Raw genomic sequence first — 55,791 nt, 5'->3', positions numbered from 1 at the left:
CGCGAATTTCATATTTCTCGCTGTCAGCATATTCCTTGCGCTTGACGTCCGGACGGCCCTCGCAAAGTTCGAAACCGTTATAGACGCCCCAGAGCCCTGACAGCGTCGCAGCCAAGGCAGCGCGGATGGCGAATGCTGGCCGTGGAGCATCCTGGAGAAAGTCCGGATTGATGTCGTGCGTGTTGACAAAGAAGTGCGGCCGAAAGAATTCCTTGGCCTCGGTCTGGGTAATCTCCATCATGTACTGCTCGAGCTCCCACTTGGTGTTGCGCCAAGTGAAATAGGTGTAAGACTGCGAAAAGCCGACCTTGGCCAAGCGGTACATCACCTTCGGTCGCGTAAACGCTTCCGACAGAAACACGACGTCTGGGTGACGAGCGCGGATGTCGCCAATCAACCACTCCCAGAGGGGGAACGGTTTGGTGTGCGGATTGTCCACGCGGAACAGTTTGACGCCCTCGTCCACCCATAGCTGGACAATATCGCGCAGTTCCTCCCAAAGGGCGGGCACCGCGTCCTTGGAATAGAAGTCGACATTGACGATGTCTTCGTACTTCTTGGGCGGGTTTTCGGCGTAGCGAATGGTGCCATCCGGGCGCCATTCGAACCAGCCTGGGTGATCCGTTAGCCAAGGGTGGTCCGGGGATGCTTGGATCGCGAGGTCCAACGCAAGTTCCAATCCATGTTCTCGGGTTGCCTTGGCAAGACGCCTAAACCCTTCGAAGCCACCGAGCTCCGGATGTATTGCATCATGGCCCCCCTCCGGCGACCCGATTGCGTAAGGGCTGCCGGGATCGCCCGGCTCCGCCCTAAGACTGTTGTTACGACCTTTCCGGTTCGTACTTCCGATCGGATGAATGGGGGGAAAATATAGGACGTCAAATCCCATGTCGCGAATTGCCGGTAGTCGGCTGATGACGTCGTCGAACGTGCCGTGACGCTCGGTGTCACCGCTTTGCGACCGCGGAAAGACCTGGTACCAGCTTGCGAATGCAGCCTGCACTCGTTCAGCGTCAACAAGCGAGGGTGGTGAACGGGTGCGGAATGGACGCTCGTCGGCTTCCGACATCAGTGCCGACAGATGAGAAGACAGAAGCACCTTCATCTTTTCACTAGGGTCGCTATTTGCCAAGATTTTTAAAACTTCAGTGATTTTTTCTCCGGGGGCCGCCATTCTTTCGCTGGCCTTGCGCAAAAGCGCCTCCCCCTCGATCAATTCGAGCGTGAGATCCAAACCAGCTTCAGCTTTCTTTGAGAGTTCATGGCGATATATGGCAAACGGATTTTTCCAAGCTTCAACGCAAAATTCATAGCGACCGATCCTGTCGAGCCGGAATTGCCCCACCCACCGATCGTTGTTGTCGAGGATGAGAGGAGATTCCGTCCAGTTGGCATCATCAATGGCACGATACAGAAGAGACGCTGCCAGCCGATCATGGCCATCGGCGAAAATGTCCGCTTTGACGGAAACTATCTCCCCGACAACGCGCTTTGCGGCAAAACGCCCTTGATCGACTTGCGGCTCGATATTCTCGATTGCGATCCGTTCCGACTCATCAGACGCCGCCCCCGGCGAAGACACGCTCTCGCTGACAATCTCGTCGCCTACGGCCGCATTGAGCAGTTGAAGTTCTCCAGCCGCTAGGAATCTAGGTTCGCTTCCGGGAGCTTGGACGAAAAAAGGCGCTGCGGCCTGTGAGACAATTTCCCAGGGCAAGGGACTGGGCCGGCGAAGGTCTCGGTTGATGACCACGATCCCCACCCGCTCCGCCACGCGAAGGTCATCGTGATCGGCTAAGGTTATGGCGGTTGCTTCCGGAGAAGTCACGTATGCCGTCGGCACCATCGGCCTTGAGGAGGCAATGGCGTCGTTGGCCTCCCGGACTGCTGAGGAAATATCGAATGCTCCGCCAGACCGAAGCATGTCGAAGTCTAGTTCTCCGCCACGCGTCACGTCGAGCGGAAGTACGGCACCAAATTCGAAACCCATCGGAATCATCAACCCGTCTCCGAGAGCGGCGGAGAGCCGGAGGGCACGCAAGGATCTTCGTTCTCGTACCTCGCGACCTTCTGTTCCATGGGCTAATCGTCTAGCGAAAGGCGCTTCTGGAAACGCCACCTGCAGGCCTAGCGCTCGTTGTAAACGGTGTTCTTGGAGAAACCATCCCTCGCGCATGTCCCACCAGGCAAGGGAGGAAAATACGCCATCAAAGCCGCGGCCCTCCAATCTGGCGCGAAAGGCGAAATCGGTACCGGGCGTATAGACGAGCCGCAACGGCCGCTTATGCCCGAAATCGAACCCACCCAGGCGTTGCAAATCTAAATCCCCAAGCCGTTCCAGTCCTAGGAACCGGAAGCCGGCGACGCCGAGTTCGGAAAGCTCCGAAACACGTGCAATGAGAGCTTGGGCGTCTAACGTCGCGCTGTCGGCGTGTCGCCATGGAGCAGATGGTGAGTGACGGGGATCAAGAGCCCCTAACCCAACGCCCCCTTCTGTTCGAAAGGTTGCAATCGGTGCGTCCATCATGAGGCCCAGGCCTCTAGATGCCGCGCTTTCACATAGAAACGATAGGGGGTCATTCAACGAGTTGGGAAGTCTCGACCCGTTATCGATAAAGTTGCGATTTGAAACGTTTACGATCCCACCGTAAAAAAGCGGCGCGGTCATCACTGTGTCAAAATGCAATGAGGCGGCGTGATCTAGGGTTTGCAGCCAGCTATTGGCGTCCGAAAGATCAATGAGGTTCACATAGTAAATCCGAGGTCTCGAAATTGGTAGTTGGCGCGCGGGCATCATAAACGCTGTCTCCAAGGTCGGGCATGGCGGGGCGCAGTACGCCAACCAGAGCCAAAGAAACTTCGAAATATGGCTGTTGTTCCACTCTAAACCGATGTTCCGGCGGTATCGCCCCGAAAGCTAGGTGGCTGTCGCCCGCAGCCTGCAACTCGAATGGATCATTTCTGACCGGGGGCGACACCATATCGATGACCCACAGTTGGATTACGGCAACCTCTGGAGAGACTGCAGCACCACTGCCGACAACGTAAACGTCGGCGTTGAGGCAAGGCAGCCGGGACGGCCTGCACATTCGCCTAGGCGGCCATCCGGACCAGTGTTTCGGCAACCATGCGACTGTCATACGGTTTCGGAATGAAAACGCCGCGCTCCGGAATTTCGTTGCTGCCTGGACGCTGTTTGCCTGAAACGATGAGAATTTCGACGGGCGGCCAGCGGTCGCGAACGGCAGCGGCTAACTTTAAGCCATCCATGGAACCCGGCATGTCGATGTCAGTCCAGAGGATGACGATTGCTGGATCGCTCTCAAGAAGCGCGATCGCTTCATCGGCGTTGCTCGCTTCGATGGCCTCGAAACCAGCGTCTTCGACGACCCCGACCGCCATCATCATCAAGAGAGGCTCGTCTTCCACTACGAGGATTTTGGTGCGACTCGCAGTCATTTTCCCTCCTCGCTTTGAACCCGAGCGTCCGCGGTAGCGAACGGTTCCACCGTGAAACCAACTTCAAACGCCAGGCCTTCGGGACGGTAATCTGGGTTATAGTGGGCTTTTGCGGCAGCAGGAAACGCTCTTTCGATGAGAATGGATCCAAACCCCTTGCGCGTCGGTGCTGAGACTGGCGGGCCGCCTGTTTCCGTCCAGAGCAGGTAAAGCCGCCCGTCGCCGTAAGTCCATTCGATGGAAACCAGTCCGCCATCGCTGCCAAGGCTTCCGTACTTGGTAGCGTTGGTAGCCAGCTCGTGAATGACGAGCGAAAGCGGAAGCGTCAGGTTTGCAGGCAGGGCAACCTCCGGCCCATCAATTCGGAAGCGCTGGTGATCGTCGCCCCCGTGAGACCGCAGCGCGGTCTCGACCACCTCTCGCACGGTAGAGGCGCTCGCGTCTTTCGACAGAAGGAGATCGTATGTCGATGCCAGAGACGACAGTCGGCTCGCGAACGAATGGTAGGCGTCGGGATCGGCCTTGCTGAAGCTCTGACGGGCAATAGCCTGCACAAGGGTAAAGCCGTTTTTGACACGATGCGCAAGCTCGCGGACCAGAAGCATTCGCTCCTCCTCGGCCCGCTCGTTCTGGACGCGACGACAGTCGAGCTCGTCCAGAAGGGAATCGAGCGCAGCGCCCACGGCGTGCATTTCGTCGGTGGGTTTCATCGAGGTGCGGGCCGTAAGCTCGCCCGAACGCCAGCGATCCATGACCGAGGCGACCGAAACCACTGGCGATATCAAGAACCTGGTCCCCACGAAGAAAGCCGCCAGGAAGGCAACAACAACGCCTCCAACGATCGCAAGGACGTTGATGGTCGTCGCCCGGTTGATGGGGGCGAACGCTTCGTCCTTCGAGAAGCCAGCGCTCACATAGAGGGGACTGCCGCCCGGCGTAATTGGCTGATAGCCAAGGACACGCTCGGTTCCATCCTGGCTCACCACCTCGATCACGCCCGGCTGCACGGCGTGGACCAGCTTTTGAAAATCGTGAGGGATGACAGTTCCAACGAAACGTTCCGGCTGTGGCACGCGCGCGAGGATGGTGCCGCCGCTATCTGCGATCGTGACGGCATTGCCTGGAGCGACCCCGCGCTCGGCGATGCGTTTCTGAAGCCAGTCGAGCTTGACCCCGCTAACAACCACCGCCTTCGTGGTGCCGTCGACGACCACTGGCATCGCCACGGGCAGAACGGCCGTGTCCGACATCCTGCTCTTCGTGTACGTCCCGACGACGAAGTCTTCGCCGGCGACGGCAGCCGTGAAGTAATCACGATCGGAAAACGTCACGCTCGCAGGGGCTTCAACGCTTCCGCATACGGGCCTGCCTTCGAGATCGACGACGAAGATCATCCGGATGTTCGGGACGCTGGATGCAACCGACCTAAGGAACGCGTTGCAGACGGCGGGGTCGAGGTTCCGCACTGCCGGCATGGAGCGCACGGAGATGAGAAGCGAGTGCAGTCCTTCGACGATCCGCTCGACTTCTGAGGACGCCTGCCGGGCCGCCTGCGCAGCTTGTGCGCGCACTTCGTCGTTGCGCTGGCTCCGCATCGCATACTCGTTATATCCGAGCATTGCGACGACCGGAGCAAGCGCGGCGACGGCGACGGCGACAAGCTTCCTTCTCATGAGACTCCCTCTCGATAAGGGTGGTTAGCATGCCGAAAGATTGTTGGCTATCGGGGCGCGGCGAGACGGGCTTGGCCCATGGCCGCGTTGCACTAGATACGGTGTCAAATGGAGGAAACAGAATGACGAAACTTACATACCATGTCGGTGCGCACGACGGCGGCTACGGTTACAGGCTGGGCGACGTCTGGTCGGAGACTTTCGCCGACCATGACGTGGCGCTGTCCGCTGCGAAGTCGGCCGCGGAACGGCAGCATCTCGAAGGTCGCGACGCTGAGATTTCCTATCAACTTTCGGATGGTCGCTGGCACAGCGAGCACGTCGACGGGGGAGATCGTCCGGATACGGAGGTGGTGGACGACGGAACAGGAGCCCCGAAATGACGACACTGACCGGTTCCTGCAAATGTGGAAACGTCCGAGTTGCCCTGCGTGGCAACCCAGTCAGGATCGGCATCTGTCACTGCACCGACTGCCGACAGGAGAGCGGTTCGGCCTTCACGTTTTTCGCAGTGTGGCCGGCTACTGAATTCGAATCCCAGGGCGGAACGCGCGAGTTCGCTGGACGGCGCTTTTGTCCGAACTGCGGTTCCAGGTTGTTCTCGGCGAACGAGGACGAGGCCGAGATCAAGCTCGGCATCCTCACCGAGGCGCCCACACCACTCGCACCGACGTACGAATTATGGATAAAACGGCGGGAGAAATGGCTACGGCCCATCGAAGGAGCGGAGCAGTATCTCGAAGATCGGACATGAGATCCGATAAGCGGGACTGAAACTCATCCCGGTCTTGGAGCCTGGTTTTCTTGCGGGGAATGAATGCGCGCATCTCTATCTGCTCTCTGTTTCGAAGCTATTTCGGTGTCGTCGGGCCGCTGATTTCGAATGAACTCGGACTCGCGCCTGTTGAATTCGGTTGGCTTGCGTCTGCGTTTTTTGGATCGTTCGCGGTGCTACAAATTCCTGTCGGCATCGCCTTCGATCGCTGGGGCATGCGGTTACCGATGACCTTGATGATGATCGCGGGCGCTGCAGGTTCAGCACTTTTGGCGGCTTCATCCGATTTCTGGTCCGCCTCCGCTGGTCAGGTTGCGATCGGAATTGGATGTGCGCCGATGGGCGTTTTCTCCTATCTCGGACGACTTCATTCACCAGACAAAGCCGCCCGCCTTGCGGCCACGGTAAGTTCTGTAGGTTCCGGGGGAGCGCTGCTCTCAGCGTCTCCGTTATCATGGTTCACGGCAGAGTGCGGGCGGCGCGCTGCATGCTGGCGGCCTCGATGATGATGCTGGGCTGCGCCTTCTCAGTCGCGGCAACCCTACGACAAACAGGCTCGTCGTTAAACGCTGTTCAGGTAAGCGCCGCTAGCTCGTGGAGGTTGTCCCACCTCCTCTATCTTGTACCTATCTGCTTCACGCCCTCGCTCGGAGGCACTTTTCGAAAACGCTTGGGCTGGACCGTACCTTACCGACGTATTCGGGCGCGACACCGATGTCGGCGCAGCACTGACCGGGGTGAGCATATTGGAGTTGCGACTTCGCTCGCATTGCCATTCGTGCTACTCAAATGGCATGCATGGTCGGACACTCGTGACCGCCACCTATGTCATCGGCCTTCTAAGAGCGGTTCTTCTCGCCCTCTCACCGGGATAAAGCGTGTTTGCGGCATCCGCAGGGTTGGCTCTGCTCTACGCCGTGGGCAACATTCATCCGGTGGCGATGACCGAGGCTCAGGCATTGCTCCCGGATCGAATGAGAGGCATCGGACTTGGCGCGCTCAACACGCTCGTCTTTCTTGGCGTGTCGGCTTCATCCGCCATCTTTGGCGCGCTCGCCGAACTTCGTCTCAGCGTCGCCTGGACGTATGGCCTGATCTTCGGAACAACGGCGATGGCCCTGGAAATCGCGCTTGGAACCTACGTGACCTGTCATCCGAAGGCTGTGGGGCAAAAGGCGACGCCCTCGTTGGATTGAAAGCGACTTTCCGATTGCCGCCAACGCTCGTTGATGCCGGTGCCACTGGCAGCGATACGCGCTGAGCGCAGTGGCCGGTGCCACGATCCAACCAAAAATCACTGATCTCGAGCTGGGAACTTCGACTTCCAAAAGGGGTTTTCTAGCGGTGACCTCACGGTCGAAATCTCAACAACTAGGAAGACAACGATGACTCTCGAAGGCAAGAAGATCGCGATCCTCATCGCACCCCGCGGCACCGAAGAGCCCGAGTTCAAGAAGCCCAAGGACGCGGTCGAAGCCGCTGGCGCGACGGTTACCGTCGTCGGCATCGAGGCTGGAGAAGCCAAGACAAACAACAGCGACCTTGACCCCGGTAGCTCCTATACGGTCGACAAGAAGGTGACGGATGTCGCCGCAAGCGACTTCGACGGCCTCATCATTCCAGGCGGATGCGTCGGCGCGGATAAGCTGCGAGCCGATGCCGACACCGTGTCGTTCGTCCGTTCGTTCTTTAAGCAAGCGAAGCCCGTCGGTGTCATCTGCCACGGTCCGTGGCTGTTGGTGGAAGCAGACGTCCTGAAAGGTCGTACCGTGACGTCCTACTCGTCGATCCGGAAAGATATCGAAAACGCGGGTGGAACGTGGGTGGACAAGGAGGTTGTCACCGACAAAGGACTCGTTACGAGCCGCAAGCCAGACGACCTGCCGGCGTTCTGCGCGAAAATCGTTGAGGAGTTCGCGGAGGGAAAGCATCCCGAGCAGGCTCGTAGCGCCGTAGCGTAACCTGAGCCCAATTGGCGAGGACATTCAATGTCAGGGATCATCGAAGGCTTCGAACAACGCCATGTTCGAGGTGATGGCATCGGCATCGACACGCTCGTTGGGGGCAGCGGACCGCCGCTGCTCCTTTCTCCACGGCTGACCGCAAACAAGAATGTGCTGGACGGCCGTGGCACCGAAACGACCGATATGTTCACTGTCGTCGTGCCCGACCTTCGAGGCGGTTAAGAATGCGCCGCGTCCTTGAACGCGGAACGAAGGGATCGTGCGTCGCCGCGTTTCGGCGAGATGTCCGTTGAGATCTCTCTCCTGACCACAGGTATTACGCGCGAAACTTTCCGCGATAACCGGCGTTCGTCGTCGTACGTGTGTGCAGCATTTCAGGAGGATCAAATGACAAAAGACAGCGACATCGACACCAATCAGGTCCTGGCTGATTTCGCCGAAGCGGTGAACATGTCGTCATCGGAGCTGGAGAAGTGGCTGCGCACGGAGGAGAGCCTCGTCAACGGGTGGAAGGCGGACGGCCGCAAGGAGTCGATCGATCATCACTCCGGACGACGTATCGTCGATATCAAGCACAAGAAGAGGGCAGATCTGACGGACGAGGACTATGAGCATATGCGAAAAGTCGTAGGCTACGTGCACAGACATCTCGCCCAAGGCGGACCGAAGGTGGACAAGGAGCGTTCGGCGTGGCGCTACTCGCTAATGAACTGGGGGCACGATCCCTTGAAGGAGCGGTAGGGAAAAGCCTAAACCCTGCCGGAACTCCCGGGCACGCTCGCCGTTAATCGTAAAATCAAAGGAGCCACCATGACCTACGTCGCATCCCCAAGCCATTCCGCCGACGATCCCGCCCGGATCGAAGATTTGAAGCAATGCCTGGAAACGGCACGGAGGCACTTGAACGAAACTTCGAGCGCGTCCGATGAGGACAAGGCGGCCGAATTGTTGACATCGGCGGTCGATGCCGGCTGGGAAGAGGCTGAAGTTCGCTCAGCGGTCTCCAGCGCTGCGAGCGAGCGAAAAGATAACGACGTGTTTCTGACGCCGACTCTCGGGATCGTTCCGTCGTCGTCCATGTGAAGTGTGCGGTCAGCTTGGTTTAGGGTTTCGAACTATCGCCAGTCTTGGTCAGGCTACCTGGCTTGTGAGCTGCCCGCTTGGCAGTCTTTTCGCTTTCGACGATGTATTCGGGATTGGATCGCGACGCCTTGACATCGTGACCCTTGATCTTGGTTGGCGTCGTCTGTTTCTTCACGACCTTGCCTTTGGTTTTCCCTTGACTGGTGTCCCAGGTGACTTTGTCGCCCTTCTTGAGGTCGCTCATCGATTTCTCCGTTCGGTTGTTCGTTCGGGCAAATTCGAATGCTTGGGGCGAGACCACTCGCCCCAGAGTTTGCGGTGTTGGCGATCCCGATCTATTTAATTTTCTCGGTTCCGGCTGGCGTCGTCACCTGTGTCGGGCCGCTGCCACTGCCACTCGGAGTCGGAGAACGATCGGTCGCTTCGGGCGGACGGCTGCTGCCGTCGGCTGCGTTGTTGTCGAACGTTCCGGCGCCGGACGGCTGTGCGTTGATCGGATCGGCCTTCGTCGAAGCCGTGGGCTCGGCGTCTCGATCGATACTCTCGCCCCAAATCTCGACCCCGCCCCAGGCGAGCAGTGCGAGCAAGATGCCACAAACGAGAACGATGAAGACCGGCTTCCCGAAGCTGCCCTGGCGTGCTTCGATGGCGGTTTCGGTGACCTTGGGCGATTCGGTGTCGTTACTTCTAGTGACCATGTTCGGTCTCCTCGGCTATTGGATCTGCAGTTGCGGTCTTGTCGATTTCCTCGAGAACAAGCCTGATCTTCCGGACCGGTTTTCGTTCTTCGTTGAAGACCTCGACGGACAGCATTTTGTATTCACTGGTCGGAAGCCCATCGGCTGCCATTTCGGACAGCGCCGTGCGCGCTTCCTCGATCGCAGCTTCCGCAGTGTCGAAGTCGTACAGCATCTCCGCAGGACGGACGCCTTCGTGGTCAAGCAGTTGAAAGTAGAACTTCGCCATCTCCAACCTCAGTAGCCGCCGACGATGGGGAGGATTTCGCCGGTGATGTAGCTGGACATCTGTGGCGATGCGAGGAAGACGTAGGCGGGCGCAATCTCCTCAGGCTGAGCGGCGCGTTTCATCGGCGTCTGACTGCCAAACTTCGCGACGTCGTCGGCCTGCTTGTCAGAAGGATTCAACGGCGTCCAGACTGGTCCGGGCGCGACGGCGTTGACGCGGATGCCCTTCGGGACGAGCTGGCTGGACAGGGCCTTGGTAAAAGCGTGAATGCCGCCCTTCGTCATCGAATAGTCGAGCAGCTCCTTAGAGCCTTCCAATCCGGTGACCGATCCGGTGTTGATGATCGCCGACCCGTTGGAGAGGTGAGGAATTGCGGCCTTGGCCATATAGAAATAGCCGTACAGGTTGGTCTTCAGTGTTTCGTCGAAATGCTCGTCGGTAAGATCCTCGATTTCGGCGGTATGGACCTGGAAAGCGGCGTTGTTGACGAGGATGTCGAGACCAGAGAACTGCTTGGCAGTCTGGGCTACAGCGTCACGGCAGAACTTGGGGTCTTTCACATCGCCCTTGATAACCAAGCAGTGGCGGCCTTCCTTCTCAACCACGGCTTTGGTGTTTGCCGCATCCTCGTTCTCGTCGAGATGGACTATGGCGACGTCGGCGCCCTCGCGTGCGAACAGAATCGCGACCGAGCGGCCAATGCCCGAATCTCCACCGGTGATGAGTGCGACCTTGTCCTTCAGCTTTCCCGACCCCTTGTAGAACGGCGCATCGTAAAGCGGCATGAGCGGTAGGTCAGCCTCGGAGCCAGGCTTCTTCTGATGCACTTTCGGGAAAGGCGGTTCCGGGTATTTCCGCGCACCCGCCTGCATCGCGCCGCTAGGCGTCGATTTTGACTTTTCGTCGGCCTTCGCGACCTGGGCTTGGATATCGCGCTGCTTTGCTGCGGTGGCTTTCGATGACATCTCGGTCTCCTTTCGATCGTGAGAGGACAACGTCGGCGACGCGAAAAAGTCCCGCCGACCCAAATCAAAAAAGGCCCCGCAGCGACTGCGAGGCCTCCGATGGTTTCCTATAGAACAAATTACAGACGGTTGACGCGATAACGGTCGCGCTCGGCGGCGATCTGCTCGATTGTGTAGGGATCGGCGGTCTCGTCGAAACGTGTCCAACCCTGCTCGGCATAACGTGCCCGACGCTCTGCGACGTTTACCCGCGGCGATCTGTTGAGGATCGCGCCTACGGACGTGCGACGGTCGTCTTCCACACGCGCCGTCACGACAGAGCCGCCGCGACGAATGCTTTCAGCATAGAAGTTGGCATCTTCTTCCGGCACACCGGATTCGACCATCGCGCCGACGATCCCGCCGACGGCGCCGCCAGCAACGGCACCAGCGACTGCGCCAGCCGCCGTGGCCGCGAGCCAGCCCGCAGCAACGACGGGACCAACGCCTGGAATGGCAAGGAGGCCAAGGCCGGTCAGCAGACCGCCCGCGCCGCCAGCCAGAGCGCCGAGGCCTGCACCGGCGCCGGCACCTTCGCCTGCCCGGTTGCTTTGCCCTTCGACATTGACGTCGCCATTAGCCTTGTTGGTGACTATGCTGATGTCGTCCGACGGGACGCCCGCATCTTCGAGCGCTTTCACAGCCGCCTTTGCATCGTCGTAACTGTCATACAGTCCTGTGATTGTGGTCTTCATGGGGATTTCTCCGTTATATTTTTACTTCGCAAGCGTGACGTTGCCCTGGAAGTCCAGGGAGACGTTGGCGGACTTGCCGTCCTTGGAAGCGGTGGCGCGCCAAACGCCCTGATCGTCGAGCTTCAGACCGGATACGTCGGTGTAGCCGGCCTCTTCGATGCGGGACTCAGCCTGAGTTTCGGTGAAGCTGTTCTTACCCGCGACAGGTGCACCGGGATTTTGCTCGGTATTGACCGCTGGCGTCGTCTGAGAGGTGGTCGGCGTTTGGCTCTGGGCAAAAGCCGCTGAGGCGACAAGCGCGAGGCTCGCGGTCAGAAGGATAATTTTCTTCATGGGTGTTTCCTCTTGGTTTGTGGATCGAAAACACGCGGAAAACCTAGAGGTTCCAATCATTTATTTGTGACGGAGAGCGTTGCAACCGGTCGCGTCTACTCTATGAAGGGATGGCGCCGTACTCGGGCAGTTTGAAGTCGTCCGCGCCGGATAAGAACAGCTTGGTCACGAGCTGCTTAATGCCCGGCGTGTCAGAGACGCGCAGAACGCCTCGCTGCGAGGCGACGCCCAGCAAGGTCTGTGGCTGCAGCATTTTCGGAGCGAATTTCGGGACGTTCTGTCCCTTTTCCACATAGGGCCGCATAATTTCCTCGTACCGTTCCAGTGCTTCCTGAAGGTAGGATGAGCGAGACAATTCGCCGGCCAGAGCATAGACGCCGACAAGGTGTGCCATCGCTCAGTTGCTCGATACTCGCAACGCCAGATCAATTCGATTGACCGTGGGTGCTGGCTGGCTTCGATATCAATAGAGATCTCGACGACGCCCGCGAGTGGCGCCTCATCGCGCGTGCTGCCGTCGTACGACGCGTCGCCGCGTAAGGCCTTCGACCCGGACGTGTTCGCCGCTGAAGCCGCTGCACCGGATGTTCTATTGCGAGGTCTACAGCTTCGCGCGTGTCGAAATTGGCGCGGATGGTTACGGTGCTGTCATCGGCCATGATTGTCTCCCAACGGACGATGGAGGACCCGCGAGGGGACAGCGGCGGCGGGCGAGGCGCAGCACCCCCCGACGAGCGGGGGTGCTGTAGTTTGATTATGGCGAAGCTTGCAGAGCGCGAAGTTGTTGCGTACCGCGGCCATCTAGTGAAACGCGCAGACCGGCGTGCATTGATCAACACCCCCCAAACAAATAGCGAAAGCGTCGTCGGACCTAGAGGATCTACCGATCGCGACGGGAATGACCAAGGCGGAGATTGGTCGCTGTCGATCCGAATCTGTTGCTGGCGTTCATCCGGCCGTTAAGACGCCGTTCTTCTTGATCAGCATCTTCGATAATCCAATATCAGTAACCAATCGTATAAATCTTCATCAGCGATTGCTGGTCGCCGGACGCTATGGCAGACAGGCATTCCCACCCGAGAAAGCAGGATGTCCGCCATTGAGTTATGATAGGTCCAAAGTCGATCTGAGCAATTGCGATCGGGAACCCATACATATTCCGGGCAGCATCCAGCCTCACGGAGCAATGATCGTCCTGAACGAGCAAGGGATGGTTTCGTTCGTTTCGAAGAATATCGACGAATTTCTGGGCGATACCAATCGCGACTATGTCGGCGCGGAGCTTGCCGATCTGGTCGGTACGACCGTCTCCCATGACATCGCAAACGCCGTCGCTCGGGCCGGGGCTGGCCAGATCGCAGGCGTCGTGCTCAAGGCGAAGCTCTCGGAAGGCGCGAGCGTCGCCGACATCACAGCCCACCGATACGAGGGCCGGACGTTCCTCGAGCTTGAGCGGCCCGCCTCTCCGGAGGACACGGAAGTGGCGCTCCATCTGACACAATCGTTGATCCGACGGGTGGACGGCTACCGGGAGTTCGACCCGCTATTCAAATCAGTCGCGCGGCTCGTCCGCGCCATGCTCGGCTACGACCGCGTGATGGTCTACCGGTTCCTGCACAACGGGGCCGGTCGGGTGGTCGCGGAGGCGAAAGACCCTTCTCTGGGTAGCTTTCTGGGCCAGCACTTCCCGGTATCCGACATCCCGGTGCAGGCACGCAAGCTTTACGTCAAGAACTGGATCCGTGTGATCGGCGACGCATCGTTCGTCCCCGTGCCGCTCCTTCCGAAGATCGCCGAAGGCGATCCGGCAGTCGACCTCTCGTTCGCCCATCTTCGAAGCGTCTCCCCCATCCACTGCGAATATCTACGAAATATGGGCGTCGCCGCCTCGATGTCGATCTCGATCGTGGTAGACGGCCAGCTCTGGGGCCTCATCGCTTGCCACCATAACACGCCAAAATGTCTCTCCATCCCGCTGCGCGTGGCGACCGAACTGTTCGCACAGTACTTCTCGCTGCATGTGGCCGCCATCGAGCACCGCGAACAGCAGGCGTCCGCCGCGGCGACGCGCAGTCGTCTCGATGCGATCATCGCAGGCGTCGATCACGCCGACCCGGTCGAGGTTACGCTTCGCAGAAGGCTTCGAGAATTCTCTTCTCTGATCGCCAGCGACGGGGCGGGCCTATGGTCGCGTGGTGAGTGGGCGTCGTATGGCGTTTCCCCATCGGAGACGGCGATACCGCATCTGATGGAAATCATTGGCAAGAAGGCGGGCCGGAACATCTGGGACACGCAGGACCTCCAGTCCGAGACCGGTGACGTCGAAGAGTACGGTACGCGCATCGCAGGGGTGCTAGCGATTCCGATTTCAGTCTCTTCGCCGGATTTCCTGGTGTTCTTCCGAAGCGAGGAGGCCCATCAAGTCGAGTGGGCAGGCGAACCGCGAAAGAAAGAGGAGCTCACCGAGAACGGCGTCAGGCTATCGCCGCGCGGCAGCTTCGATACCTGGAGGGAAGACGTCAGGCACAAATCGCTCCCGTGGTCGAAGGCCGACGTCGTCGTGGCCGAATCCATCAGGGGATATGTCCGCGACGTGATGCTGTCGCACAACGACGCCACCGAGGAGCAGCGCGAACGGACCGAGAGCCAGCGAAAGCTGTTGAATTCGGAGCTGAACCACCGCGTGAAGAACATCCTCGCGCTGGTGAAGTCGATAGCGACGCAGACCGGGGCGAACTCCCAGTCGGTTGACGAATATGCCAAGTCGTTCGAAGGGCGGCTCCGGGCGCTCTCGTTCGCTCACGACCAGTCCTTCGGTAGCCGGGACGGCGGCGAACTCAGGGGCCTGATCGAGGCCGAGGCGGATATGCATCGGTTTGCAAAACTGCCGGATCGCATCCAGATTTCGGGAGATCACATCGGCTTGACCGAACGGGCGTTCGGCGTCTTCGCTCTGCTTCTGCACGAGATGATGACCAACGCCGCGAAGTACGGCAGTCTTTCCGTTCCGTCAGGAAAGCTGGAGATATCCTGGACGATCGCCGAAAATGGCGACTGCCATCTTTCCTGGAAGGAAAGCGGCGGCCCGGAGGTCGTTGTGCCGACACGCCGCGGTTTCGGTTCGAACTTGATCGAGAAGACCGTTTCGCACGACCTTGGGGGAAGCATCGACCTCGACTTCGCCCCTGCCGGCCTCGAGGCCAGAATCATGATCCCCGGCGAGCACCTACGCGAGGTCGTGGAAAACTTGCAGCCCGGCAGCCCAGCCATCGCGGAAGCCGCGTTCAAGCCATTGGACCGAATGAGCGTCCTGCTCGTCGAGGATCAGTCGCTGATCGCGATGGACACCGAGGAACTGCTGAGGTCGATCGGTGCCGAAGAGGTTTCGATCGCGGCCAATGTCGCCACCGCCTTGAAAATCCTTACCGAGGGATCGCCCGACTGTGCGGTTCTCGATCTCAATCTTGGATCTTCCACATCCGAGGAGGTCGCGAAGGAGCTCGAGAAGCGTGGCATTCCATACGTCTTCGCGACAGGCTACCGTGACGGCGTCCATATCCCGGCAGACTTCGCAACTATTCCCGTGGTTCGAAAGCCTGTATCGCAGGCAGCGTTGTCGAGTGCGGTCGGGACGGCGCTAGGCATAGGGCCGACGAGACCGGGCCGCTAAAGCATCCCCAATCTTGCCAAGTGTCGCGGCCGCCTTAGCTACGCGGCGAACTCCATCGTGGAGATCGTGTGCGGTCAGGCACGAACTGGATACGCGGCGTTTTGACCACGGATGTACTGGCACTGGTGTGAAGGCGATGTCGACAAGGTCGGTGCGATTTTGTCGCGGCCTTTTCTCATTGCGCTCTACCTCATATCAATTTTAAGAATAAGACAGGGACCGTCCGGCGATCCGCGTCACCTGCCTCGGCTCCCCGTTTCCCGAAGGACTCAGCAAGCGCCATTTCCAACAGTTCATCGCGAATTCCCGCACATGCGAACATCGCTACCGGCGAAATCCGTTGGGCGTGGAAGTCGCCGCCTCGTCTGGTTACCAGGAACACCGCACCACGACGATGCATGTTGTTCCAATCACTCTTCGTGAAACGCAGATCGGTCGCCAGCGCAAGATCGGCCTTCCGCCGTTCTTGAGCCGATCCAGTCATATGTCCGCGGGGCGCGTCGCGCCGGCGTTCACACAGATGACGTCGGCGGCACCGAATTCCACCGACCCGTCGTCGCACTGAACAATGGAGACATTCGGTTAGGATGAGAGATTCGCGGCCGCACACGCAGCCAGATCAAGCGCGACCTCGACCGCCGTCGCTTTCCCAAAGACATTGACGAAACTCGCCTGATCGCCGGGTAGAAGCCTGCCCCGACACCGACATGTACGACGTGCTCGACCTCACACTGCGCCGCGTTCGACAAGAACAAGGCATGGATGGTGGGCTGCGCGTCGTGGGCGAAGGCTTCGATTGCGGCATCCGAGCTACCTTCCCGCATCGTTTCCAGTAAGATTGGATCGCTCCGCGCGCGCCTCTACGCAAGCGCCTGCGTACGTGCCGGAGAACGGCGAACCCAAGGGCCCGGCAGACATCCTGAAACACTCGGCGATCACGCCTGGTACGGACAGGTGGACCTTCACAAGGGACGACCAGTCCGCTTGCCCGATTCGAGCATCGAGCGATTGAGCCGAACACTGGACGGATCTTGATCTTGCCTGAGGTGGTCGACTTCAAAAATGCTTCAGAAGCAGCGCCTGCCCTGACAGGCTTCTGCCAGCGCCTTCGACAACTGAGCCTGGCTGAACGGCTTCGATAGCCGCACGACGCCGGCCAGATCGCCGACGCCGTCCGGTAGCTCCGCATATCCTGTAGCAAGAATGATCGGAAGCGTCGGGTACCGCGCATGGATTTCCTGACACAGGCGCGCCCCTGTCATGTTCGGCATGGCGTGATCGGTTATGACGACATCCGGCGGAACGCCCGTTTGCAGCGCTGCCAAAGCCTCCTTGCCCGAAGATGCCTGAATGGTGTCCATGCCCAGATCCTCGAGCAGCAGAACCGTGTTCATGAGAACGAGGGCGTCGTCGTCGACTACAAGAACGGTTAGCGCTTTCGGAGCGGGCTCGAACGGCACATCTGGTGTTGCCGGAGCCTTTGTTTCCACTTCGGTGCTATCGGCGACGGGAAGCCACAGCTCCGCGGTCGTTCCCTGTCCCACCTCGGACTTCAGGATTAGCTCGCCGCCGGACTGGGCCATCAGGCCGTGCACCATGGGAAGACCGAGGCCCGTTCCCTTGCCAACGCCCTTTGTCGTGTAGAAGGGCGTCGTCGCGTTGGCCAGCGTCTCGTCATCCATGCCCTCCCCCTGATCGCGGACAGAGAGGCAGACGTAGTTTCCGGGCGGCAAGGTCGAGCGGCTAGGCCGGTCGGATCTGCGCTCGGCGGCGATGGTGATCTCTCCACCGCCCGGCATGGCGTCGCGGGCGTTGACAACGAGGTTGAGAAGAGCGCTCTCGAACTGATTGGAATCGCTGCGAACCTTCGGCAGATCCGGTGCGAACTTGCTGGTGATCACGATCTCGGGGCCGATGGTGCGCCGCATGAGCTCGGTCATCCCACCGACGAGGTCGCCGACGTCGACGGGGGCGAGCTGAAGCTCCTGGCGACGAGAGAACGCAAGCAGCCGCTGCGTCAACGTGGCGCCGCGTTGAGCCCCCTGAATCGCGTTGTCAATGAGATCTATGACGTCCTGCCGGACTGCTCTTTTCCTTGCGATCTCCAGGCTTCCGAGGATCGCCATGAGGAGGTTGTTGAAGTCGTGTGCGAGTCCGCCGGTCAACTGCCCGACCGCCTCCATTTTTTGCGCTTGGAAGATCGCTTCCTGCGCCGCCCGCTTCTCACTGATGTCGCGCGTGATCTTCGCGAAGCCGATCAGTTCGCCCTGGGAGTCCCTGATCGGATCGATGATGACGTTCGCCCAGAAGCGCGAACCGTCCTTTCTCAAACGCCATCCCTCGCGCTCGAAGCGCCCTTCTTCCTGCGCAAGCCGAAGGGCAAGTGCCGGCAGGCCGCTTTCTCGATCTTCGTCGGTGTAGAACGTGGAGAAGTGTCGACCGACGATCTCCTCCTCCTTGTAACCTTTGAGACGCTCGGCGCCTGGGTTCCAGCTCGTGACGAAGCCGCCCGGGTCGAGCATGTAGATGGCGTAGTCGGTAATGGCCTCGATGAGCAGGCGGTAGCGCTGCTCGTTCCTGATTTCGGAATCGTTCATGATGCCTCCCCGTCTGGCGCCACCGACAGCCTTGAAAATATATATCGGAAGAGATTAAACCCACCCCGGACTAACGTCTGATACCGCTGTCAATTCGTAGACTTGTGGTCTGATATCATGCAGTTGTCAAAAATCGCAATAGAGAGCGTCGACTGGAATGTTGCGTACAAAGATATCGGAAATCGACGTCGCTGTAGGCACGGGTAAGAAGCCGCCGCAAGCTTTCTGGGCATGTCGCAAATGACCTCGGCCGAAGGGATTGGCGTGACATTCCAGCAGGTCCAAAAGTATGAGAAGGGCACGAACCGATCGGTTCAAGCCGGCCAGCTCAGATTGCCCTCGTCCTCGGCACCAGACCCGGATCCTTGTTCGGCAAAGACGAAGCCGGCACGTCCGTGGCGCCTCGCTCCCTCGAGCTGAGGGCGATATCGATATGTACAGGGGGAGGCGTATGGTGCCGGTCGCCTTGAGCCCCAGGTGACGGATCGCTTGGAAAAATCGGGGAGCGACCGGCGGATCCCGAAAGATTCGCATCCGCTCACGCATCTTTGTGCAGGCCGCGGCATTAAGTCTTCCGACTGCCAAGCCCCCCGTCAACCTCTACGGGCCACGTCGTTCAGCATCCCATGCCACTTGCAAGCTTTCGAGAGGGTGCCCGCGTCTGCGATCGGGTCACGCGGTACGGTGGGCGGCAAACGGCATCAATGCTGGAAAAGACAGCCCATTCGGGCGCTATAGTCATCAGGTGCCCAACGCGAGTGGAAATAGATAGACATTATCCGCAGATTACTTGCCGCCTTTTCCACTGTTACCCTTGCTGCCCCCGTTGCCGCTGTTGCTCTTTCCACCGCCATTTCCGCTGCCACCACCGTTACCATGTCCACCGCCATTCCCGTTGCCGCCGCCATTACCCTTCCCGCCATCGCTACTACCCTTGCCGCCGTTGCCACCGCCGTTGCCGTTTCCACCGCCGTTGCCCTTGCTGCCACCATTCCCATTTCCGCCGCCGCTACCCTTGCCACCATCGCCCTTCCCGCTGTCGCTAGCTTTGCCGCCCTCTCCATTGCCGTCGGGGTTGCCGCCCTTGCCGGAACTGCCCTTCCCCTCGCCGTTATCGGCAATGTTGGCACTGGTGTCGTCAGCTCCTTTTTTTGACTTGCCCCTGTCTTCAGGCGCGGCGTCGGGTTCGCCGGACAGCTTCTTGGCGCCCATGGCCGGAACGACTGCAACTGATGGCGCGACGGACGTTATGGAAGGCTCTGACACCGCTCCTGCGACGTCCATGCCGCTCTTCCGGTCCACAGTCGCGCTCTGTCGGGGCCCAACGTTGGCCTGTTGACCGCTTCCGAAAGACGTGACCTGCACAAGACCGCGATCTACGGCAACCGATGCCTTAGTCTTGCCGACCGTCACGTGGAAGATCGTACCCTTCACAACGGCGGCCAGATAGGGAGTCTGAACTGTTGTATGCGGCTGGCTCCGCTTTTCGATCTCAAGATCGAGTTCCCCGACCTGCTGGAAGACCTCCGTCTTTCGCGGCGAAAGGAAGCCGCCCGGCTTTGTCGTAATCGCAGCCAATGTGTTCGGCTGGAACCCAATGCTTTCAACACCACGCACGAGCTGAACGCGGCCACGAGGGCCTGTGGAGATCCAGGCTTTGTTTGGCACCACATCGCCCACACGTAGGTTGGTCCACTGTTTCCGGTCCATAGTGTACCTAACCTGGCTGGTGGTCTTGGCAACCTGCCAGTCATCACCGGACGCGTGTGCGACAAAGGGTGCCAGGAAAAGGAAGAAAAGCAGGATACGAACGAATGCAGACATGGATGCGATGCCCCCAGATATTGGAGGGCGACTTAATCACGGCCAAACTTAAGAATAGTTTTAAATCATCGAGTGATTTCGGGGAAGGTGGCCTTTGGTACGTTACCGGACAGGACGTAAACGAGGTCCGCAGTCGGCTGCTGGGCATCATCGGGATCTGGATGCTGGCCTCCACACTCTTCCGTCGCGGCAATACCCGCGGGGAAGGCAAAGGCTGAAGACGAGACGCATGCGGAATGGTGGCATCGGCCCCATCCAGGAGCAGGAGCAGGCGGCGGTCAAACGGCGCACGGCGGCGGATTGCCACGATGGCGATGAGGGTCAGGCCATCGAGAAAGCGGCGGCCGCGCTTATCATGGCCGCAAAAATCTAAAGAAGAAACCTCGGAACTACCATTTGCCCTTGGGTCCCGAGTTTTTCCATGCGCACCAGCATTACTGCGATGGGTATCTCAGTTCCATCACAACCAAAATGCTAAAGTAAAGGCGCCCGATTTATCAACGCAGGTTTGGTTTTCTCAAAAATCCTGCCACAATCGGACGCGCCAGGCCGGCCCTTCGCGAGGCCCCTTTCCGGAGAACTCATCACAAAGAGTACCAAGCGTCTTGTGAAGCAGGCGTGACCGAACCATTTCCAGACTAGGGGGTGGATCAAGCAACTATGCACACGGAGTTCCCTGGTACGCCGGGAGTGGCGAGCGATCCGAACCTAATGTGGCAAGGCTTGTCGGAAACGACTGTCGAGCAAACCGAGGGCGTGTCAAGACAGTCACGTCAACAGTTTGGTCAAGTCTTCCTCAGCCTTAACCCCGTGGCGAAACGCCCAAATGATCTTGTTTGCCAATTCCTTCTGTCGCATTTCGAGCACGATTTGTTTGGAAGCGCAGAGACGATCAAATACGCGCTCACAGAGGGCTACTTCCTCCTGAGCGAGTGAAAATTTTGCCTGGGCCAGTTGTTCTTTGATCATGACCTATGCCTAGTGAATGTCGCGCTGCTGTGAGGGTAGAAGTGCTGCATCTTTGTCCCCAATGATCTTGAGCGACTCCCAGTCTGGTAGATCCTTCTCGCTGAGTCGTTCCTGAACAGCGCAGAGCATCCATCCCGCCGCCTCGACTTCTCCGCCTCCATATGGACCTGAATCTGCTCTGTGCAAGCCACGACGCAAGGGCGCGCTGATCCCCCTTCCCAGGGAAGGGTTGCGGCCACGATCCTCGCCTTGGAATAGGCATTGGCGATCCGCTGTTTCGCGGCACCATCACTTTCCAAGATAACGCCCAAGGTGAAGACGATCGTGTCCATCAAATGTTGGCGTCATCATCGGGTCCCAGCAAGAAGGTACCTCCAATCGGAAAATTCAGACCCTGCGACGTAACGGCGACAGATGCAATTTTTGAATGTAACAAAAAGGGCATGTCGAGCAGCGCGATGCCGACGCCTCGATTATGGGATTGATGGGTTCGTCCGGTTCGAGATGGCGCCGCGGCTCTTCTTGCGGGACGCGCTCGGGATCTTGAGGCGGCGTATCAATGGGCGGTGGTGATGGCGGCGGGACGATGGGTTCATATGGATAGCAAAACGTCAATTCGCTTCTCTCGTTCCGGCTACCTTAGCGATCAGCACATATCTCGCGGAAGGGCTGGTAGATGCCGGCCCTTCCTTAGTGTCAACGCTGTCGTTAATCCGACGCGGCCATCGACGGTGGCCGAGCATGCGCGCCGGATGATTTTTCGCGGCGTTTGTCGTTGAACTCCTCGGAAGCGTGCTTATTTGCCTCGGTCCTCATCGGCTTGGCCTGGACATGTTGGTCTTCCGCACGCTGCCAGTGATCATCGTGCTTGCCGTGAGGCCTGCCTTCATCTTCCCAAATCCTGTAGGCGCGCTCGCGTCTTTCCTGGTCCTTATCCATTATCGCTCCTACTGTGACTGACCTTAAACTTGCATTGAAGCCCTCCGATTCCGCTCGTTCGATGACACGTCGGCCAACTCCGACCGACGGCTGCCGCGGTCGTGCACGTTATCCCATGCCTCGAAGGGAACTATCAAACCCGCTAGGCATTCTGCTGCAAACCTTCAGGAGGCCCAAGTGACGAAGTTTAAGCAGACCGAGCGCCAGCGTCCGCTCCGCGGCAGGCCCTACACCGTGCAAGAATTCAGGTCGAAATACAGCCTCGACGCCAAGACTGCTGAGGATCTCTTCGCTCGGTTTGGACCATCCTCCGTCGAGTTGGATTTGTTGATGGCGGCGAAGCGGCGGACGCCGTCCCTCCAGACGATCACTCAGGACATCGCTGTCTGACATACGGCGATACCGGTGGGGGGGCGTCGAGTGCGTTTCATGCGGAGGCGCCTGATCCTTAAGCGAAAGGTGCTTTTCGCTCGCGTCGCCGAGGCAAAGTGGGCGGTCGAGCCGACAACCATGAATGGTACACGACCTGAAACTTCGATTGGGGCCGGTCGTTATGGCAGGAAAGCAACCTCTTGCCGATTAGCGCATGTCGCAGTTGCCGAGAGGAGGCGGGCTAGTGCAAGAGCCTGCGGGCGAGCCACAACTTGGTCTGCGCGACGTGGCCCTTCGACCAAGCCCGGCCAACAGCGGCTCGCGGATCACAACTTACGCGAGCCGCGAGCCTCGCGCTCTTGCGATTGATATTGTGCGATCGTCTTGGCCGCGCGTTCATTCACTCCAGACTGCGATCGTCATCAGCGTTCCTCCTGCATAGCAACGGCGATATGCCGAACGAGCACCAGTCCTTCTAGCCGCTCTATCGATACCGAAAGCTTCGGCTTCCAGTTCGGATAGCTGTCCCTAGTGCCAGGAATGTTCGTCGGACGCTTTTCGCCCGTCATATCTGCCAGCCTCACGGCGGCCAGCACAGAACTCGTTTTTGCAATGAAGCGATGCGCGCTCACGATGAGCTTGCTCAGCTTTTCCTCGCTGACTGTCGCGGCGGGTGTCCTTAGTGGGGGATCCGTATGCGCGTTTTTCAAAGCGACCATCATCTCTTTTCGCTCACGCCGCCGTTCCTTGCGGTGTTCTTCCGTCATGTGGGGTGGAACGATGCCGTGCTCAGCCCTTGTCCTGATATCCGCATCTCGCCACCAGCCAGCCAAGGTCTGGTGATCGTGCGTCGAGATGCAAGCAAGCGATAGTCTCGGGTATGAGCCAGGGGACCTAAATCCATCTTTCTCGCGCTCGTAAGACAGAATGCGGTAGGACAGGATATGCGCTCGGGAAAGATCATACTGAAGTCCTTCCGGAAGCATCCCCAGATCTTCTCCGATAACCAAGCAACGATATTTTGTCGACGCGTCGGCTAGGATCTGGAGAAGCCTTTCCTGCGGATAGTCGACATAGGCGCCCTTCTCCGGACCTTTGTCGGCGGGAACTAGGAAAAGCCGCTTCAAAGCCGCGGCATGATCGATTCTGATGGCGCCAGCATAACGCATAGCAGATGCGACCATTCGCAAGTATGGCGGATTTCTCCCAGATGCAATTTTAGCTGGATGAAACGCCGCAAGATGCCAGTCCTGACCCTTGGGCGCGAACGGGTCGGGCGGGCTCCCGACCGTTGCTGCGGAAATGTAGGCGTCACGTTCGCTCCAAGTGGCCGAGCCATCGACCGCTTCTCCGACGGCAAGGTCGAAATAGAGCCCGACCCGCAGACCGGCCTCACGCGCGGCCTCGGCGGCATGCGATAGCTGCTGATCGGCGATCCATTGCAGCCACATGTGGAAACCGATCGTGTCGGCATGTTCCTCGACGAGCGCCGCGACCTCGACGCCATCAGGAAGGTGCAACTCTTCAGGCCAGGACGTCCAGCCCGCGCCAAGGCCTTGCGCCACCATTAGGGCCGACAGGGTTTCGAAAATTGCGTGCCGTCGTAGGTTTTCACCGCCCTCCTTGACAAAGCCCTGGAAGTCGCGGGAAGCCTTTGACTGCCGATCGGAGGAAATCCGCCATTTCTCCCAAAGCGCGCGCAGGGCGGACAGCTTGGTTTCGGCCACTCCGACATAATCGACGAGATCGGTCGACCGCAGCTCTTGGAGCCGATCTTCAAGATCTGAGTTCGCCTCGAACCCTTCGACCTTGTCGACCGCGATGTATAGGGGATTGATCATCTGACGGCTTGAAGGCTCGTACGGACTGCACCGGTTTGGATCGGACAGAAACGGTGCATGCAGCGGGTTGAGACCGATGAAATCGGCGCGAAGCGACCCCGCGAGGCCAATCATTTCGATCAGGTCCTCGAAGTCACCGATACCCCAGTTGCGCCTCGATCGGAGTTCGTAGAGCTGCAGGGTGATCCCCCACACGCGGTGCTTTTCAAGAAACTCCGGTATAAAGGACTGAGGAATGACCTTCTTGCCGTGCCGTCTTGCCGACTTCCGTTCAGCAGGTTTGTCCAGAGCGTCGACCATCACGCCGAGTGCCTCAAGGAGCTGGTGCTTCGTGGCGTCCGTGACCGGCACGTCCACGTTATCCGGGCTCGGTCTCGTCAACGCGATACCGTGCCTTTCCGCTAGTAGGTCGAGACGCGAGCGGACTGGACTGCTATTTGAGGACGATCGAGTCACAGCATTTATCTCCGGGCAGACGAAACGCTGAAGGCGACGGCCCACGTTCCCAGAATGTTGCCGCTGATATCTCCCAGTGAGTAGATCGTTTCCCCAATAGGCGGTGCTAAGACCCTCGCCGGCTTGTTGGATAGGTTCGCAAGCAGGTGGAGCTCCGCACCATCGCGGGATCGCCACTTGACTGCCGTCACCCCATCCTCCTGACAAAATTTTCCCGCTCCGCTTCCAACGTGCTCGATCATCGGCACGATGCGCTCATGGCGCAGAGCGAGAAGAGATCGGTAAAAATGGAGCATTTCAGACGCATCGGTGTCAGACAGTTTGGACCAATCGAGCTTAGCCGCCTCAAACGTGGTGCGAGCGGTGGGATCAAGAAGGTCGTCCGCGTCGAAACCCGGAAGTCGTGAAAGTTCCTTGCGCCGTCCCGTCCTCACCTTTTCGTTCAGGTCGTCGTTGAAATCGCAAAAATAGGGGAAATTTTCGCGTGCTCCCCATTCTTCGCCCATGAAAAGCATAGGGATTTGAGGAGACAGCAGATAGATCGACGTCACCGCTTTCAGGGGGGCAAGCGGTCGGTATGTAATCATCCGATCGCCATGCGCGCGGTTACCGATCTGGTCGTGGTTTTGAATGAACGATATGAACGCGGTGGGTGGCAGGTCGCCCGTGGGCTTACCGCGAGTTTCCCCACGATAGCGCATGTGGTCGCCTTGGAACACGAAGCCTTCGGCAAGCGCCCGGCCCATCTTTTCGGCGTCGTCCGCGTAGTCCTGATAATATCCGAAGGTCTCGTCGGTTGCGGCGACGTGCAGGACATGATGCACGTCGTCGTTCCATTGCGCTGTAAAGCGGACAGCTCTGCCCTCCTCATCTCGCTTCAGTAGGTCGCTGTCATTGTCTTCATTCTCGACGATGAGATGGACATGCCGATTTTCCGCGGCGTCGCGGACACGCCTGGCCAGTTCGAGGAGAACATGCTCGTCGCTGTCGTCGTTGATTGCATGCACGGCGTCAAGGCGGAGTCCGTCAAGCCTGAACTCCTTGATCCAGTAGACTGCATTCTGGATGACAAATTCGCGAATGGCCCGAGACTGGCTGCCATCGTAGTTGATCCCGTCGCCCCAAGGCGTCTTGTGGCGGTCGGTAAACAGCGGCGCATAGTTCGGCAGATAGTTACCATCCGGCCCGAAGTGATTGTACACGACGTCCAGAAATATCGATAACCCGCGCTCATGGGCGGCGTCGACCAGCGCCATGAAGTCCTCGGGACGTCCGTAGCTGCTGTCAGGCGCATAAGGAAGTACGCCATCGTAGCCCCAATTGTAGGCACCGGGAAAATCACTGATCGGCATGATCTGGATAGCCGTGATGCCGAGCCGGGCCAGATGGTCAAGCTTGTCCATTGCCGCGCGAAAAGTCCCTTGTGGCGTGAACGAGCCGACATGCAGCTCGTAGATGACTGACTCTTCCCAAGGGCGCCCGATCCAGTCGTCGGCTTTCCATTGGAACTGCGTAAGATCGATGACTTCGCTTGGGCCACGCACGTCTTCAGGCTGGTGGCGTGAACCTGGATCGGGCACTTCAGAGCCCTCCGGAAGCACGAAACTGTAAAGACTGCCGGGACCGGCTGCGCGCGTCCGGCATCGATGCCAGCCTTCCTCGTCGCGCTTCATTGGAATAGGGTCAACGTCTTTCAACTTGAGAAAGACGCTGTGCTTCAGCGGCGCCCACAGGCGAAACTCGACGCCGTCTTCGAAGATAATAGGACCGTAGCTGTATTCGCGCACTGTGAAACCTTGCTTTCTCATGAGACTAACGGAGCAGCCCCTGGCCGCCGTCCACCCAGATTGGAGACCCGGTTACGTGGCGAGACTGGTCGGACGCAAGAAATGCAATAACGTCAGCGACGTCTTCGCTGCGGCCGGGACGACCCCCCGTGATCGGAACCTGGCCTGCGGGCCAGACGACTGGGATAGCGGTCTCGTCTTCCTTTCGAAGACGGGTATTCGCGTCGATGCTGGTTTCGATTTCGCCGGGACAGACAGCGTTGATACGAATATGGTGGCGAGCAAGCTCCAGGGCGAGCTGCTGGACCATCGCAACTTGCCCGGCTTTCGTCGCCGTATAGGCGGTAGCGCCCGGAGTCGTAAACGTGCGGGTGCCGTTGATCGATGATACAACCACGATGGAGCCGCCTCCCGATCGCTTCAGCTCGGGAACGCTGGCGCGGATCGTAAGAAAAGTTCCGGTTAGGTTTACGGAGATCGTGGCGTTCCACTCGGCGACCGTCAGATCGTCGATCGGCGCCCAGACGCCGTTGATACCAGCGTTGGCCACGACGACGTCAAGTCGGCCGAACCGCTTGACAAGCTGTCCGACAGCGTCTGCCATCTGTCGTTCGTCGGCGATGTCGGCCAAGAGCGAAACACCTTTGCCGCCAGCGGCGTCTATCTCCGCTACGGTGGAAGCAATTTCGTCCGCGGTACGCCCGAGCGCGCCGATCGCGAAACCGTCGCTGGCCAATTTCAGTGCCGCAGCTTTACCAATTCCAGATCCAGCTCCCGTGACCAGGGCGACGGCTACGCTCATTGCGATCTCCTCATTTCCGAATTGGATAAACAACGAAACTTCGTCGCGGTTCCATGGCACCTTTCCCCGTACGGTTGAAGACGAGAATGTGGTTCGGAAGTCTCTGAGAAGCGCTGTTCAGAACGCGCTGCCTACGCCTTAGCGTCGAACAAGCCAGTTCCTCATCACCGACTTCGTCGAGTTCTTCACCAAACAGCCGGGTGCGCGGCCGGCCGTGCCAACCACGGTACGCTACTTCGGCGGGGTTGATGCATCAGATGCCAGCATGCGCCGCATCATCCAGCGGATAGCCGCAAAGTTTGACCGTGTTCATTTCTGCTACGAGTCGGGCTGCCGCCGCCGCCGCTTTCGAACCGAAGGACCTCGTCGATCTGACGATTACGATCGCCGCCATGAACGCCTTTAATCGCCTCGGTGCACCGTTCCGACTTCCGGTAGCGGCAAAGGCCTAAGCAGCGTAATTCAGCACCATAGGGGTTCGCTTCATCACCTTATGACGCACACCGAAAGCCCATCGCCTTTCGTTCGGAGCTAGCCAGTGCGCGGCGCTTTCTTTTAGGTTGCTCCTGACGGCAAATCACTGCAACGTGTGGGCAGGAGGAATGCCAATGATCACGCTATCCGCAATCTTCGCAATTCTGATGCTTGTCTCAACCGGGTGCTATCTCGCGATCTTGCCGATCGATAGCGAGGAACGGTAAGCTCAGCATTTAGTGGATAGTTTGCCCGCGAATGGCAAACCAGATCGACCAACCCTCACCTTTGTAGCTGCCAGACCCCGTAACGCTGATCATCTCGATAGCCTCGCCAGCTTTCCTGTCGTTGGGCACGTGATGGACTATTAAATTGAAGTTCCTTGCCCGCGGCATCTCTTCCCGTTCAATGACGAGTGTCGGGGTGATACGGCTAAACCTCATCATCGTTTTTCATGACGACAGTTACCCATGCTTCTGGGTCCAACACCACTCGCAATACTCAGGCATCAGGACGGTGGGCAAAACTGTACGTTCCTGTACACGCAACCTTCGACGAAGTTCCACGTTTGTGGGCGGGAGGATTTGATCATGGTTTTTAGATCTTCGTACGGGTCGGCATACGACGAGTGCTGCGCAGCCGGGACTAACTCGTCGTCCATGCGTGCCGCGATCGATGCGGCATGGGCCGCCGACCCGACGCTCGACCGCAGCGGTATCGTGGTCAGAATACTCGGCCCGATCGTAATTCTTGAGGGATACCTTTCCGCGCGGGAGCATCGGGACATCGCCGTTCGCATTGCCACGGCTGTAGCCGGAGCTGGCAGGGTTCAGGACCGGATGCTCTATCGGTACAGCGCCCAATAATTGGAGGCAGGTTATGAAAACGATCAGCGATTGGCTTGAACACAAGCTCGACAATATGGGGTCGGAAATCGGCTTCGAGGAAGATGCGTCAGCATTCGAACAGCACGCCGAGCTCCTGCGTGCCGAAGCTGAAGAGGCCGGCTATACGGCCGAGGAGCTGACTGAAGCCTGCGGTGGCGATATCGCTGCGTTTCTTCGGGATCGTCAGAATTTGGCTACCGACAACGAGATGCTGGACAAGCTCGCGGGCGACCCGTTTCCCATTCCGCCTTCCGGCCTGAAACAGGACTAACGGCTTGTCACCAAGTTGACTTGTCGCCGAAACATCTGAGATTTGCCCTGCGTTTCAGCGGGCCGTCTTTTATCACCTGAAACGAAAAAGCTTCGCCCTCTGGAATGGAAGGCGCAGACAGGCCCTCGCCGTTTTTTTGACGGGGACGCTAAACTGATTTGCGGGATCTGAGAATCCCGACCCTGATGTGGAGCTGTCAGGGTTTGTGCAGCAAGGGTGGCGAATGGTCTGACGCCTCCTCAGACTTAAGTCCGAGTTTAGATTTTTCGTGGAACGGAAAGCCCTGGCAACCATTTAATCGCGGTCTAATCACTTGAGGTAAGGCCCCATGAAGAAAATTATTCTTGCTGTCGCTGTCGCTTTTTCGTCCATCATTGCCGTCCCAGCAGCTTCTTATGCGGACACCGTCGTCATTCGTACTGATGACGGTCCTCGCCCGCATCGCGGCTGGGAAAGGGGCCACCACCGTGGCTGGGATAATGATCGGAGAGCACGGCTGGTACGTGAAGATTATCGTCGCCACCCGGGTTGCTTCACGAAACGAGTTGTAACCTATCGGGATGGTGAGCGAGTTTCGCGGACGACGAAGGTCTGCCGCTAACTGAATCTCAGGTTCGCCTCAAGGAGCCGGGAGTAAGTCACTCTCCGGCTCCTTTCGTTTGAAGAACCGCACGATCAGAGGAGCGTTTAATGGAGCGTCATAATCGGTAATGGACGCCGCCATTGATGAGGGCAGACGGCGTTGAAAATCTGAGCGTTGCAATTATCTGAACATCCCGTTTGGCAAAGGAGGTGTCAGAATGTGCTGAAAGAAGTTAAACAGGCCAAGTAATAGGGCCGTCACAGTGCAAGGACCGGCGGCCTCGCGTCTTCAAATCCTTACGCCGATCGTCTAAATCTTCACGCGGCCTGGCTGAGAGGTTACTGTTCGGCTTGGTCAGAAGTAATCGCCCCGTCTCCCCAGCACCGGTATAGCGTTTTTGAAAAGCTCAATGATCGACAGCGGGTTTGATTCCTCCGAAAAATGCACCAAGGAGTGTCTCGACGTGCCGAAGATGGTCAAGAAATCCGACTTGCCGACAAAAATTTGCACAGCCTGCGGACGTCCTTTCACCTGGCGACGAAAGTGGGGAAAAAACTGGAGCGACGTAAAGTTCTGCTCGGATCGCTGCCGGCGTTCGAAAACAACGAGCGTTTCAAATGCGGGGCCGCCGTCTCTAGTGGCCAGCAATTTTGGCGGCAAGCAAAATAGAACTGAACAGTGAAAGCCCTTTACCGCTACAGACTGGCTTAGACGGGAGAAGAAGCTGTCGCTCGCACTTGCGGGGGCGCTCGGATTTTCCGCATCGACAACGATGGCGCGCCGCGGAGCGCGTTTGATAAATGCAAACCACTGCCCAGCAGATAGGCTCACCATCCCCTGATTCTGACAAATGCTCTGAGCGTTATTCCTTTACCACCGCAAAAATCTGCACGGCATCGGCCCCGTCCAGAGACGACGTCTTCCGGGGGGCGCTGATCGAAGCCATCAACGTCAGAAGCTTCGACAGAGAGCTGTCCCTGCGCGGGCGCGAGGAATTGCTCTCAGGCGATCAGGAAGTCGAGCAGATCGTGAGGGAAGAGCTTGTAGCACGCATCCGGCGTATCGGACGAGATGGCTGGCGAGATCTGCGCGAACAGGGTTCCGCTCTTGTTTCGTCTCGCGAGCTAGATGCCGACAGGCTGCCGAAGGTCGAAGTCATGCTCAGAACATCGCTGAGCACGCACTCGGCCCTATCAACATAGAAGCTGTGGGTGCCGCTGCAGGACTACATTCGAATTCCGCGATGACGGTTTTCAAGAAGGCTGTTGGCATGACAATGCATCAGGCCCTCACCGGACATCGGCTCGACACCGTGCAGTCTCTCTTGATCTCATCCGAACTACCGATCGCTTCTGTGGCTTTTGAAAACGCATTTGGCTCCCTCTCCCGCTTCTACGCAGCCTTCGAAAGCAGGTTCGAGACAACGCCATCGAAGTGCAGGGACGGCTTCGTGTCTTCGCTGCGAAGTTGACCGGGAGTCATAAACCTATCTCCCGAGCCCGCCCAAGAGCCTATCTGCCTATGCCGAGTGTACGCTCGGATAAAGGGGCAGTTTACATGCTGGCCTCTCAATGCATTTTCGGCACCATTGCAACGGGGCATTCTCTTCGAGCAACCCATCGTCAGCTTTTGTCTTTGTCTATGGGCGTTTGTGATCCACCCTATCGATTGCATGTCAAAAAACCATCCGTCATTGACTATCTTCGCGTGAATGAAGCCGTAGAGATGGTTATCGTTTTGAACCGACGTGTGGCGACACTGATTGCTCTGGGTCAGCGGGCCATTTCGTCGTCACTTTTCGCTATCGATCTGCGCCAGGTCACCACGAAACTGAATTTTCGAAAGTGACATTTTAGCTGTTAGCACGACTCCTCCGGGGTTGTATGCGACATCCGCGTTGCCGTACGCGCTGAGGCTGGAGACGATGAGCCGCGATCCGAAGCCTACGCGCGTGGGGTCTGCAACTGTCGGACCGTCCCGCTCGCGCCAGTCGATAGATAGACAATCTTCGCCGTCGATGTCCTCGATCCGCCAGGAGACATGTATGTGGCCAGCGTTATTGGACAGCGCGCCATACTTCATGGCGTTCGTTAAAAGCTCATGCAGGACCAGCGAAAACGAAAGGGCCGCCTGAGGCCCCAGTTCGAGTTCAGGACCTTCGACTTTAATCCGTTCACTTCCTTGCAGGCCAATGCTTATTTTAGCTGCTTCGACGATATTGCCGAGGGTCGCGCTTACCCAGTTCTTCTGTAGCAACAGGTCGTGAGCTTTCGAGTAAGCCGATATTCGTGACTGAAGCTTCACGGAGGCATCTTCGACTGACGTTGCATTGCGAAGGGATTGCGTCGCGATCGATTGGACAACCGAAAGAGTGTTCTTCATCCGGTGGCCGAGTTCGTGCATCAGAAGGCGCTGCCGGTCAGCTTGGTCGCGCTCATGCGTCCTGTCGCGAAGAATCTTAATAAAACCAATCACTGTGTCATCGTCCGCACGAAGGACCATCATCTCACCCGAAGCCCAAAACGTCGTGCCATCTTTTCTGAGATGCCAGCGTTCGTCGCTCCCTCTTCCGACGCTCAGAGCTGCGGTCATCTCCCGCTGAGGCACGCCTTTTTCCCTATCTTCTTGGACAAAAAAGGCAGTGGCGGGCCTGCCAACCATTTCTTCGGCTGTCCAGCCCAGGATAAGGTGCGCGCCCTCGTTCCAGCTTGTGACAAGGCCGTCCAAATCCAGCGATATTATAGCGTAGTCAATAGCGCTTTGGACGATCGCTTCGAGGAACCGCTCCCTAGACGAGATCTTGTCAGTCCCGATTTCGATCTTCATGGCTCGATCCTTGAGGCCGCATTCCGCGCTATCCATCACCGATAAGAGCCAAAAGTCAAATCTATCGACGATCCGTCTCCCGGACGCGCGACACTCTGGAGCTTAGATTTCCGAAAGACGGTTCAAACTGGCGACGATCCTCTTGAAATCGTAGGGCTTAGAGAAAAACTCTGCTCCGTGCGGCAGATCGATATCTTCAGGCGTTAGTCTCCCTGATACGACGACGATGCCTGCGTCAGGAAAACGTACCGCAACCGCTTTGGCTAGATCGACACCCGAAAGCTTTCCAGGCATTTGCACATCGGTGAAAAGCAGATTTATGCTGTGATCTTCAAGGAGCTCCATCGCTTCATCAGCCGAGCCAGCCTCAACTACCTCAAAACCGGCCTCTTCCAGCACGTCGATGACCGTCAGCCGGATAAGGACTTCGTCTTCTACTACCAGTACCTTGAGCATGCCAATCCCCCGTAGAAGCGCTGGTCAACACGCGGACGGGTAGAATGTTCCACATTATGTTTCGGGCGCCTACCGGACGGTCGATCTGCTTATTTTAAAAAAGAACATCCAAACCGAAACGCTCGCGTACAACGGATAAACGAGGAAAACGCGATGCAAGACATGAATTCTGCGATGCCCGATATTGATGGATTTTTTGGTCAATTCGGCGGGAGCTTTGTCGCAGAAACCCTGATGCCGCTTTTGCTCGATCTTGGAACTCAATGGCGGGAGGCTAAAGCTGATCCATCATTCTGGGAACGCTTTGCATACCTGTCGCGGCACTATGTCGGACGCCCAAGTCCGCTTTATTTTGCCGAGCGTCTGACAGCCGCACTGGGAGGCGCACGTATTTACCTCAAGCGGGATGAACTAAACCACACTGGATCACACAAAATCAATAACTGCGTCGGCCAGATACTAATCGCCCAGAGGATGGGCAAGCGCCGTATCATTGCCGAAACAGGCGCCGGCCAGCATGGGGTCGCAACTGCGACAGTCGCAGCGCGCTTTGGCCTCCAGTGCATCATCTACATGGGCGCCAAGGATATCGAGCGACAGGCGCCGAACGTTTTCAGAATGAAGCTTCTGGGCGCAGAGGTAAGACCTGTCACGTCTGGGAACGGAACTCTCAAGGACGCCATGAACGAAGCGCTTCGTGATTGGGTGTCCAACATCGACGACACCTATTATCTGATTGGCACCGTCGCCGGGCCACATCCGTATCCGGAAATGGTCCGAACACTACAATCGATTATTGGCACCGAAGCACGCAAGCAGATCCTCGAATATGAAGGGCGCCTTCCAAACCTCCTGATTGCGGCAGTCGGCGGCGGCTCGAATGCGATTGGTCTGTTTCATGCATTTCTCGGTGATCGTGACGTTGAGATGATCGGCGTCGAGGCCGGGGGCCGAGGCGTCGATACGGATGAGCACTGCGCTTCGCTTTCAAAGGGAACGCCAGGCGTCCTGCATGGCAATCGCACCTACCTTCTCCAGGATCTCGATGGTCAGATTCAAGAAGGCCACTCGATTTCGGCAGGTCTCGACTATCCCGGAGTTGGGCCGGAGCACGCGTGGTTGAAGGAGCAAGGCAGGGTTTCGTACAGGTCAGCCACCGACCGGGAAGCGCTCGATGCCTTCCAGTATCTCGCTACCGAAGAGGGGATCATCCCGGCTCTGGAGCCGTCTCATGCATTGGCGGAGTTGATCAAGATTGCCCCCGAGATGCCGGCGGAAGCAATCGTCATCCTCAATCTCTGCGGCCGCGGCGACAAGGACATCTTAACGGTCTCCAGTTTGATTGATGGCGATAACGACGCTCAGGCAAAGGCCAGTGGGGCGACCAGTCACCGATAATTGTCCAGGGACAGCAGCCCACAAGCTCAGCAAGGAGCACGTTATGATAGGGTTCGGTTCGACGGCGACTGGCGCAGCAGCAGATTCAGATGCCAGGTGCCTGGCTCTCCTTGTTGATGACGACTGCGTGTTCGCGCGGCGACTTGGCAAAGCGCTTCAGGACCGTGGATTCGACACGGAGATCTATAATACGGTCAGCGATGCGATCGACGCGCTTGGACTTCGTCGTTTCGATATCGTTATAACGGATCTCCGGATCGGCGATCGGAGTGGTCTCGAAATCGTAGCGGAAGTGCGCGATAGTTCTCCTGAGACCAAAACTCTGGTCTTGACTGGTTATGGAAACGTTCAGTCGGCCGTGACCGCAGTCAAACTTGGCGCAACTGAATTTTTGAGCAAACCCGCCGACGCGGACGAAATCCTTGAGGTTCTCGGTGTGGCAAACGCATTAAAGTTGTCTTCAGGGGATGCCATCAAATCTGCCGAGCTCGTTCGCTGGGAGCACGTGACCAGCGTGTTTGCGGAAACCGGAAACAACGTCTCGGCGACTGCCCGTCTCCTCAACATGCACCGTCGAACGCTGCAACGAATGTTATCTCGCGGGCGGCCGGAAAAAATAAGTGTATGAGCTTCAACACGAGGTTTCGGTCGATGGGAGGTTCGCGGCCACCTTGCCAGCAGTCGCTCCCTCGCGATCTGACAAGCACCATTCTACGTAAGGTCAATACAAAGGAAATGTGATGTCCGATCGAAAGAAAATTGCAGTTATAGGGGCCGGGATTGCAGGACTGACCTTCGCACGATCGCTGCATGGCATTGCTGACATTACGATCTTTGAAAAGAGCCATGGTGTCGGAGGCAGAATGGCAACCCGGCGTGCCGGCGAAATCACGTTCGATCACGGCGCCCAGTATTTTACCGTCCGCGACCCCTTGTTCCACGCTATGTTAGAGCCGGCACTCGAACTCGGCTTCGTCGAAACGTGGTCAGGAACCATCGGCTCGTCATCGATGGGCTCCGCATCAATCATCGACGAGAGCGATCGTGCCCCAAGATTTGTCGGCGTACCATCCATGACGGCGCTTCCTAAGTGGATGGCACATGGATTGGACATCCGGCTAGGCGTGACGATTGATGCTATCGAAGGGAGCCCGTGTAACTGGAGACTCGCCACTGGTTACGAGCGAGCTGGTCCCTTCGACTGGGTTGTCGCCGCCTGTCCTGCTCCCCAGGCGATGGCCTTGATGCCTGCGAACTACAGCGGCTTTCGAGCCGCAGCGAGCACAAAGATGAATGCTTGCTTTACACTGATGCTCATCCTTCAATCGCGTGCCTTGGGACGCCACTGTGCGGTGCGCTATGACGACGAGGTGATCGCATGGGTCGCCGACTGCACGTCACGCCCGCAACGCTCGCCTTTGCCGACGATTGTCGTTCACTCGCAAAACCAATGGGCCGATCGACACGTCGATGACGACTTGGAAGTCGTTCGTACGGCCATGCTCGATAGCCTGGCTAGACTGCTGCCCGGCGTTCCCGAAGGTGTTCTCTCGGCTAACGTCCATCGCTGGAAGTTCGCCAATGTACAGACAGTCAGTGAAAGTGACGTTCTTATGGACCTTGAAAACGGTCTTGCTGCATGCGGAGATTGGACGATTGGCAACAGAGTCGAAGCAGCATTTCTAAGTGCAACTAGGCTTTCCAAAGCGATCGGAGAACGGCTCTGACAGACATGGCCGATCCGGATGGCATGACTGCCCGCGTGTCGGACTTCACTTTCAGTTTGCCGCAACCAAGATAGGAAGCCATTGTCTCTGGTCAGAGCGGCAGAATCGGCTCGACTGTAGTTCGAGTGAAGATCCCCGGTCGGGCAAGTTGCGCGAAACTGCCAGGAAACGCGTTGGGTTTGATTTACCCGATGTTTCCGAGTTGAGATCGAGCGGCTGGAACCGCTTTTTTCCGGTTCTTCAACGTCAGATCGAGCTGGTGGGATGCTAAGCCGACGATCGCAAATGAAAGCCAGTTGTTAACCTCAGCCTAAGGTCGACGCCTATGGTTGAGACTGACTGCCGACCAGATCCCGTAGTCCAGAGAGTGCTTTAAAGTCTTCGGCACAGCGTTTGTGGATCGACTTCGGCCGCCGTAGCGCTCAAAGCGTGTCCGGGGCCGAGTTCCAGAAATGCACTTGCGCCAACCTCCTTGCAACTCTCCAGACACCTGGCCCATTCAACTGTATGCGAGATTTGATCAGCGAGCTTAATCTGAGCTGACGTGAGATCAAGCACCGAGGCGCCGTCGATACCACTGAAGAGAAGAATCCCGCTCGGAACCTCAGGGCAGATGGCTGCTTTTGCTAGAGAAGATGCAAACGCGGCAGATGCGTTTGCGAGTCTTGGCGTATGTGAGGCAACATGGACTTTAAGACGGACAATACGCTCGGCGCCGCTGCGAACTGCCTCTTCTTCTAAAGTTTGGAGGACGGCGACTGTGCCCCTTACGACGAATCCATTGCCGGGATTGGCGATCGCAATTGCAGTTTCCTGCGCGCGGCATAATCTTGCGACTGACTCCCGCTTCAATCCCCGGGCAAACGTCAATCCTTCGCGACCGCGACTTGCTAGTTTCATCGCCTCCGCGCGGATCGCGACGAGCCGGAGCGCCTGTGTCCCGCTGATGAGCCCCGCCAGCGCCCAGGCAGCAACTTCACGGACGCTGTATCCAGCGACTAAACGGCGCTGGGGCTCGTTCGCCGCGACGGAGATGACAGACAATGTTTCCGGGGAATGATGCTAATTGGCGTCTAGGTCCGGCCACTCCGCACTGGCGTTGCCGCCGGTTAGCGTTCGAACGCGCCCGATACCTAAAAAAGAGAAGATCTATTCAGACCGAGAAAATGCCGGGCCGATAATTCGGCCCGGCGCTCGAACTCACATCTTCGGAAGAAGTACCTTATCAACGACGTGGATCACGCCGTTCGACTGCTTGACGTCAGCGATCGTCACGGTAGCAGTTCCTCCCGCCTCGTCGGTAAGCGTGATCTTGCCCATGTTTTCCTTGGCCTTCAAAACGCAGCCGCCGACGGTCTTGATGTCATGTTCGCCGCCATCATCCTTGATCATCTTGGCGACGGTGCTGGCCATGGCATCAGCTGCGACCACGTGGCAAGTCAGAATTTTGACGAGCTTGTCCTTGTTCTCTGGCTTGAGTAGGGTCTCGACGGTCCCTTTGGGAAGGGCATCAAAGGCTTCGTTGGTCGGAGCAAACACGGTAAATGGCCCCTTCCCTTCAAGCGTCGACACCAGGCCCGCAGCCTTGACGGCAGCGACGAGCGTCGTGTGATCCTTCGAATTCACAGCGTTTTCAACGATGTTCTTGTCCTCGAACATCGCCGCTCCGCCAACCTTAGGGTTGGCGGCATATGCAGCCAGGCTGCCTGTCATCATGCTGGCCAACGCGACTGCCGAAACTACCAGAAATTTCTTCATGATCATCTCCTCTCAATGCCGGCCTCTTGGCTCGGTAGAGGTTCTACGAATGACCGCCGCTCCGGTTCAAAAATCAGACAAATATAGTTCAGCATGATCTGAACGGCAGGTAGTGGGAAGGTCTGCGGTTACTCGGCCGATGAATACTGAAGTCAAATCCCGAGGATTGGCTGTATCAACCGCAAAAACCTGCTCTTGAAGCGTAGGGGCGCCTCGGTCACGGCAAGACATATACAGTCTCTGCCAGCATCAGCTTTCGGCTGATGCGTCAAGCTGTCGTCGGCCATCTCGACATCGCCTCGCGCAAATCGCGAAACCTCGTCGCTAAAACTGCCGTCAAGCACAAGCGTTAATTCAACGCCTCGGTGAGAATGCTCCGGGACCGGCTGACCGGCCGGAATCTTGAGCAATCTCACTGTCGTTGTTTCGTCGCTGGTCGGTATCATCATTTGGGCAGCGCCTCGACCGAGCTGGCGCCATTTCAGGCCTCCGGCTGCTTCGATATAGGTCCTCAGCGGCTGCGGGTACGTGTGATCAGACCACGAGCCTTTCTTAATGGGCACAACCTTGTCGATCTGACCCGCATCGATCTTAGCTTTGAGACTCTCCCAGCTTTGTGACACCGCGGCTTCATCAGCAGGTTCGCTGTCAATAAAATAACCGCCAACGCTTTCCAGCATTGAAAGCTTTGAGCGGCATGCCGGGCATAAGGCAAGATGAGTCGCCACAGCAACGCTCCAGCCTTCAGCCAGGGTTCCGGCCGCATATTGCTGGAGCATGTCATCATCCAGATGATGTTCGATCATTTGGCCTCGTCCTGAAGCGCTACGCGCAGTTTCTCGCATGCAAGCCTAATCCTTGATTTCACCGTTCCAATTGGGAGGTTTAGTTTTTCCGCGATCGTCGAATGGGTGAGCCCCTCGAAAAACGACATGCGCAGCACTTCCGCATATCTGCCCTTCAATGTCGTCATCGCGCCGCGCAGCGCTGCAGCACTTTGCTGACGCTCGATTAGCGAGTCGGCGGCCTCAAACTCATCCGGGACGAATGCCGGATCGTTTGGATCGAAGTCAGGCTTTATCGCTCTTCGAACAGAGTCGATCATCTGATTTCTGGCGATCGTGAATATCCACGTTGACGCCTGGGCCTTGGACGGATCGAAAAGCGTTGCCTTGTGCCAGACGCGCATCATCGTTTCCTGCGCCAGCTCCTCTGCGAGTATGCGGTTTCCTCTCGTCATCTTGACCATGTAAGAGCGTACGCGCGGATAGAAGTGCCTGTACAAGAGTTCGAACGCCACGATATCGCGTGACTCTGCCACAGCGGACATCAGCGCTTTAATCCGCTCGGCATCTAAGCTAACGGTCTCTTCCTCCAATTTCCCGACCTTTCGCGCTCCGCCTGAAGACGACCACACTTTCGCGTCAGCGCATGTGGTTCGAAGTACTCCGATTCGAAGCGGCATCTGCATATTCATGGCGTAACCTACGCATCAGCGTGCTGCTGGATCAAAAAAATGAACTCTAAAAATTGGCCTCCAAGTCTTTGCTTGGGCTTCGATAGCGCCTGCCGGCCCACGTCGCGTGCGGACATCAGAGGCGCGCCACAGCCCCAAAGATCCGATATGTGACCCAAAAACCGACGCCTGATGCTGCCGCTGACAAGACTGTTCCCCAAATGAGGTCGGCGACCGTCAAGACAGTCGACCAGTTTCTTAAGGTAGACTGGTTGGTCAGATCATAGGTGGCATAAGCCATGAAGCCAACGGCTGCGCCGTAGATGACTGCTGTCGTCATTGATCCTGACGTCAAACCCGTCCGGACAGCGAGGAAGGTCAACCCCGCGGCGTAAATCAGGTAAAATGCCGCAGCAGGCGCCAATCGGAACTGCGGCGCAAGCATGTCGCCCAACGTTGGTCGATAGAGACGGTCGGCCATTGCGCTCAGCCAGACAAAATCGATGGCAACGAAGGCGATCAGCGTTGCGGTATAGGCGGTCAGGTACGTTTTCATACGGGGCTCCCAGATGGATTTCCAAGCTCAGTTTATGCGTGTCCAGTCCACGCCCTTGCAGATCAGACCGGCGATGACACAGCCTTTCGTGGTCATCCTGGCGCCGTCGACCTTGACGGTAAGCTTGTAGCTCAGATCGCGTTGCGGATCGAAAGCGGTGCCGGAATAGCTGCCCTCACTGTCCTCCTTGATCGACATGACCAGTTTGTCGCCTTCCTTCTCTTTCGGCGTACCGGGCTTTATCCATGTGTTGACCGCGCAGAGATCAGGGCCGCAAGGTGCAATATGCACACGCGCATTCCCGTCTCCGCGGGCCCAGTTGCCGTTTATATCGGCGGCTTCAGCAGGGAATACAGCTCCAACAAGAACAACCGGAATTGCCCAGGCAAACGATTTGGTTGTGTTCCTGTCAAAGAGCGCCTTCTTAGGCATGCTCGATCGTATAAAGTCCAACATTGATGCTTTCCTCCTCAAACCCTGCCTCGCAGTAACAAAGATAGTAGTGCCACATCCGCTTGAACGTCTCGTCGAAGCCGAGAGCGGCGATAGCCGGCCAATTCGCGTGGAACCGTGTGCGCCATTCCCGCAGGGTACGAGCGTAGGATCTGCCGAAATGTTCGACTTCCGTCAGCTTGAGCCCTGCGTCTGAGACAGCGTCCCGGAGAGCTGCGTCGGACGGCAGAAATCCGCCAGGAAAGATGTATCTTTGGATGAAATCGGTGCTGCCGCGATAGGCGTCGAAGCGGCTCTCTTCGATCGAGATGACCTGTAGCAAGGTTCGCCCGCCTGATGTCATGCACCGCTTGATCATCGCGAAGTAATCCGGCCAATAGGCTTCACCGACCGCTTCGAACATCTCGATGGATACGATACGATCAAACTGACCGTGAAGATCACGATAGTCTTGCAGCCGCAATTCAACCTGACTTGTTTTACCCGCCAACTCTACGGCGCGGTTCGCCCACTTGAGTTGCGAGGGCGACAGCGTTAAGCCCATCACATGTGAATTTGAATGTGTGGCTATGTCGAGCGCCAGAGCGCCCCATCCGCAACCGACCTCGAGGACGCAATGCCCATCCGACATGTCCAGCTTGTCGCGAATGAGCTGGAGCCGATTTTGCTGCGCCGATTCAAGAGTCTGAGTTGCACTCTCGAAGACGGCCGATGAGTACAGCATCGAGCTATCAAGCCAGTGCTTGTAGAACTCGTTGCCCAGATCGTAATGGGCTTCAACGTTCCGGCGGCTACCACGCCTGGTATTGGAATTCAGAATATGACGCAGGCGGCTGACAAGCCTTGCTATCCAGGTACCGGACAGAGCAGGCGACAAAGGCGTCGCGTTTGCGGCCACCAAACGTATTAGCGCCGTCAGATCTGGCGTGGTCCAATCTCCGTGAATATAGCCTTCTGCCGCTCCGAGATCGCCCGACACAGCGAGCCTGCGAAGTGCACCCCATCGGCGGATCACAATTGTCGCGTCCGGTCCGTCCTCAGTTCCTCGCTTTGTTACGTCTTCCCCTTTCGGCAGGATGATCGTCAACCTGCCCCGCCGAAGGTCTTTGATCAGCCTACCAAATAAAACACCACCAATGCCAACCTTCGGCCGCTCGGCCGGAGCTGCGATCGGTGGGGTGGTAGTTTCGTCAAATTGCGCCATGGGATCCTGCCTCGAGAACTTGGGAATTTGCACGACAGGAAATTGACTGGTCTCGTCCAAGAGGCCATGACGTTCTGCTTGTAATCGTCATGCCATCACCTTCTGGTCGGCAGCCATCAAGTCAAACGGTCGTGCCGACGGGATGCGGACGATGCGGCCGCTTTCATCACTGACTTCCCATGGGCGCCGCACGCCGCCGAGATCTTCGGCGACGGCGAGACCCGCCTGAATGCCGTCCTCATGGAAACCAGAGCCGAAGTGTGCGCCGCAAAACCAAGTCTTTCGTGTGCCCTGAAGTGACCAGATTTCGCGCTGGGCCCGGTCTGTGGCGAGATCGAAAACCGGATGCTCGTAAGTCTCTGTTGCGATGATCGAATCGGCGCGCGGTGGACGGGTCGGATTGAGCGTGACGAAGGTGGGGGGCGCAACACCGAGAGGCTGCAGCTTGTTCATCCAGTAGGTGATCGATGGCTTCGCCTGATCCCGCCGGTCCGAAACTCCTCTGTCGGCGACGTAGTTCCAGCTTGACCAGGCTGCACGGCGCCTTGGCATGAAGCCGGTATCGCCATGCAGAACCGCCTCGTTCCGAGAATAGCGAAAGCTTCCAAGGATCCTGCGCTCCTCTTCGGTGGGGTCGGCTAACATCCGGAGCGCCTGGTCCGCATGCGTCGCAACGACAACGTCATCGAACATATAGATTTTTCCAGTCGCGTCGCGCACTTCGACGTGATCGCTGAGGCGGCGGATATTTCTAACTGGCGTCGAGAGCTTTACACGGTCAGCGAAACCAGCAGTCATCCGCGCCACATACTCCCGACTGCCGCCCCGGACCGTGCGCCACGCTGGTCTATTCCAGAGAGCAAGAAGTCCGTGATTGCAACAGAATTTGACAAAGCTGGCTGCAGGATAGGCGCCAACCTCCATCGCAGGCGTCGACCAGATCGCCGCCGCCATCGGATAGAGGTGGTCCTCGCGAAATGCGCGTCCGTAACCGCTCCGATGAAGATAGTCGTTTAGAGAAATGCCGCCCATTAATGGGAGATCGCGCGGTGCGTTGCGATAAAAGCGCAGAAGATCGCGCATCATCGACCAGAAGCGGGGATTGGCGACGTTTGACCACTGGGCGAACAGGCCAAGTCCAGTGCCGCCGGAATACTCGAATTGCCCTTCGTTGAGGGATACTGCGAATGACATATCGGAGGCTGCTGTCGAGACGTCCAGTGTGTCGAACAGCGCCGTGAGATTGGGATAGGTCACTTCGTTGTAGACGATGAAGCCGGTATCCACCGCAACCTTGCCGCTGTCAGCCTCGAATTCTACGGTGTTGCTGTGACCGCCAATGCGATCCGCGGCCTCGAACACGGTCACGTCATGATTTTTTGCCAAAAGCCAAGCGGCGGAAAGACCTGAGATTCCGCTGCCGATAATCCCAACCTTGATGCGGCGTGATCCGGCAGCGCGAGCTCCAAATGCCATAGGTATCCTCTCTCTATAAATTTAAGAATTGACGATCTTTACGGACTGAATTCGCAGCGGTTCTCTCAAGCGAAGATTTTTTCGCATTTTTTGATTGCGGTCCGCAAACCGAGTTGCCGCAACCGGCGTAGAGGCGCTCGGAAGCAAATCGTTCTCGGGAATATGATGGACATCAATCCTCTAGTCATCATCGCGATTGGGCTCTCTGTGGCGATGGCTGGCGCGTGGGTGATACAGCGCACGACCGGCCTCAGCGGCTGGATTGACACGATTTGGTCTCTGGCTGTGGGGGCCGGCGGCATCGCGGCGGCAATCTTCGCCGATGGTAATACCAGTCGTCGCATAATGGTGCTGATGTTCGTGGCACTCTGGTCGCTCAGGCTCGCCAGCCATATTGGCGCGCGCACCAGAGGTGCGAAAGAGGACCCCCGCTACGCGAAATTTATCGAGGAGTGGGGCGATAGCGCGCCATGGCGGCTCTTCGTGTTCTTGCAAGTGCAGGCGATTGCCGCTTTCGTTCTTGTCTTGGCCGTCTATCTGGCAGCAGCCAATGGCGAAAATCTCCTTCGCACTCTGGATTTCATTGCCATTGGAGTTGGCTTTATTGCCTTGGGGGGCGAGGCGGCTTCGGATGCCCAATTGGCTCGCTTTAGAAAGTCCCCCGGCGCCAGAACAGGCGTTTGCGAGCTGGGTCTATGGCGCTACTCCCGCCATCCAAATTATTTCTTCGAATGGCTGTTCTGGTGCTGCCTTCCCCTCTTTGCGCTATCTGGGTCGATATGGAGCTGGTTATCGCTGTTGGCTCCGGCCATGATGTATTGGCTGCTTGTTCACGTCTCCGGTATTCCGCCCCTTGAAGATTATATGCTGCGAACGCGCGGCGCTAGGTTTCGTGCCCAACAGCAGCGCGTCAACGCCTTCTTCCCCGGCCCGCGCCGCAAACCCTCGTCCATTCCCCGCGGAGACGCTCCATGAACATGCTGGCCTTTGCCATCAACACCGCTGAACGCACCCCCATACCAGACGGGATATCCCTCGCAGCGATAGATTTGCTTTGCAGCAGGATGAAACGACGGCTTTTGTCGACAACCAACGAGGCTGAACAGGCTTTCGTGGATGAGATGGATCGCTTTCCCGTCGCCACTCATACGGTAGAAGCCAACCGTCAGCATTACGAGGTACCGGCAGAGTTCTTCGCGCAAGTCCTCGGTCCGCAGCGGAAGTATTCCTGTTGTCTTTATCCCGACGCCACGACCTCACTTGCCGAAGCGGAGGCGCTCGCGCTCGCGGAGACCGTTAAACATGCTGAAATCGAAGATGGCATGGAAATCCTTGAGCTTGGTTGCGGCTGGGGTTCGCTTTCGCTCCACCTTGCACAGAAATTTCCGAAGGCTCGTATTATCTCAGTATCCAATTCGGCGTCGCAGCGCTCGCATATTCTCAGCGTCGCAAACACGCATGGCATCAGCAATCTCGACGTCATCACTGCCGATATGAACGAGTTTGAGACCGACGAGCGGTTCGATCGCGTGGTTTCAGTGGAGATGTTCGAGCATATGTCGAACTGGAACGCCCTACTCCATCGTATTCGCGGCTGGACCAAGCCGGACGGCAAGCTCTTCCTCCACGTCTTCACTCACAAGAACAGATCCTACCGCTTCGACCGCGGCGATCCTGCAGACTGGATTGCACAGCATTTCTTCACAGGTGGAATCATGCCGGCTCACGATCTGCCACATAGGTTCGACAATCTTTTCCGGGTAGAAGCGGAATGGCGTTGGTCTGGACTGCACTATCGCCGCACTGCGCTCGACTGGCTTGCCAATTTCGATCGAGGCATTGAACAGATCCGGCCAATTCTTATCGAGGTATACGGAGCTGGCGCTGCCCTTTGGCAGCGCCGTTGGCGGCTGTTCTTTCTTTCCACCGCGGGGCTGTTCGGTCACGAAGGCGGCGACATCTGGGGTGTCGGCCACTATTTGATGGGACCCGTCAGATGAACGCTATCGATCGACTGCAAGACCCCTTGACGCAGGCGACGGTCACGATCGCTTGGGTGATCATCGCAAACAAGCCATTCTATCCGTTCTATGTCTGGTATCTGGTAGGCAATGGAGTGCCTGCGTCACTTTGGACGCTGGCAGCCGCTCCGCTCATGCTGATGATCCCTGTTCTGGCGAACCGCTCGCCGCTAGCTGCTAGAATCGCGCTACCCCTTATTGGAACACTCGATACATGGTTCGAGACGAAGCTGTTCGGCCAGAACTCCGGAACAGAATTGTTTTTTGCGGCCTGCATCATGTTGGCGGCAATTTCGTTCCATCCAGATGAGAAATGGTGGCAGCGAGGAATAGCTGCCTTCGTGTTCGTCGTCTTTGTTGCTTCGCGATCATTCATTGGTGCGCCGTTGCACGTTTGGAGCGAAAGCGATCTTTCCACGCTATTCAGTCTCAATGCGTTCGCTGTCGCGAGCCTGATGACCTTTATCGGGCTACGATACGCGGGGATTTGGCGCCGATCAGAGACATCAGGAACTCAGGTGCAAATTAACGATCAAGGGAGGTCTCAATGAAAAATCATCTTCGTAGCGTACGGCCGCTGCTTCTCGCTCTCGCCGTTGTTGTGTCGGCAACGTGCCTCGCTCGGGCCGAACCCGATGTCGTGAAGGTCGAACCAGATCACTACCGCGGCACCTGGCTGGAAATCGCCAGAAGACCGATGTACCTGACCGACGGTTGTGTTGCCGGCTACTCGTCATATCGTCAGGGACCGTCGCCTAGCGAGATCCTGGTCGAGGATGGTTGCAGGGTGGATACACCGAAAGGACGCTTGAAGACCGTCAAGGGTATCGGTACCATCACCGATTATGAAACGACCAACGCCAAAATGCGCGTCCGTTATCCTTGGTTCATCACATTCAATTACTGGGTTTTGTACAAGTCACCGGATAAATCCTGGTTTATAAGCGCCGACCCCTCAATGACCAACCTGTGGATCTACGCGCGAGCAGTACCTTCGAAGAGCAAACTTCAACGCATGGTCCGAAAGGCGAGCGAGCTGGGTTACGACGTGCGTCAGCTAGAGTTCCCCGCGCAGTGATAATTTTGACTATGAAGCCTGTGAGTTCGGGTAGGTTCAGAGAGCAAAGACTAGTGCTATGATCCTTCCATAGCTTGTATCTGTCGCAATGCAGCCCTGCTTTGGCTCATCTGATGAGCTTTATGACAGGTCCTTAAAGCTCGTGCCAAACCTTACCGGGTCTCGACGTGATGCGGCGTATCTTCGCATATGAGACAATGCGGAGCGGACCGCCGCGAGCAATCCATTCCGGCTGATTCTCGCCTCGCTCCGCTTAAAGGACTGAATAAAGCGTCATCGTGCAATAAGCGAAAAGAACGACTAGCGTCACACTGCCACGAAGCTTCAGGTACCAACGCAGGTCGTCGTCTTCGACGATAGTACTGGCGTCAACGACGAGGAGAAGACCAAACAAAATCATCTGAGCCAAAAGGACGATCGTTATGGATCCGATGAGAAGCGTTGCAAATGCGACCAGTGCCAGAACATTGCTAAACAGGGTAACGAAGACGCCGGCGCGACCGTTGAGTGCGCTCCGCCAAAGCGTTCCCGCCATGAACGAGGCGATAATTGCTCCATACGCTAGGAACGCGCGCTGCGCTTCAAATTGTGGCGCGATAAACGAAACAACTATGAGCAGCCAAAACGGTAACGTTCCCAAATACGTCAAGACGATTGCCAAAACGCGGTGCCTTTTGCCCATCCTACTGACCCACCATGCTACTAAGCGCCTTCGCCAGCACCAGCCCGCTAACGTGAGCCGCCCCTTTACAGCTAGCATCGGGTTGAATTTGCGCGAGCTTTGAAGCGTCGCGAACGCACCAGATCTCCGCTGCACTTTTCACGGCCGGATTGTTGCGCCACTCGGCTTGCCGGATCATTGCTGCTGCAGGACGGCCGGTGTTGCACACCGCGACTATATCACTTCGAACGCCACCGTCGCCAACCGAGCGGCAGCCTTTAATGCGAATTACAAGATCCCTGCTATCGATTGCACTCACTGTACCGCGCGAAAATAAGCCGTTTCCAACTGTCACGATTGTTCGCGCCTTTTCATCACTCCAAGAATACAAGCGCGTTTACGAGGTCATCGCGAAACAGATCAAAAAGTGGGGATCTGATCTGCCGGAAATTTGATCCGACCGATGATCGACGCCGTAACAGCGCGGTTATCATAGCGAAGGACGTTTCTGATGGACGCAATCGTAAACGACACCGGATTTTTTGCGGCCGCGGACCTGCCCACCCAGGAGGAAGCCGAGGCCGCCGTGCGCACCTTAATCCGCTGGGCTGGCGACGACCCAACGCGGGAGGGCCTTCTTGACACCCCGAAGCGCGTCACCAAAGCGTATCGTGAGCTCTTTGCCGGCTACGACGCAGCGCCGGAAGAGATTTTGGCGAAGACGTTTTCGGATGTCGCCGGTTACAAAGACATGGTCGTCGTCAAGGATATCGCATTCCATTCGCATTGTGAGCATCACATGGTGCCGTTCCACGGTGTTGCCCATATCGCCTATTTCCCGGATGGCGCCGTTCTTGGACTTTCAAAAATGGCGCGGCTCGTGGACCTTTATGCCCGTCGGCTGCAGACACAGGAAACGATGACGTCGCAGATTGCAAAAGCTTTCGATGAGAGCCTGCGACCGAAAGGCTTGGCCGTCATGATTGAAGCAGAACATATGTGCATGGCGATGCGCGGCATCCAAAAGCAGGGTGCAAAAACCATAACGACGACATTCCTTGGCCGTTTCGACGGCTCTGCGCAGGATCAGTCGCGCTTTATGATGCTGGTGCGCGGCTGATTGTTCGAGCTAACCATCCTATGTGAAGGGAGTTCGTTCAATGGCGGGTAAGCTGCTGACATCGTTGGCCCCCGGATACTCGGCCTTGGTGATCGGTGCCAGTGGCGGCGTCGGCCATGCAATAGCGAATTCTTTGGAATCCGATCCGAATTGTTCAAACACGGTGCGCCTTTCGCGCCGTGTCGATCAGCTTGACATCACTGACGAGGAATCCGTCCATCTCGCAGCCGATCGATTTCAATCAACGTCGTTCGATTTGATTGTGTGCGCGACAGGTGCTCTCACGATAGATGGTGTTGGGCCGGAGAAATCGATCCACCAGATCTCAATGATGAACCAATTTGCCGTCAATGCCATCGGACCGGCATTACTATTGAAGTACTTTGTTCCGTTGCTTGCCAAGAAGAAGCGGGGTGATCCTCGCTTTCCTGTCGGCTCGCGTGGGGTCGATTGGCGACAATGAGCTCGGCGGGTGGATTTCTTATCGTTCTTCCAAGGCTGCGCTGAACCAGATGGTCCACACGGCCGCGATCGACGTGTCCAGGGCAAATCCTGCATCGCTGCTGGTCGCAATGCATCCGGGCAGTGTTGCGACCTCCCTGTCGGATCCATTTTCCTCAGGCTACGAAAGGTCGAAGCCAGACGAGGCCGCGCGATCGGCCCCTCAGGCGCTTGACGCGCTCCAGCCTGCGAATACCGGCGGCTTCTTTGCCTATGACGGAAGCTCAATCGTTTGGTAGCACGCGTTGAAAATGCTTCGCTGACGACTAGGATCTGAACAGAGCCCAGCTGGCAGGCTCACTATCCGCAGATTCTGACATTCCTCTGATCGTTATTCCTTTACCACCGCAAAAATCTACCTGACGTTTCATATCTGGATCGGCCGCGGCAGACTCGAAGATGTCCTGTGAAAGCGTGTAGATGGCGGGGATTACTTTCCCAGCATCTTCACCAATGCTGTCGATCCAATCGATCCATTTCGGTTCTTTTGAACCTTCTATTTTAAATCGCCCCTCGATCAAAGTGTCGCCACCGGGAACAGCCACATGGAACATCTTACCGGAGATCGTGTGACTGCGGCCGTCCGAGCATTTGTAGCTGCGGTAGAATGGGTCGAGGAACCCTTGAAGCTCCTCGTAATCTCATGTTGAGCGGGATCCCGGCCGCTTGTCGACGCTCGATCTCCTTCGGGGTTTCGACTGTGGTGAGTTTAAAGGGGCATGAATCGTCGATCAGGCTGTTTCTAACGCGGCAAGACAGCAGATAACGCCGTGGAGTAGCGCAGCCGGCAACGCTAGCGTAACCCGCGACCGTGGAGTTCGAAGCTAAGTTGTCATCTGCCAGCCCAAACAGACGTGTGTGCGGGCGTTCAAGGGCCGGAGGCGCTTTTCGTCAGCTCCAGATGAGGATATTTTAAAGGCCAGTCATACGTTGGGAGATCTCCCAAAGCTGCTGACTGGCGGCTTTGTCGAGAGCCTGTTGCGGGATGCTTGCCGGTTGCGGATGTCCGCGTGTTTCGCCAAGGCGATCGGGCCCATAGTAGCCGCCTGATTTGGCCTCCTTCGAGGTGGCGGCGAATAGCTGCGGTAAAGCGCCTTGCGCGACGGGCTGGAAGAGAAACCAGAGATAGGTTCGCGCCAGACCCTGCAAGCTATTTCGTCCGGGTGCATTGTGCAGCAGATCGGTCCGAGAGATCCCGGGATGTGCCGCTATGCTTGAGACGCGCCACCCTGCAGCTCGGCTTCGAGCCTGGAGCTCGAGCGCAAACATCAAACATGCAAGTTTCGACTGGCTGTAGGCCTCCATCGGACGATAGTGCCTCTCAGAATTGATGTCGTCAAAATTGATCTTTCCTGCACGAGCTGCCACGCTGGACACGGTGACGACACGGGCGTCCGTCCCCCTTGATAGCAGTGGCATCAGATGAGCCGTCAATGCGAAATGGCCGAGGTAGTTCGTTCCGAATTGCAACTCGAAGCCATCCCGCGTTTCCTGCCGCTTCGGCGGCACCATGATGCCGGCATTGTTCACCAGCAAATCCACGCTCTCCCTCTCGTTTTCCATCCGCTGGGCGAACGACACGATTGAGGAGAGATCAGCAAGATCGAGTGTGTCAAACCGCACAATGGCTTTGGGAGCGGCATATTTAACGCGCGATACAGCGTCGGCACCTTTTTCACGATTGCGGCCGGCTATGGTCACATCGCACCCTGCGCGGGCGAGCGATAGAGCGGTTTCAAGCCCTAGTCCACCCGTTCCTGTCACCACGGCGGATCGCCCGCGCTGATCTGGTATGTCGGTCTCGTGCCACTTGGTCATTTCACGCCTCTTCCATCATTCTCGCACTTGGTGTAAAATTAATATCGCACTGAGTGTAATTATACAAGAGGCTGTGGTGAAGAAAACCGAGCGTGACGTTCAAGCAGGCGATGGCCTACGGGAACGAAAGAAGCGCGAGACAAAAAAGCGCATAACCGAGAAAGGCATCGCTCTTTTCGTTCAGAAAGGAATCGATCACACAACGCTTGACGAAATTGCCGCGGCCGCAGGGATTTCGCGCAGAACTTTCTTCTACTACTTCACGTCGAAGGACGAGATTCTACTGTCTCTCCAAAGTGGGATCGGCGAGATGTTGGCGGATGCGGTACGAAAGGCTCCCGCGACCTCGACGCCGATTGACGCGGTACGAGATGCTGTGGTGAGCGTGTGTAATGCGATCCCGACGGACGACATGATCGAGATGGATAGGTTGATGAGGACCAGTCCAAGCGTTCAAGCGCGCAAGCAGATATCATACGTGCAGCAAGAACTTGAGATATACGACGCGCTCAGAGAGCGGTGGCCCGAGCCTGAGCGATCAACGGCGTTGCGTGTCGTCGCTATGGTTTCCGTCGGAGCGATGCGCATTGCTGGAGATATCTTCAACCAGGAGAAAGGCGCGCGGCCAATGGCCGAACTCCTTCAGGAAGCATTCGGCAGCGTCGTCCGGGAGGTCCAGTCAGGGTCCACGCATGAGTGATCTCGACGAGATCCGGAGGCCGGTTAATATGAGACAAGAGCCTAACAATATAAGGTCTGGATATGTCCCACCAATGCAGTCAATGCAGGTCCGATATGGAAGAGGGTTTTTTGCTCGAGAAAGGGGACAGCGCCCTCTTGTCATCAGAGACCTGGGTTGAAGGAAAACCTGTAAAAAGTTTATTTTCCGGTTTAAGCCTCAAAGGCAAAGCGGTTTACGAGGTGGTGACGTTCCGTTGCATTGCTTGTGGTTACCTCGACTCATATGCTTTGAGGAAGCTTTAAGATTAGGCGAGCGGGCAATCGGTAGAAGCGGACTGATCATTGGCATCGTGCCGTGAAGGACTAAAATCGCCAGCCTAGTTATTAAAAGATGTTGGTCCGTCCGTTGCCCAAACGGCTGCACAAATCGCATCGATTTCACGTGGTGTCGGGAACCAGACATCATCGGCATGACGGCTGATGGCCTGCTGCGGCTTTAGGAGCGACGCGAGGTTCGTTTCATACAAGATGCGGGCGGCAATGCTAGATCGGGACATCGCCATCTGTTGTGGCGTTCGAAAGGCGCCGGACACGGTGCGGCAGGGATCAAGCTTCGCTGTGAAGGCTGCTATGCAGCGAAGCTTGATCCGACCGATTTTCCAGCAAGACTGCAAATTGTAGGTTTTTGACCTGCCAGCAAGAGGTCGTTTGGGTGTGGCGCTACCTCGCCCGTCCGATCGCCAATGCAAACAGTCTGGCCTGCCTTTCGGCGAAAGCGCGCGGATTGGTAGGCTTGTCCCCGTCGAGAATGCGGGCTTCGTCGAGCAGGAGCCAGGCGGCATCTTCGCGAAACGCCTGATCGTCCATCGCAGCGATGCTTTTCACGAGTTCGTTCTGCGCATTGATTTCCAGGACCGGCTTCGAAGCGGTCTGTAGCCGCCCTGCCCCCTGCAAAAGTTTCTCGAGCTGTCGATCTGGCCCATGTTCGGAGGCGACCAGGCAGACGGCACTTTCGGTCAACCGACCGGAGACCCGCACGTCGGTAACCTCCTCCTTCAGGCTAGCTCGCGCAAAATCGATGAATGCCGCGACGTCGGGAGAGGCTTCCAGGGCCTGCTTATCTGTGCTTCCCTCGCCGATAATGTCGTCCAGATCGGCAAGACCCTGGGTGACCGACTTGAAGGACTTTCCCTCGAAATCTGGGACATTCGTCGGCCAGAAATTATCTACGCCATCTGTAAGGAGAAGGACTTCGATACCTCTGGCTCGAAAACCTTCGAGTTGCGGCGACGATTTTAGTTGGTCCAGACTGGAGCCGCTGATGTAATAGATCGCCGACTGCCCCTCTTTCATCGACGCCAGGTAGTCGGCCAGATTACGGGTCGTCTCACCGGCCACGGTACTGCGGAAGCGGGCCAGCTTCAGCAACTGCGAGCGCCGCTCGAAGTCTTCGTAGATCCCTTCCTTGAGGATCGCCCCGAAGAGGTCCCAGAATTTGGAAAACGTCTCGGCTTCGCCTTCGGCCATTTTCTCCAGCGCGGTAAGGATCCGGCTGGTCACGCCTTTCTTGATGGCGCTAAGCACCGGGCTTTCCTGAATCATCTCGCGGGAAATGTTAAGCGGCAGATCCGAGGTGTCAACGATGCCGCGGACGAACCGCAGGTAACGCGGCAGCAACTCGGCTTCGTCGGTAATGAAGACGCGCTTCACGTAAAGCTTCATCCGACCCTGGCGGTCTGGATCGAACAGGTCGAAGGGCTGAGAACCGGGGATGAAGGCGAGCGTTGTGTATTCGTGGCGACCCTCGGCGCGGAAATGCACATTGGCCAGTGGCTCGTCATACTGACCGGAGACACCGCGATAAAAATCGTCATAGTCCTGTTTGGATATCTCGTTTTTCGGCTTTGTCCAAAGTGCTGCGCCATCGGAAACCTGCGACGGCTCAGCACCCTCTTTTTCAAGAAGGCGAATGGGGACAGGCACGTGGCCGGACTGGTCGCGAATGATCTTTTCGACCGTCCATTTGCCCGTATACTTCTTTGCGTCCTGCATGAGATGCAGCACGACACGCGTGCCCCTCGCCGGCGCCGCTTCGAGATCGACTGCGACGATGTCGTAACTTCCCTTGCCGTCGGACGACCATTTCCAGGCTTCGTCCTGACCAGCACGGCGAGAAATCACGTCGACCTGTTCGGCGACCATGAACGAGGAATAGAAGCCGACGCCGAACTGGCCGATCAATTCAGCCTTTTCACCAGCCTTGGCAGCCTCAAGCCGCTCCATGAACGCCTTCGTGCCAGAGCGCGCGATCGTGCCGAGCGCGTCGATCATTTCATCGCGGCTCATGCCGATGCCATTGTCCTCGATGACGAGGGTCAACGCCTCTTCATTGAGGCTCACGAGAATTCCCGGCGGGGTCGAATCCGCCGAGAGCTGCGGCCGGGAAATCGACTCGTAACGCAGCTTTTCGCAGGCATCCGCAGCATTCGAAATCAATTCGCGGAGGAACACATCCTTGTCCGAATAAACCGAATGCACCATCATGTGCAGCAGCCGGCTGACATCGGCTTCGAATGCGTGGTGCTCAGGCTGCCGATCTTCTACTGTCGTCATCGATAATCCCCATTGCTCAGAAATGCCGGTCAGATGGCTCTTTCACCACCGGATTTCAAGCGCCAATGACAACCCACGCTCAAGGATTTCCAGTCAGCGCATTCATCGTCTCTGCACCCGTAGCCACTGACTTGACCGTGGTGGCGTCACACACAATCAACTCACTGCACACTTGGAGCCAAGGAAATGCGCGTTCGTCACCGGTTCGGCGGACGGTCTTGGCCGTGCCGCGGTGCGCCGGACGCCAAGCCCCCGGCGCTGGAGTTCGCCGACGAGCTGCTTCACCAACCGACCAAGAGATTTATTGATGGTCTCGGCGGCACCGATTGGCTCCGCGACCGCGCGGGAGACCTCTATCCATTCTGGGGTGGAAACCGGGTCGATCGGTTCGGACATGCGACCGAAAATCTGACCGAGCCGCCGGCCGATCTCCGGACCAAACCGGAGAGCCAGCGGTGCGACGGCCGTGTTCGCACTCAGTCGGAAGCTTCGCCCACGTGTCGGCGACATACGCGCCTCGAGTCCTCATGGACCGAGGCGAACCGGTCGTCGTGTCCCTCGATGTTTGGTGCTCAAGCTCGATAGGTGGCGTCGTAATTTGCGAAATGCTTGAGATAGAACGAGAAGCCGAGTGACGTGACAAACCAGCCCACCGTCACCAGACCTGCGCCCACGTCAGCCACCAAAGCTTGACGTCTTTGCAAGAAAGACGGCTGATTGAAGGATTTTGAGCACGAACTCTACGCCGCCTCAATCCGCGCCGACCACCTCAAATGGTCCCCAGAACAGCGGATGGGCATACCTGCCCTCGTCGCTCGACCGCAATTCGCGCATCGCATCTCCCAGTGCCGACGAGTAGGTCTTATACTTCCCGCTACCCCGGTTTTCAAACATTCTCGTCGTCAAGGCCGCGGTCGCCGCCGAGTCCACAGCCCAGTGTGACACCACCAGGTTTCGGGCACCCGCGAAGAAAAACGCCTTGGCTAGTCCCGAAAGCCCTTCCGCTCCGGCCTGTTCGGGCGCGGCGGTGTTACATGCCGAGAGGAGGACGACCTCGGCATTGAGGTTCAACGCAGCTATATCGCTGGCAGAAAGATATCCGTCATCGGTCGGCGTCGCCACCGCCGGTGGCGTCATGATCAGCCCAGGTTCCTGAACCCCAGTTATCTCTCCGGCGAGCAGGCCATGGGTCGCGAAGGCGAGTGTCTGGAACCTGGTCAGGTCCTCGCCCTTCAACGACGTCTCCGTCGCCATCTGTCCAAGCAACAACGAGCCGACAGGTGCCTTCAGGCTCTTTTGTAGGGCCCTTAGCTCGTCGGCGGTTTCCGGCAACCTTGGAAGCGCCCGGATATCCTGCACATTCGCGCCACCCCGGAGGGCGACCAGCTTCGAGGCAGCCAGACCGCCGCGCTCGGTATCAGGACTGCCATCCAGAACAGGGTCACCGATCCCAAGCAGAGGCTCCCCGCCCGGTTTCGCGCCGGCTCCGGCTCGCAGCGTCATCAGTGATGCGACCGATGGCACGCGCGTCATGGTGTACTTGTCCGATAGCCACTTCGCGCCGACGAAATCATCCCGCACCATCTCTTCAGTCAGCAGCACCGCGAAAGGAATGCTCTCAAGAGAGCCGTCCGGCACCAAAATCAGGTGTCTCGGCGACATGGTCCACTTGGCTTCGATCGGTTCGAAAAGTTGGCGGTATAACTGATATGCCGCCTCCCCGCGAAAGGCAGGAACCCGTCCTCCGCGCAGTTCGAGCCCTCGCCTGAGCTCGTGCACCAAGTCGTTTACATCGTCCGAAGACATCTCCGTCTTGATGACAGCGGTCCTTGCCTTGCTCGCAGCCACCACCAGAAAGTTGTCGCCCGTGTCGAGAAATGCGATCAGAGCCTCGTCATCCAACAATGCGGCGGTCGCCTGCTCAACCGACACGGCGACCGTGCCTGATATCTCGACGTATTTGGGAAACTGCTTGGCCAGCTCCAAATCAATGTCGTCAACCTGGACGGCCAACGCTTTGCGATCCGCGACTTGATCAACCGGCGTCGCAAGCCACTTCTGACGCAACTCTTCGCGCTGCTTGGCAAGATTTGCCAGCTGCGGAGACACCGCAGAAAGCCTCGCGCCAAGACGGGCAATGGTCGCACCCGTCCCACTCGGCTTCATCATCTGGACGATCTCGAAGACCGCTTCCACGTCGTCAGGAGAGAGCTCACGCCCGTCGACGAGAACGGAAAGCGCTTCGTTCAGAGCCGGGCGAGCAACCCGAACGATGACCTCTCTGGTTTCGTTGCGTGAAAAGCTCTGCAGACCGAGGACGAATTTGACGTACGATACCAGCGATCGGGCGTCCGACCGAGCTGACAGATCATCGTGAAGCTGGGTGCCCGCGATCATCCGCCCGTGATAGGACCCGATCACCCGCTCCCAGTCCAGACTCGATTGCGCGCCCTCGCCTACGCCTCCTCGGGTGTATGCGAGGTGTTCCGGGATGTGCTTTCCAAAGGCGGCAGTGGCAAGAAGCGGGCGATCCATGAGAAGCCATCTCCAGCCGTCGAGATATG

The 55,791-nt window shown here is 57.6% G+C and carries 57 protein-coding genes and 6 pseudogenes (2 of these 63 running past the window's edge); 28 read left to right on the top strand and 35 right to left on the bottom strand.

Annotated elements, in window-relative coordinates; translation table 11 throughout:
• The 3 genes from J2X43_RS15545 to J2X43_RS15535 all read right to left on the bottom strand — a co-directional run.
• Positions 1–2,797, bottom strand: the 5' portion of a protein-coding gene (locus J2X43_RS15545) for an alpha-1,4-glucan--maltose-1-phosphate maltosyltransferase (RefSeq protein WP_310295208.1). Its footprint begins 383 nt before the window's first position; only the first 2,797 of its 3,180 coding nucleotides appear in the window; it begins with the start codon at positions 2,795–2,797; its stop codon lies beyond the left edge, outside the window.
• 296 nt (positions 2,798–3,093) lie between these two features.
• Entirely contained in the window at positions 3,094–3,459 is a 366-nt protein-coding gene (locus J2X43_RS15540) for a response regulator (RefSeq protein WP_112389387.1), read from the bottom strand.
• Positions 3,456–5,132: a sensor histidine kinase gene (locus J2X43_RS15535; protein ID WP_112389388.1), complete on the bottom strand. Its 1,677-nt coding sequence runs from the start codon at positions 5,130–5,132 to the stop codon at positions 3,456–3,458. Before J2X43_RS15535 ends, J2X43_RS15540 begins: the two co-directional genes overlap by 4 nt.
• 122 nt (positions 5,133–5,254) lie before the next feature.
• On the opposite strand from J2X43_RS15535, the gene J2X43_RS15530 reads away from it, so the two are divergent.
• From J2X43_RS15530 to J2X43_RS15495, 8 genes are all read left to right on the top strand, one after another.
• Entirely contained in the window at positions 5,255–5,515 is a 261-nt protein-coding gene (locus J2X43_RS15530; protein ID WP_112389389.1) for a hypothetical protein, read from the top strand.
• The gene (locus tag J2X43_RS15525; RefSeq protein WP_112389390.1) at positions 5,512–5,886 is read left to right on the top strand and encodes a GFA family protein; all 375 of its coding nucleotides are present in this window, start codon (positions 5,512–5,514) and stop codon (positions 5,884–5,886) included. Before J2X43_RS15530 ends, J2X43_RS15525 begins: the two co-directional genes overlap by 4 nt.
• Positions 5,887–5,945: 59 nt before the next feature.
• Complete coding sequence (locus tag J2X43_RS15520; RefSeq protein ID WP_310295205.1) at positions 5,946–6,413, top strand: MFS transporter; 468 nt, start codon at positions 5,946–5,948, stop codon at positions 6,411–6,413.
• Between the two features lie 372 nt (positions 6,414–6,785).
• Entirely contained in the window at positions 6,786–7,103 is a 318-nt protein-coding gene (locus J2X43_RS15515) for a hypothetical protein (protein ID WP_310295203.1), read from the top strand.
• Positions 7,104–7,292: 189 nt separating this feature from the next.
• Complete coding sequence (locus J2X43_RS15510; protein ID WP_112389391.1) at positions 7,293–7,868, top strand: type 1 glutamine amidotransferase domain-containing protein; 576 nt, start codon at positions 7,293–7,295, stop codon at positions 7,866–7,868.
• Between the two features lie 27 nt (positions 7,869–7,895).
• Complete coding sequence (locus tag J2X43_RS15505) at positions 7,896–8,093, top strand: hypothetical protein (RefSeq protein ID WP_112389392.1); 198 nt, start codon at positions 7,896–7,898, stop codon at positions 8,091–8,093.
• Positions 8,094–8,258: 165 nt separating this feature from the next.
• A complete protein-coding gene (locus J2X43_RS15500) occupies positions 8,259–8,612 on the top strand; it encodes a DUF3140 domain-containing protein (protein ID WP_112389393.1) in 354 nt (117 codons plus the stop codon).
• Between the two features lie 69 nt (positions 8,613–8,681).
• Positions 8,682–8,954 (top strand): hypothetical protein, encoded by a 273-nt coding sequence (locus J2X43_RS15495; protein ID WP_112389394.1) that lies wholly within the window; start codon positions 8,682–8,684, stop codon positions 8,952–8,954.
• Positions 8,955–8,973: 19 nt separating this feature from the next.
• Here J2X43_RS15495 and J2X43_RS15490 read toward each other — a convergent pair whose 3' ends face one another.
• From J2X43_RS15490 to J2X43_RS15455, 8 genes and pseudogenes are all read right to left on the bottom strand, one after another.
• Complete coding sequence (locus tag J2X43_RS15490; RefSeq protein WP_112389395.1) at positions 8,974–9,198, bottom strand: DUF2945 domain-containing protein; 225 nt, start codon at positions 9,196–9,198, stop codon at positions 8,974–8,976.
• 91 nt (positions 9,199–9,289) lie between these two features.
• Complete coding sequence (locus J2X43_RS15485; protein WP_112389396.1) at positions 9,290–9,652, bottom strand: hypothetical protein; 363 nt, start codon at positions 9,650–9,652, stop codon at positions 9,290–9,292.
• Positions 9,642–9,920: a DUF6894 family protein gene (locus tag J2X43_RS15480; RefSeq protein WP_112389397.1), complete on the bottom strand. Its 279-nt coding sequence runs from the start codon at positions 9,918–9,920 to the stop codon at positions 9,642–9,644. The genes J2X43_RS15485 and J2X43_RS15480 overlap by 11 nt, the downstream gene beginning before the upstream one ends.
• A gap of 8 nt (positions 9,921–9,928) precedes the next feature.
• Positions 9,929–10,885 (bottom strand): SDR family oxidoreductase, encoded by a 957-nt coding sequence (locus tag J2X43_RS15475; RefSeq protein WP_310295196.1) that lies wholly within the window; start codon positions 10,883–10,885, stop codon positions 9,929–9,931.
• Positions 10,886–11,004: 119 nt separating this feature from the next.
• Positions 11,005–11,619, bottom strand: coding sequence for a general stress protein (locus J2X43_RS15470; RefSeq protein WP_112389399.1), 615 nt, complete (start codon positions 11,617–11,619; stop codon positions 11,005–11,007).
• A gap of 21 nt (positions 11,620–11,640) precedes the next feature.
• Positions 11,641–11,952, bottom strand: coding sequence for a PepSY domain-containing protein (locus J2X43_RS15465; protein WP_112389400.1), 312 nt, complete (start codon positions 11,950–11,952; stop codon positions 11,641–11,643).
• Positions 11,953–12,052: 100 nt separating this feature from the next.
• Positions 12,053–12,346, bottom strand: a complete 294-nt coding sequence (locus J2X43_RS15460; protein WP_112389401.1) for a hypothetical protein — start codon at positions 12,344–12,346, stop codon at positions 12,053–12,055.
• Between the two features lie 53 nt (positions 12,347–12,399).
• A pseudogene (locus tag J2X43_RS15455) lies at positions 12,400–12,611 on the bottom strand (hypothetical protein); the annotation flags it as partial.
• A gap of 527 nt (positions 12,612–13,138) precedes the next feature.
• Here J2X43_RS15455 and J2X43_RS15450 point away from each other — a divergent pair.
• Positions 13,139–15,622 carry an HWE histidine kinase domain-containing protein gene (locus J2X43_RS15450; RefSeq protein ID WP_405049599.1) on the top strand — a complete coding sequence of 828 codons (2,484 nt, stop codon included), beginning with the start codon at positions 13,139–13,141 and terminating at the stop codon, positions 15,620–15,622.
• A gap of 707 nt (positions 15,623–16,329) precedes the next feature.
• Positions 16,330–16,458 (top strand): hypothetical protein, encoded by a 129-nt coding sequence (locus tag J2X43_RS15445; protein ID WP_310295191.1) that lies wholly within the window; start codon positions 16,330–16,332, stop codon positions 16,456–16,458.
• A gap of 231 nt (positions 16,459–16,689) precedes the next feature.
• Here J2X43_RS15445 and J2X43_RS15440 read toward each other — a convergent pair whose 3' ends face one another.
• Both J2X43_RS15440 and J2X43_RS15430 read right to left on the bottom strand, forming a co-directional pair.
• On the bottom strand, positions 16,690–18,219 hold the full coding sequence (locus J2X43_RS15440) for a PAS domain-containing sensor histidine kinase (protein ID WP_112389404.1): 1,530 nt from the start codon (positions 18,217–18,219) through the stop codon (positions 16,690–16,692).
• Positions 18,220–19,005: 786 nt separating this feature from the next.
• A complete protein-coding gene (locus J2X43_RS15430) occupies positions 19,006–20,043 on the bottom strand; it encodes a hypothetical protein (protein WP_310295189.1) in 1,038 nt (345 codons plus the stop codon).
• Between the two features lie 229 nt (positions 20,044–20,272).
• Here J2X43_RS15430 and J2X43_RS15425 point away from each other — a divergent pair, with 229 nt between their 5' ends.
• Positions 20,273–20,416, top strand: a complete 144-nt coding sequence (locus J2X43_RS15425; protein ID WP_162706044.1) for a hypothetical protein — start codon at positions 20,273–20,275, stop codon at positions 20,414–20,416.
• 395 nt (positions 20,417–20,811) lie between these two features.
• Here J2X43_RS15425 and J2X43_RS15420 read toward each other — a convergent pair whose 3' ends face one another.
• Complete coding sequence (locus J2X43_RS15420) at positions 20,812–21,012, bottom strand: hypothetical protein (RefSeq protein ID WP_112389407.1); 201 nt, start codon at positions 21,010–21,012, stop codon at positions 20,812–20,814.
• Between the two features lie 708 nt (positions 21,013–21,720).
• Positions 21,721–21,951, bottom strand: a complete 231-nt coding sequence (locus tag J2X43_RS15415; RefSeq protein WP_310295187.1) for a DUF2934 domain-containing protein — start codon at positions 21,949–21,951, stop codon at positions 21,721–21,723.
• A 177-nt stretch (positions 21,952–22,128) separates the two neighbouring features.
• On the opposite strand from J2X43_RS15415, the gene J2X43_RS15410 reads away from it, so the two are divergent.
• The gene (locus tag J2X43_RS15410; protein WP_112389410.1) at positions 22,129–22,341 is read left to right on the top strand and encodes a hypothetical protein; all 213 of its coding nucleotides are present in this window, start codon (positions 22,129–22,131) and stop codon (positions 22,339–22,341) included.
• Between the two features lie 404 nt (positions 22,342–22,745).
• Here J2X43_RS15410 and malQ read toward each other — a convergent pair whose 3' ends face one another.
• The 3 genes from malQ to J2X43_RS15395 form a co-directional block, all read right to left on the bottom strand.
• Entirely contained in the window at positions 22,746–24,515 is a 1,770-nt protein-coding gene (gene malQ, locus J2X43_RS15405) for a 4-alpha-glucanotransferase (RefSeq protein WP_310295184.1), read from the bottom strand.
• A gap of 110 nt (positions 24,516–24,625) precedes the next feature.
• On the bottom strand, positions 24,626–26,428 hold the full coding sequence (gene treZ / locus J2X43_RS15400; RefSeq protein ID WP_310295181.1) for a malto-oligosyltrehalose trehalohydrolase: 1,803 nt from the start codon (positions 26,426–26,428) through the stop codon (positions 24,626–24,628).
• 4 nt (positions 26,429–26,432) lie between these two features.
• A complete protein-coding gene (locus J2X43_RS15395; protein ID WP_112389413.1) occupies positions 26,433–27,209 on the bottom strand; it encodes an SDR family NAD(P)-dependent oxidoreductase in 777 nt (258 codons plus the stop codon).
• Between the two features lie 329 nt (positions 27,210–27,538).
• On the opposite strand from J2X43_RS15395, the pseudogene J2X43_RS15390 reads away from it, so the two are divergent.
• From J2X43_RS15390 to J2X43_RS15365, 6 genes and pseudogenes are all read left to right on the top strand, one after another.
• Positions 27,539–27,661: pseudogene (locus J2X43_RS15390) on the top strand (carboxymuconolactone decarboxylase family protein); the annotation flags it as partial.
• A gap of 681 nt (positions 27,662–28,342) precedes the next feature.
• Entirely contained in the window at positions 28,343–28,549 is a 207-nt protein-coding gene (locus J2X43_RS15385) for a BON domain-containing protein (protein ID WP_310295179.1), read from the top strand.
• Positions 28,550–28,562: 13 nt separating this feature from the next.
• On the top strand, positions 28,563–28,841 hold the full coding sequence (locus tag J2X43_RS15380) for a hypothetical protein (protein ID WP_112389416.1): 279 nt from the start codon (positions 28,563–28,565) through the stop codon (positions 28,839–28,841).
• Positions 28,842–29,833: 992 nt separating this feature from the next.
• Positions 29,834–30,106, top strand: coding sequence for a DUF2256 domain-containing protein (locus tag J2X43_RS31060; protein ID WP_405049598.1), 273 nt, complete (start codon positions 29,834–29,836; stop codon positions 30,104–30,106).
• Positions 30,107–30,224: 118 nt separating this feature from the next.
• Entirely contained in the window at positions 30,225–30,626 is a 402-nt protein-coding gene (locus J2X43_RS15370; protein WP_310295174.1) for a hypothetical protein, read from the top strand.
• A gap of 41 nt (positions 30,627–30,667) precedes the next feature.
• Positions 30,668–30,805, top strand: a pseudogene (locus tag J2X43_RS15365) (AraC family transcriptional regulator); the annotation flags it as partial.
• A 410-nt stretch (positions 30,806–31,215) separates the two neighbouring features.
• Here J2X43_RS15365 and J2X43_RS15360 read toward each other — a convergent pair.
• Both J2X43_RS15360 and J2X43_RS15355 read right to left on the bottom strand, forming a co-directional pair.
• On the bottom strand, positions 31,216–32,250 hold the full coding sequence (locus J2X43_RS15360) for a sensor histidine kinase (RefSeq protein WP_112445660.1): 1,035 nt from the start codon (positions 32,248–32,250) through the stop codon (positions 31,216–31,218).
• Between the two features lie 102 nt (positions 32,251–32,352).
• Positions 32,353–32,706, bottom strand: a complete 354-nt coding sequence (locus J2X43_RS15355) for a response regulator (protein ID WP_112389418.1) — start codon at positions 32,704–32,706, stop codon at positions 32,353–32,355.
• Between the two features lie 153 nt (positions 32,707–32,859).
• Between J2X43_RS15355 and trpB the strand changes: the two genes are divergently transcribed.
• The 3 genes from trpB to J2X43_RS15340 all read left to right on the top strand — a co-directional run bounded on the left by trpB (position 32,860) and on the right by J2X43_RS15340 (position 35,831).
• Positions 32,860–34,104, top strand: a complete 1,245-nt coding sequence (trpB, locus tag J2X43_RS15350; protein WP_112389419.1) for a tryptophan synthase subunit beta — start codon at positions 32,860–32,862, stop codon at positions 34,102–34,104.
• A gap of 43 nt (positions 34,105–34,147) precedes the next feature.
• Positions 34,148–34,732, top strand: a complete 585-nt coding sequence (locus tag J2X43_RS15345; protein ID WP_162706045.1) for a response regulator transcription factor — start codon at positions 34,148–34,150, stop codon at positions 34,730–34,732.
• A 112-nt stretch (positions 34,733–34,844) separates the two neighbouring features.
• The gene (locus tag J2X43_RS15340; RefSeq protein ID WP_112389421.1) at positions 34,845–35,831 is read left to right on the top strand and encodes an NAD(P)-binding protein; all 987 of its coding nucleotides are present in this window, start codon (positions 34,845–34,847) and stop codon (positions 35,829–35,831) included.
• Positions 35,832–36,203: 372 nt separating this feature from the next.
• Here the strand turns inward: J2X43_RS15340 and J2X43_RS15335 are convergent, their stop codons facing one another.
• The 8 genes from J2X43_RS15335 to J2X43_RS15300 all read right to left on the bottom strand — a co-directional run bounded on the left by J2X43_RS15335 (position 36,204) and on the right by J2X43_RS15300 (position 42,734).
• Complete coding sequence (locus tag J2X43_RS15335; protein ID WP_310295168.1) at positions 36,204–36,875, bottom strand: acyltransferase domain-containing protein; 672 nt, start codon at positions 36,873–36,875, stop codon at positions 36,204–36,206.
• Between the two features lie 156 nt (positions 36,876–37,031).
• Entirely contained in the window at positions 37,032–37,589 is a 558-nt protein-coding gene (locus tag J2X43_RS15330) for a fasciclin domain-containing protein (RefSeq protein WP_405049597.1), read from the bottom strand.
• A 152-nt stretch (positions 37,590–37,741) separates the two neighbouring features.
• Entirely contained in the window at positions 37,742–38,395 is a 654-nt protein-coding gene (locus J2X43_RS15325; protein ID WP_310295166.1) for a ChrR family anti-sigma-E factor, read from the bottom strand.
• Positions 38,392–38,967: a sigma-70 family RNA polymerase sigma factor gene (locus tag J2X43_RS15320; RefSeq protein ID WP_310295164.1), complete on the bottom strand. Its 576-nt coding sequence runs from the start codon at positions 38,965–38,967 to the stop codon at positions 38,392–38,394. The genes J2X43_RS15325 and J2X43_RS15320 overlap by 4 nt, the downstream gene beginning before the upstream one ends.
• A gap of 214 nt (positions 38,968–39,181) precedes the next feature.
• Positions 39,182–39,601: a DUF2177 family protein gene (locus J2X43_RS15315; RefSeq protein ID WP_112389424.1), complete on the bottom strand. Its 420-nt coding sequence runs from the start codon at positions 39,599–39,601 to the stop codon at positions 39,182–39,184.
• Positions 39,602–39,628: 27 nt separating this feature from the next.
• Positions 39,629–40,033 carry a DUF2147 domain-containing protein gene (locus tag J2X43_RS15310; protein ID WP_310295161.1) on the bottom strand — a complete coding sequence of 135 codons (405 nt, stop codon included), beginning with the start codon at positions 40,031–40,033 and terminating at the stop codon, positions 39,629–39,631.
• A complete protein-coding gene (locus tag J2X43_RS15305) occupies positions 40,026–41,258 on the bottom strand; it encodes a cyclopropane-fatty-acyl-phospholipid synthase family protein (RefSeq protein WP_310295159.1) in 1,233 nt (410 codons plus the stop codon). Before J2X43_RS15305 ends, J2X43_RS15310 begins: the two co-directional genes overlap by 8 nt.
• An 87-nt stretch (positions 41,259–41,345) precedes the next feature.
• Positions 41,346–42,734: an NAD(P)/FAD-dependent oxidoreductase gene (locus J2X43_RS15300; RefSeq protein WP_112389425.1), complete on the bottom strand. Its 1,389-nt coding sequence runs from the start codon at positions 42,732–42,734 to the stop codon at positions 41,346–41,348.
• A 162-nt stretch (positions 42,735–42,896) separates the two neighbouring features.
• Between J2X43_RS15300 and J2X43_RS15295 the strand changes: the two genes are divergently transcribed.
• From J2X43_RS15295 to J2X43_RS15280, 4 genes are read left to right on the top strand one after another with little or no spacing between them, the layout of a single operon-like run.
• Positions 42,897–43,709 carry a DUF1295 domain-containing protein gene (locus tag J2X43_RS15295; RefSeq protein WP_047636765.1) on the top strand — a complete coding sequence of 271 codons (813 nt, stop codon included), beginning with the start codon at positions 42,897–42,899 and terminating at the stop codon, positions 43,707–43,709.
• The gene (locus tag J2X43_RS15290; RefSeq protein ID WP_112389426.1) at positions 43,706–44,734 is read left to right on the top strand and encodes a cyclopropane-fatty-acyl-phospholipid synthase family protein; all 1,029 of its coding nucleotides are present in this window, start codon (positions 43,706–43,708) and stop codon (positions 44,732–44,734) included. The genes J2X43_RS15295 and J2X43_RS15290 overlap by 4 nt, the downstream gene beginning before the upstream one ends.
• Positions 44,731–45,306, top strand: coding sequence for a hypothetical protein (locus J2X43_RS15285; RefSeq protein ID WP_112389427.1), 576 nt, complete (start codon positions 44,731–44,733; stop codon positions 45,304–45,306). The genes J2X43_RS15290 and J2X43_RS15285 overlap by 4 nt, the downstream gene beginning before the upstream one ends.
• On the top strand, positions 45,303–45,833 hold the full coding sequence (locus J2X43_RS15280; RefSeq protein WP_112389428.1) for a lipocalin family protein: 531 nt from the start codon (positions 45,303–45,305) through the stop codon (positions 45,831–45,833). The genes J2X43_RS15285 and J2X43_RS15280 overlap by 4 nt, the downstream gene beginning before the upstream one ends.
• Before the next feature lie 253 nt (positions 45,834–46,086).
• Here the strand turns inward: J2X43_RS15280 and J2X43_RS15275 are convergent, their stop codons facing one another.
• Positions 46,087–46,494, bottom strand: coding sequence for a DUF3429 domain-containing protein (locus tag J2X43_RS15275; protein ID WP_162702714.1), 408 nt, complete (start codon positions 46,492–46,494; stop codon positions 46,087–46,089).
• A gap of 511 nt (positions 46,495–47,005) precedes the next feature.
• Between J2X43_RS15275 and folE the strand changes: the two genes are divergently transcribed.
• Together folE and J2X43_RS15265 are read left to right on the top strand one after the other, a co-directional pair.
• On the top strand, positions 47,006–47,614 hold the full coding sequence (folE, locus tag J2X43_RS15270) for a GTP cyclohydrolase I FolE (RefSeq protein WP_112389430.1): 609 nt from the start codon (positions 47,006–47,008) through the stop codon (positions 47,612–47,614).
• 40 nt (positions 47,615–47,654) lie between these two features.
• Positions 47,655–48,354 (top strand): annotated as a pseudogene (locus J2X43_RS15265) (SDR family NAD(P)-dependent oxidoreductase).
• 27 nt (positions 48,355–48,381) lie between these two features.
• On the opposite strand, the gene J2X43_RS15260 reads toward J2X43_RS15265, so the two are convergent.
• Together J2X43_RS15260 and J2X43_RS15255 are read right to left on the bottom strand one after the other, a co-directional pair.
• Positions 48,382–48,660, bottom strand: coding sequence for a hypothetical protein (locus tag J2X43_RS15260; protein WP_162706046.1), 279 nt, complete (start codon positions 48,658–48,660; stop codon positions 48,382–48,384).
• A gap of 367 nt (positions 48,661–49,027) precedes the next feature.
• A complete protein-coding gene (locus J2X43_RS15255; protein WP_112389432.1) occupies positions 49,028–49,933 on the bottom strand; it encodes an SDR family oxidoreductase in 906 nt (301 codons plus the stop codon).
• Between the two features lie 76 nt (positions 49,934–50,009).
• On the opposite strand from J2X43_RS15255, the gene J2X43_RS15250 reads away from it, so the two are divergent.
• The gene (locus tag J2X43_RS15250; protein ID WP_112389546.1) at positions 50,010–50,633 is read left to right on the top strand and encodes a TetR/AcrR family transcriptional regulator; all 624 of its coding nucleotides are present in this window, start codon (positions 50,010–50,012) and stop codon (positions 50,631–50,633) included.
• A 701-nt stretch (positions 50,634–51,334) separates the two neighbouring features.
• Here the strand turns inward: J2X43_RS15250 and htpG are convergent.
• From htpG to J2X43_RS15230, 4 genes and pseudogenes are all read right to left on the bottom strand, one after another.
• Positions 51,335–53,227, bottom strand: a complete 1,893-nt coding sequence (gene htpG / locus J2X43_RS15245) for a molecular chaperone HtpG (RefSeq protein WP_112389434.1) — start codon at positions 53,225–53,227, stop codon at positions 51,335–51,337.
• 234 nt (positions 53,228–53,461) lie between these two features.
• A pseudogene (locus J2X43_RS15240) lies at positions 53,462–53,701 on the bottom strand (DNA polymerase Y family protein); the annotation flags it as partial.
• Between the two features lie 22 nt (positions 53,702–53,723).
• Positions 53,724–53,933: pseudogene (locus tag J2X43_RS15235) on the bottom strand (ribonuclease); the annotation flags it as partial.
• A gap of 44 nt (positions 53,934–53,977) precedes the next feature.
• Positions 53,978–55,791, bottom strand: the final stretch of a protein-coding gene (locus J2X43_RS15230) for a CHAT domain-containing protein (RefSeq protein WP_112389435.1). It continues 2,086 nt past the right edge of the window; the window shows 1,814 of its 3,900 coding nt (coding positions 2,087–3,900); its start codon lies off the right edge, out of view; its stop codon occupies positions 53,978–53,980.

The organism is Rhizobium sp. BE258, assembly GCF_031457345.1.
Lineage (GTDB): Bacteria > Pseudomonadota > Alphaproteobacteria > Rhizobiales > Rhizobiaceae > Rhizobium.
The sequence above is the reverse complement of the archived record's forward strand: the minus strand, read 5'-3'. Positions and strand labels throughout refer to the sequence as shown.

Bases quoted from the DNA above. Each gene is read 5' to 3' on its own strand.
- J2X43_RS15505 (WP_112389392.1), top strand. From the start codon at position 7,896: ATGTCAGGGATCATCGAAGGCTTCGAACAACGCCATGTTCGAGGTGAT.
- J2X43_RS15510 (WP_112389391.1), top strand. From the start codon at position 7,293: ATGACTCTCGAAGGCAAGAAGATCGCGATCCTCATCGCACCCCGCGGC.
- J2X43_RS15530 (WP_112389389.1), top strand. From the start codon at position 5,255: ATGACGAAACTTACATACCATGTCGGTGCGCACGACGGCGGCTACGGT.
- J2X43_RS15500 (WP_112389393.1), top strand. From the start codon at position 8,259: ATGACAAAAGACAGCGACATCGACACCAATCAGGTCCTGGCTGATTTC.
- J2X43_RS15305 (WP_310295159.1), bottom strand. From the start codon at position 41,258: ATGGCGCAATTTGACGAAACTACCACCCCACCGATCGCAGCTCCGGCC.
- J2X43_RS15300 (WP_112389425.1), bottom strand. From the start codon at position 42,734: ATGGCATTTGGAGCTCGCGCTGCCGGATCACGCCGCATCAAGGTTGGG.
- J2X43_RS15445 (WP_310295191.1), top strand. From the start codon at position 16,330: ATGTACGACGTGCTCGACCTCACACTGCGCCGCGTTCGACAAGAACAA.
- J2X43_RS15310 (WP_310295161.1), bottom strand. From the start codon at position 40,033: ATGCCTAAGAAGGCGCTCTTTGACAGGAACACAACCAAATCGTTTGCC.
- J2X43_RS15430 (WP_310295189.1), bottom strand. From the start codon at position 20,043: ATGTCTGCATTCGTTCGTATCCTGCTTTTCTTCCTTTTCCTGGCACCC.
- folE (WP_112389430.1), top strand. From the start codon at position 47,006: ATGGACGCAATCGTAAACGACACCGGATTTTTTGCGGCCGCGGACCTG.
- J2X43_RS15355 (WP_112389418.1), bottom strand. From the start codon at position 32,706: ATGCTCAAGGTACTGGTAGTAGAAGACGAAGTCCTTATCCGGCTGACG.
- J2X43_RS15395 (WP_112389413.1), bottom strand. From the start codon at position 27,209: ATGAGCGTAGCCGTCGCCCTGGTCACGGGAGCTGGATCTGGAATTGGT.
- J2X43_RS15460 (WP_112389401.1), bottom strand. From the start codon at position 12,346: ATGGCACACCTTGTCGGCGTCTATGCTCTGGCCGGCGAATTGTCTCGC.
- J2X43_RS15440 (WP_112389404.1), bottom strand. From the start codon at position 18,219: ATGAACGATTCCGAAATCAGGAACGAGCAGCGCTACCGCCTGCTCATC.
- htpG (WP_112389434.1), bottom strand. From the start codon at position 53,227: ATGACGACAGTAGAAGATCGGCAGCCTGAGCACCACGCATTCGAAGCC.
- J2X43_RS15520 (WP_310295205.1), top strand. From the start codon at position 5,946: ATGAATGCGCGCATCTCTATCTGCTCTCTGTTTCGAAGCTATTTCGGT.
- J2X43_RS15485 (WP_112389396.1), bottom strand. From the start codon at position 9,652: ATGGTCACTAGAAGTAACGACACCGAATCGCCCAAGGTCACCGAAACC.
- J2X43_RS15255 (WP_112389432.1), bottom strand. From the start codon at position 49,933: ATGACCAAGTGGCACGAGACCGACATACCAGATCAGCGCGGGCGATCC.
- J2X43_RS15525 (WP_112389390.1), top strand. From the start codon at position 5,512: ATGACGACACTGACCGGTTCCTGCAAATGTGGAAACGTCCGAGTTGCC.
- J2X43_RS15495 (WP_112389394.1), top strand. From the start codon at position 8,682: ATGACCTACGTCGCATCCCCAAGCCATTCCGCCGACGATCCCGCCCGG.
- J2X43_RS15345 (WP_162706045.1), top strand. From the start codon at position 34,148: ATGATAGGGTTCGGTTCGACGGCGACTGGCGCAGCAGCAGATTCAGAT.
- J2X43_RS15415 (WP_310295187.1), bottom strand. From the start codon at position 21,951: ATGGATAAGGACCAGGAAAGACGCGAGCGCGCCTACAGGATTTGGGAA.
- J2X43_RS15295 (WP_047636765.1), top strand. From the start codon at position 42,897: ATGATGGACATCAATCCTCTAGTCATCATCGCGATTGGGCTCTCTGTG.
- J2X43_RS15290 (WP_112389426.1), top strand. From the start codon at position 43,706: ATGAACATGCTGGCCTTTGCCATCAACACCGCTGAACGCACCCCCATA.
- J2X43_RS15370 (WP_310295174.1), top strand. From the start codon at position 30,225: ATGCAAACCACTGCCCAGCAGATAGGCTCACCATCCCCTGATTCTGAC.
- J2X43_RS15480 (WP_112389397.1), bottom strand. From the start codon at position 9,920: ATGGCGAAGTTCTACTTTCAACTGCTTGACCACGAAGGCGTCCGTCCT.
- J2X43_RS15475 (WP_310295196.1), bottom strand. From the start codon at position 10,885: ATGTCATCGAAAGCCACCGCAGCAAAGCAGCGCGATATCCAAGCCCAG.
- trpB (WP_112389419.1), top strand. From the start codon at position 32,860: ATGCAAGACATGAATTCTGCGATGCCCGATATTGATGGATTTTTTGGT.
- J2X43_RS15465 (WP_112389400.1), bottom strand. From the start codon at position 11,952: ATGAAGAAAATTATCCTTCTGACCGCGAGCCTCGCGCTTGTCGCCTCA.
- J2X43_RS15315 (WP_112389424.1), bottom strand. From the start codon at position 39,601: ATGAAAACGTACCTGACCGCCTATACCGCAACGCTGATCGCCTTCGTT.
- J2X43_RS31060 (WP_405049598.1), top strand. From the start codon at position 29,834: ATGATCGACAGCGGGTTTGATTCCTCCGAAAAATGCACCAAGGAGTGT.
- J2X43_RS15280 (WP_112389428.1), top strand. From the start codon at position 45,303: ATGAAAAATCATCTTCGTAGCGTACGGCCGCTGCTTCTCGCTCTCGCC.
- J2X43_RS15490 (WP_112389395.1), bottom strand. From the start codon at position 9,198: ATGAGCGACCTCAAGAAGGGCGACAAAGTCACCTGGGACACCAGTCAA.
- J2X43_RS15360 (WP_112445660.1), bottom strand. From the start codon at position 32,250: ATGAAGATCGAAATCGGGACTGACAAGATCTCGTCTAGGGAGCGGTTC.
- J2X43_RS15425 (WP_162706044.1), top strand. From the start codon at position 20,273: ATGCGGAATGGTGGCATCGGCCCCATCCAGGAGCAGGAGCAGGCGGCG.
- J2X43_RS15380 (WP_112389416.1), top strand. From the start codon at position 28,563: ATGAAAACGATCAGCGATTGGCTTGAACACAAGCTCGACAATATGGGG.
- treZ (WP_310295181.1), bottom strand. From the start codon at position 26,428: ATGAGAAAGCAAGGTTTCACAGTGCGCGAATACAGCTACGGTCCTATT.
- J2X43_RS15340 (WP_112389421.1), top strand. From the start codon at position 34,845: ATGTCCGATCGAAAGAAAATTGCAGTTATAGGGGCCGGGATTGCAGGA.
- J2X43_RS15450 (WP_405049599.1), top strand. From the start codon at position 13,139: ATGATCGTCCTGAACGAGCAAGGGATGGTTTCGTTCGTTTCGAAGAAT.
- J2X43_RS15285 (WP_112389427.1), top strand. From the start codon at position 44,731: ATGAACGCTATCGATCGACTGCAAGACCCCTTGACGCAGGCGACGGTC.
- J2X43_RS15535 (WP_112389388.1), bottom strand. From the start codon at position 5,132: ATGAGAAGGAAGCTTGTCGCCGTCGCCGTCGCCGCGCTTGCTCCGGTC.
- J2X43_RS15420 (WP_112389407.1), bottom strand. From the start codon at position 21,012: ATGATCAAAGAACAACTGGCCCAGGCAAAATTTTCACTCGCTCAGGAG.
- J2X43_RS15330 (WP_405049597.1), bottom strand. From the start codon at position 37,589: ATGAAGAAATTTCTGGTAGTTTCGGCAGTCGCGTTGGCCAGCATGATG.
- J2X43_RS15540 (WP_112389387.1), bottom strand. From the start codon at position 3,459: ATGACTGCGAGTCGCACCAAAATCCTCGTAGTGGAAGACGAGCCTCTC.
- J2X43_RS15470 (WP_112389399.1), bottom strand. From the start codon at position 11,619: ATGAAGACCACAATCACAGGACTGTATGACAGTTACGACGATGCAAAG.
- J2X43_RS15325 (WP_310295166.1), bottom strand. From the start codon at position 38,395: ATGATCGAACATCATCTGGATGATGACATGCTCCAGCAATATGCGGCC.
- J2X43_RS15385 (WP_310295179.1), top strand. From the start codon at position 28,343: ATGCGTGCCGCGATCGATGCGGCATGGGCCGCCGACCCGACGCTCGAC.